We start from the raw sequence: 54,159 nt of genomic DNA on the forward strand, positions 1-54,159 counted from the left end.
ACCGCCTCGACCGCCTACAGCTACACGGTCAAGGCCAAGGACGCCGCCGGCAACGTCTCGTCCGCCTCCAGCGCCCTCTCGGTCACCACCTCCGCGTCCAGCGGCGGCACCACCGACACCACGGCGCCGACCGCTCCGACCGGCCTGACGTCGTCGGCGAAGACCAGCAGCAGCGTCTCGCTCTCCTGGACCGCGTCCACCGACAACACCGCCGTGACCGGGTACGACGTGTTCCGGGACGGGGTGAAGGTGGGCTCCTCCACCACCACCTCGTACACCGACACCGGCCTGACCGCCTCGACCGCCTACAGCTACACGGTCAAGGCCAAGGACGCCGCCGGCAACGTCTCGTCCGCCTCCAGCGCCCTCTCGGTCACCACCTCCGCGACCAGCGGCGGCGGCACCGGTACGGGCACGGTGAAGGTCCAGTACAAGAGCACCGACTCCTCCGCCACCGACAACCAGATCCGGATGTCCCTCCAGCTGGTCAACACCGGCAGCAGCGCGGTGAACCTCTCCACCGTGAAGCTGCGCTACTGGTTCACCCCGGACGGGGGCGCCTCCACCTTCGGCACCGCGTGCGACTACGCGGTGGTCGGCTGCGGAACCGTGACCCTCGGTGTGACGGGTGGCGGTTCGGCGACCGGCGCCAGCCACTACCTGGAGGTCGGCTTCGGCAGCGGCACCCTGGCCGCCGGCGCCTCCACCGGTGAGATCCAGGTGCGGATCAACAAGAGCGACTGGTCCAACTTCAGCGAGGCGGACGACTACAGCCGCGGCACCAACACCTCCTTCGCGGACGCGTCGAAGATCGGCGCCTACGTGGGCGGCGCCCTCTCCTGGGGCACCGCTCCCTGACCCTGCCGCCCAGGGCCCGCCGCCGAACTGACGCGGTGACGGGCCGGGCCGGGTCCCCCTGAGACACCGCCCCCCGCCGGACTCCGGCGGGGGGCGGTGTCGCGTTCCGGCGGCGGGCGAGGCGCGCCAAGTGCGTCGGGTGAGCGGTCGGGACGGTGGCGGACCCGCGCGGCCGGCTCGCCCGGAACGGCGCGGAAGCCGCCGCCGGGGCGGTCGCGGGCCGTCCGCCGCTCACACCAGCCCGAGCGCTCCCAGGACCCGGCGCTGCGCCGCGGTCGGTGCGGTCGGCCAGTAGAGGTAGCAGACCCCGCCGGTGCCGCTGCGCACGTTGCCGCTCGCGTCGTAGCGCTTCGTCCGCAGCCAGATCTGCTCCCACTCGCTGCGCGCGTAGATCCGGCGCACCGCGTCGTCGTCCTTCGAGGCGGGGTCGTTGGCGATGACGTCGCCGTCCTCGGTGAAGCCGATCACCGTCATCAGGTGGCCGGACGTGCCGTAACCGGCGCCCGTCAGCTCCTCCTTGAGGAAGGACTGCGAGGTGATGACGGGGATGCCGGCCCGGACCAGCGTCTCCACGTCGGTGAGGGAGCCGAGGCGGGTGACGGCGGAGGACATCTCCGGGTAGGTGGCGGCGTAGGCGGCGTTGAAGGGCCAGTTGCCGCAGCCGTCGTACTGGTAGTCGAAGGTGTAGCGCGCCGCGTGGCAGACCTGGGGGTCGGGGAGGCCCGGCTTGACCCAGGCGAGCTGCTCGGCGGTGGGCTTGCGGCCCCAGTACTCGATGATCATCTGCGAGGAGGTGGGGCTGCACCAGGCCTCGCCCCCGTTGTCGTACTCCGGGTACTGCCCGGCGTGGAGGTTCTGCGAGTAGCGCGGCACGGCGAGTTCGTGGCCGCGGCCGGTGCCGGGGGTGCTCGCCGGGACGGTGAAGCGGTCCGGGACGTCCGAGGCCATCGCGCCGACGCGCCAGACCGTCGGGGTGAGGCTGGTGCCGGGCCTGCGGTGGAGGGTGAGGCGGAGCCGGTAGTGCGTCAGGCGCATGCCGCTCGCCGCGTCGTCGACGGAGAAGGTGTCGGTCCAGATGGAGCTCTTCCCGTCCGTCTGGTCGTCCACCGAGGTGCGGCGGATGTCCTCGTCCCCGGCGGCCCAGCGGCCCATCACGTACCAGGGGGTGTCCGTGCCGTCCGAGTAGCGGCCGAGCAGTTCGATCTGGATCCAGGTACCGGCGGGGGTGTCGGCGTTCCAGGAGGCGATCACCTCGGTGGCCGGTACGGCGCTGCGGTGGGACGGGGAGGTCCAGGTGGCGTACTCCCATGCGGCGGTCGTCCCGGTGTGCGGGTCGGTGTGGTCGACGGTCCCGGCGGAGGTGCCGATCACCAGGCCGGGCCTGCGGCCGGCGACGGCGCGGGTTCCGGCGGCGGAGCCGGAGCGCCAGTCCGTGTACGTCGCCCAGAAGTGGTTGTCCACGGCGGTGTCCGGGGCCTTGGAGCGGAGGGGAGCGGGACGGGAGGTCGAACGTGCGGCGGCAGAGGCGGGTCCGGCGGAGGCCGCCACCGTGGAGGCGGCGGCGACGGCCGCGAGGGCGGCGAGAACGTTCCTGCGGTTGTGCGGTCCGGTCATGGGGGGCTCCCGGGTCGTTGGCGGACGAGGTGTACAGCGGATGCGGGGCGCGTGTACGGCGGGTGCGGGGCGCGGCAGGTGCGGAGTGCGGGCGTGTACGACGTGCGGGTGCGACGTCGATCAGTGCGCCAACTATCGCGGGTCACGGGCCCGCCGGGCCAGCGATTCACCCCGCGCGGACGGAGCAACATTGGACTGGTCCACTGGCACGCCCCGGCGCCCTCCGGTGGTCGGCACCGCCCCGCCCCCGGCCGCCGCCACCCGCGTGACCTGCGGCGGACCGGGTACGCCGGAGCCCGGCCCCCGGCACGGCCCGTACCCTGGAGCCATGAACGACCTGGCCGGACGCGCCCGCGGCCTCCTGTCCCTCTCCCCCTCGCTGGGCCCGGTGCGGCTCGTCGCGATCGACGGTCACGCGGGCTCGGGGAAGAGCACCCTGGCGACCCGCCTCGCCGCCGCCCTGGGGGGAGCCCCGTTGCTCCGGCTGGACGATCTGGCCACCCACGAGGAGCTGTTCGCCTGGACCGGCCGGCTGCACGAGCAGGTGCTGCTGCCGCTGTCGCGCGGGGAGCGGGCCCGCTATGCCCCGTACGACTGGACCGCCCGCCGCTTCGGGCCCGAGCGGACGCTGGACCCCGCACCGGTGGTGCTGATCGAGGGGGTGGGGGCCGGACGCCGGTTCCTGCGGCCCCGGTTGGCCAAGCTGTGGTGGATGGAGCTGGACCGCGAGGCGTCCTGGGCGCGGGGCCGGCGGCGGGACGGCCCCGCGCTCGACGCGTTCTGGGACGGCTGGACGGCCGCGGAGGACGAACATTTCGCCGCCGACCCCTCGCGGCCGTACGCGGATTCGCTGGTACGCCAGTTGTCCGACGGTTACGAGTGGCTGACGGGGCCTCGGGCGACTGCGATCGAGGGTCGGAATGCTACGGAGGGTGAAGGCGGCAGGTCATCCGGTTGAGCCTCCGGAAATCGCCAGGCGCATGTTCCAACTCGGCTTGACCGGCGGGGCTTAGAGGTCTTACGTTCTCAATGTGCGGCTTTTCGGAGCCCATCCAGGACGCGAAGCCCCCGGTTGTTCCCCCGTGATCGGGGGCTTCGTTCTGCCCGCACCCCCTCCCCGCGCGCACCACAGAGGCCCTTTCCTTCACCCTCCGTCACGGGCGACACCGTTCCGGTGGTTTTTCCGGGCTGGGTACGATGCTCGACGGCTCGGTCAATTCCCGCCCGCGAAACGGTGATTCGGAACGCTTCCGTGGGCATGCTGTGCGGGCGGGACATCCTGGGGCACAGTCGTGTGGGGGACCTGATGGACATCGGCACGCAGGGCGCGCACGCCCCTGCCGAACTGGCCTGGCTGCGGGGCGTGGACGCCTACACGGTGGGCGCCTACCCGCATGCCGAGGAGGAATTCCGGACCGCGGTGGGACTCGATCCCGGCATGGCGGACGCCTGGCTGGGCCTCCACGCGCTGCGCATCGACACCACCACCGCCCTGCTGAGCATGTACCGGCACCGCGACCGCTTCGGCGAGCAGCGCACCCGGCACAAACGCACGCTCAACTCCTGGTACTGGCTGGGCTGGTGGGTGCAGCCGGTGCTGGAGTCACCGCGCGACCTGCTGCTGGCGCACGCCTCGCACTGGCTGGACGGCCGCCATGTGCCGGAGCTGGACCGGGCGTTGGCCGGTCTGCCGCCCGTGGACACCGACGCGCAGGTGCGCTTCCTCCACGCGTGCCGGGCCTACCTCGCCAAGGACTGGGAGCAGTTGGTCCGCTACACCGAGCGGCTGGTCGACGACCCGTTGCTCGGGATCGAGGCGCGGCTCTTCGGCGGGATGGCCCGGGTCCGGCTGGAGATGTACGGGCAGGCGGAGCCGCTGCTCTCCGCGGCGCTGATGCGCTGTCGCAGCGAGCAGCCGCAGCGCAAGGAGCTCCGGTACTGGCTGGCGCGGGCGCACGAGGGGACGGGGCGCAGCGCCGCCGCGCTCCCCCTCTACCGGGCGGTGCACCGGGTCGATCCCTCGTTCATGGACACCTCGGCCCGGCTGGCCGCCATCACCGATCACGACGGGTTCGACGATTCGGCCCCGCTCGCCCCGGCCGCCCTGAGCGGTTACGGCGCGGACGAGCTGGGCTCCGAGTCCCAGCCGGACGGCGACGCGCTGCTCGGTACGGACCTGGTGGACGGCCGCGATCCGTGGCTGGGCGGCGATCCGCTCGGCCCCGTGGCCCCGGTGGCCACGACCGCCCCGGAGGGTGCGCGGGCCAAGCGGTCCGGGTCCGGCCGTGCGGGGCGTCCGGTGCTGCCCACCGGGCCGAGCGACCCCGCGCTGCTGGCCGACGCGCTCGCCGAGCTGGAGCGGATGGTCGGGCTCGATCCGGTCAAACGTCAGGTCAAGGCGCTCTCGGCGCAGCTGAACATGGCGCGGCTCCGGGCCGAGCAGGGGCTTCCGGTCCAGCCGCCCAAGCGGCACTTCGTCTTCTCCGGCCCCTCGGGCACGGGGAAGACGACGGTCGCCCGCATCCTGGGCCGGGTCTTCTACGCGCTGGGCCTCCTCGGCGGCGACCACCTGGTGGAGGCCCAACGTTCCGACCTGGTGGGCGAGTTCCTCGGCCAGACCGCGGTCAAGGCCAATGAACTCATCGATTCGGCGCTGGGCGGGGTGCTCTTCGTGGACGAGGCGTACAGCCTCGCCAACTCCGGTTACAGCAAGGGTGACGCGTACGGCGACGAGGCGCTCCAGGTCCTGCTGAAGCGGGCCGAGGACAACCGGGACCATCTGGTGGTCATCCTCGCCGGCTACCCGGAGGGCATGGACCGGCTGCTGGCCACCAACCCGGGGCTCTCCTCGCGGTTCACCAGCCGGGTCGACTTCCCGAGCTACCGCCCGCTCGAACTCACGGCGATCGGCGGGGTGCTGGCCGCCGCCAACGGCGACCTCTGGGACGAGGAGGCCCTGGACGAGCTGCGCAGCATCAGCGGCCACGTGGTCGAGCAGGGCTGGATCGACGAGCTGGGCAACGGCCGCTTCCTGCGCACCCTGTACGAGAAGAGCTGCGCCTACCGCGACCTGCGGCTCTCGGGTTACGCCACGGTGCCCGGCCGCGCCGACCTGGCGACGCTGCGGCTGCCGGACCTGATGCAGGCGTACGGGGAGGTGCTGTCCGGCCGCGGCCCGGTGGGCCGGGGCCAGACGGAGGCACCCGGCGCGTAGACCGTGGGCCGGCCGTCCCGCCTGTCCGGCGACGCCCGGTACGTGACGGCGGGCCCGCCCGGCACTCGCCGGACGGGCCCGCACGCGGGAGGGCCCTCGGACGCCTCAGCCGATGTCGGCCATGGCCGCCTTCGGCTCGGGCGCCCGGTGCTCCGGGGGCACGTCGACCGTCCGGCGCGGTACCGAGACGCGGTGGGCGGGGTCGCGGACCTCACCGACCAGCATCTCCAGCACGTCCTCCAGGGCTACGAGTCCGAGGACCCGGCCCTGGGCGTCGGCGACCTGGGCCAGGTGGGTCGCGGCCCGGCGCATCACGGTCAGGGCGTCGTCCAGCGGGAGTTCGGCCCGTACGGTCGCCATCGGGCGCCAGACGTGCTGGGGCACGGCGCGCTCGCCGTCCTCCAGGTCGAGGACGTCCTTGACGTGCAGGTAGCCCATGAACGGGCCGCCGCGCTCCGCGCGGACCGGGAAGCGCGAGAAGCCGGTCCGTACGGTCAGCTCCTCGACCCGGCGCGGGGTGACGGACGGGTCGACCGTCACCAGCGAACCGTTCTCCAGGAGCACGTCCGTGACGGGCCTGCTGCCCAGCTCCAGGGCGTCCTCCAGGCGTTCCTGCGCCTCGGGCTCCAGGAGCCCGGCCTGACCGGAGTCCTCCACCAGCCGGTTCAGCTGCTCGCTGGTGAAGACGGCTTCCACCTCGTCCTTGGGCTCGACCCGGAAGAGCTTCAGCACGAGCCGGGCGCAGGCGCCGAGCGCCGCGGTGACCGGGCGGCAGAGCCGGGCGAAGCCCACCAGGGCGGGGCTGAGCCAGAGGGCCGTCTTCTCGGGGGCGGCCATCGCCAGGTTCTTCGGGACCATCTCGCCGATGACGAGGTGGAGGACGACGACGAAGACGAGGGCGAGGACGTACCCGAGCGGGTGGACGAGCCCGTCGGGCACGTGTACCGCGTGGAAGACGGGTTCCAGGAGGTGGGCGACGGTCGGTTCGGCGACGGCGCCCAGGGTGAGCGAGCAGACGGTGATGCCGAACTGTGCGGCGGCCATCATCTGCGGGAGGTTCTCCAGGCCGTACAGCACCTTGCGGGCGCGGGCCGATCCGCTCGCGGCGAGCGGTTCGACCTGGCTGCGGCGGACCGAGACGAGCGCGAACTCGGCGCCGACGAAGAAGCCGTTCGCGAGGACGAGGAGTCCGGCGAAGAACAGCTGGACCAGGCTCATCGGGTGGCCTCCTGCAAGGTCCGGGCGGGGGCCGCGAGGCGGTCGCCGTCCAGGGGGACTTCCGTGAGGTCCGTGCCGCCCGGCTGTCCGTCCGGCTGTCCGTCCGGATGTCCGTCCGGATGTCCGGGCACGTCCGCGGTGCGGACGAAGCGGACCTGCTCGGCCCGGTAGTGGCCCACCTGGCGGACGGAGATCCGCCAACCGGGCAGTCCGGTGCGGTCGCCGGGGGCGGGGATGCGCCCGAGAAGGTCGGCGACGAGTCCGGCGACGGTCTCGTACGGTCCGTCGGGTACGTCGAGGCCTATCCGGCGGAGGCTGAGGACTCGGCAGCTGCCGTCCGCGTCCCAGGCGGGGCGGCCGTCCTCGCCGGTGACGGAGACCAGCTCGGGCCGGTCGGCGCCTTCGGCGTCGTGCTCGTCGCGGACCTCGCCGACGAGTTCCTCGATGATGTCCTCCAGTGTGACGACACCCGCGGTGCCGCCGTACTCGTCGACGACGACGGCTATCGGCTGCTCGTTGCGGAGCCGCTGGAGCAGTTGCTCGACGGGCAGGGACTCGGGGACCAGCAGCGGCGGGACGGCGATCCGGCCGGCCGGGGTACGCAGCCGTTCGACGGCCGGCACCGCGAGGGCGTCCTTGAGGTGGACCATGCCGACGACCTCGTCGATGCGCTCCCGGTAGACCGGGAAGCGGGAGAGACCGGTGGCGCGGGTCAGGTTGAGGACGTCCGCCGCGGTGGCGGTGGACTGGAGGGCACTGACCCGGACCCGGGGGGTCATGACGTGCTGGGCGGTGAGACCGCCGAGCGACAGGGTCCGTACGAAGAGGTCGGCGGTGTCCTGTTCCAGGGTGCCGGCCTCCGCGGAGTGCCGGGCCAGCGAGACCAGCTCGCCCGGAGTGCGGGCGGAGGCCAGTTCGTCGGCGGGCTCGACGCCCAGCAGCCGGACGAGCCGGTTGGCGAGCGTGTTCAGCGCCGTGATCACCGGGCGGAGCGCGGTGGCGAAGCGGTGCTGGGGACCGGCGACGAACCGGGCGACCTGGAGGGGCTTGGAGACGGCCCAGTTCTTGGGCACCAGTTCACCGATGACCATCTGCACCGCGGAGGCGAGCAGCATGCCGGTCACCACGCTGATGGTGGGGACGGCCTTGGCTGGCAGGCCGGTGGCGGTGAGCGGTCCGGTGAAGAGCTGGGCGAGCGCCGGTTCGGCGAGCATGCCGACGACCAGCGAGGTGATGGTGATGCCGAGCTGGGTGCCGGAGAGCTGGAAGGAGAGTTCGCGCAGCGCGTCGACGACGGTGCGCGCGCGCCGGTCGCCTTCTTCGGCCGCGCGTTCCGCCTCGGGTTTCTCGACGGTGACGAGGCCGAACTCGGCCGCCACGAAGAAGCCGTTGGCCAGGATGAGAAGGAATGCCGCGATGAGCAGCAGCAGGGGGGTGGTCATGCCGCCGCCTCCGGGGAAGGGGCGGCGCAGGTACTACCGGACGATCCGTCCATTGCTGGAAGGAGTCACTCCTCGGGTCGCAGGAAAAGCCCCGCCGGTCTGCGGACCGTCTGGGCGGGGCGGGGCGCCACTCGGCGCCGCCGGACCCCAGAGTAGTCAAGAATCGGTGTGTCCGGGCAGGGGCTCACGGCCATCGGCCGGGCGCCCCCGTGCCCGCCGGTGCGCGCGGGCCGGAATTCCCGCCGGCCCGGCGGGCGGGTTCAGGCCTCGACGCCGCTGCCGTGCGCCGCGACGAGCCGGCGGAGCTCCCCGGCGTCCCGTACGGCCCGCTGCTTGGAGAGACCGGGCTGGATGCCGAGGGCGGGCAGGCTGGTGCCGTCGCTGAGGCCGAGGAAGAGCCAGGGGTCGCCGGCCCTGAGGTTGACCTGGAGGATCTGCGCCCAGGCGAGCCGCCGGGTCCGGGTGAGGTTGACGACGGTCAGCCCGTCCTCGTCGGCGACGATCTTGGGCCGGGCGAGCAGGACGAGGACCCCGGAGAAGAGGGCCGCGAAGACGATGAAGGTCACCCGGTCCCCCGGACCGAGGCTCTCCAGCATCAGCGCCACGGCGGTGATGACGACGAAGAGCGCCAGCGCGATGGTGAGCAGGACCAGCCGGGTGAGGCCCGGCCGGAACGTCACCGGGAGGGCCGGCTGCCCGGTCCGGGGGGTGGGGGCGGACATCAGGTTCTGTCCTCTGCTCGGTGTGCTGGGTGCGGGGGCCGGGCTCCGGTCAGAGCCGGCAGGCGTGGATCGCCGTGGTGAGGATGGCGCGCGCGCCGAGCTCGTACAGGTCGTCCATGATCCGCTGTGCTTCGCGGGCGGCGACCATGGAGCGGACGGCGACCCAGCCCTCGTGGTGCAGCGGCGAGACGGTCGGCGACTCCAGGCCCGGGGTGAGGGCGACCGCGCGCTCCAGGTGCTCGACGCGGCAGTCGTAGTCCATCATCACGTACGTCCGGGCGACCAGGACGCCCTGGAGGCGGCGGAGGAACTGCTGGACCTTGGGCTCGTCGGTGGCGGCGCCGGTGCGGCGGATGACGACGGCCTCGGACTTCATGATCGGCTCGCCGATCACTTCGAGCCCGGCGTTGCGCAGGCTGGTGCCGGTCTCGACCACGTCGGCGATGACCTGGGCCACGCCGAGCTCGATGGCGGTCTCGACCGCGCCGTCGAGGTGGACGACGGAGGCCTTGACGCCGTTGTCCGCGAGGTGCTTGGCGACGATGCCCTCGTAGGAGGTGGCGATCGTCATGCCGTCGAAGTCCTGCGGGCCCTCGGCGGTGCCGGGCTTGGTGGCGTACCGGAAGGTCGAGCGGGCGAACCCGAGCTGGAGGATCTCCTCGGCGTCGGCCCCGGAGTCGAGCAGCAGGTCGCGGCCGGTGATGCCGATGTCGAGGCGGCCGGAGCTCACGTAGATCGCGATGTCCCGGGGCCGCAGGTAGAAGAACTCGACCTCGTTGACGGGGTCGACGAGGACGAGTTCCTTCGACTCCTTGCGCTGCTGGTACCCGGCCTCATGGAGCATCGCCATCGCAGGCCCGGAGAGTGAACCCTTGTTGGGAACGGCGATGCGCAGCATGAGCTCGGGTTTCCTTTGTACGAAGGAGTGTGCGGACGGTTCTGCGGGCGTGCGGGAGTTCTGGCGGTGCGGGGCGTGCGGTGGAGAGGCGTTGCTCAGAGGTGGGCGTAGACGTCGTCGAGGGAGATCCCGCGCGCGACCATCATCACCTGGACGTGGTAGAGCAGCTGCGAGATCTCCTCGGCGGCTGCTTCCTTGCCCTCGTACTCGGCGGCCATCCAGACCTCGGCGGCCTCCTCGACGACCTTCTTGCCGATGGCATGGACCCCCTTGCCCACCAGTTCGGCGGTGCGCGAGGTGGAGGGGTCGCCGTCCGCGGCCTTGAGCGTCAGCTCGGCGAAGAGTTCTTCGAAGGTTTTATTGGCCATGATGGTCCCTAGAATACGGGGTCGCCGCCCGCCCTCAGCGCCAGGGTTCGCTGACGGTGCGCAGCGTGGTGGCGGTGGCGACGGCGGCGGTGACCGCTTCGTGCCCCTTGTCCTCGGACGAGCCTTCCAGACCGGCCCGGTCCAGCGCCTGTTCCTCGGTGTCACAGGTGAGGACGCCGAATCCGACGGGGACGCCGGTGTCGACGGTGACCTGGGTGAGTCCGGCGGTGACGCCCTGGGAGACGTACTCGAAGTGCGGGGTGCCGCCGCGGATGATCACGCCGAGGGCGACGACCGCGTCGTAGCCGCGTCCGGCCAGGACCTTGGCGACGACCGGCAGTTCGAAGCTGCCCGGGACGCGCAGCAGGGTGGGCTCCTGGATGCCGAGTTCGCCGAGCGCGCGCAGGGCGCCGTCGACGAGCCCGTCCATGACCTTCTCGTGCCACTGGGCTGCGACGACCGCCACGCGGAGGTCCTCGCAGTTGCTCACGGACAGTTCGGGTGCGCCCTTGCCGCTCATGTTCTCTCCTACGTTCTTCGGGTTCTTCGGGTTTTTTTTGGGGGGGTGGGGCGGTCTACTGGTTGCCGCAGGTGGAGGCGGGCACGCCGTCGAGCCACGGCAGGTCGTGCCCCATCCGGTCCCGCTTGGTGCGCAGATAGCGCAGGTTGTGCTCGCCGGCCTGTACGGGCATGGGCTCGCGGCCGTTGACGACGAGGCCGTGGCCGACCACGGCGGCGGTCTTGTCGGGGTTGTTGGTCATCAGCCGGAGGCTGCGCACCCCGAGGTCCTGGAGGATCCGGGCGCCCGCCGCGTAGTCGCGGGCGTCGGCGGGCAGGCCGAGTTCCAGGTTGGCGTCGAGGGTGTCGGAGCCGCGCTCCTGGAGTTCGTACGCGCGCAGCTTGGAGAGGAGACCGATGCCCCGGCCCTCGTGGCCCCGGAGGTAGACGACGACGCCCCGGCCCTCGCCGGTGATCCGCTCCATGGAGGCCCGCAACTGGGGGCCGCAGTCGCAGCGCTGGGACTGGAAGATGTCGCCGGTCAGGCATTCGGAGTGGATGCGGACGAGGACGTCGTCGCCGTCGCCGATGTCCCCGTGCACCAGGGCGACGTGTTCGACGCCGTCGGTGACGGAACGGTAGCCGTAGCCGGTGAAGTCGCCGAAGGCGGTCGGCAGCCGTACCTCGGCCTCGCGCCGGACGGTGGGTTCGGCGCTGCGGCGGTAGGCGATCAGGTCCTCGATGGAGATGATCGTGAGGCCGTGCTTGCGGGCGAAGGGCACGAGTTCGGGGAGCCGGAGCATGACGCCGTCCTCGCCCGCGATCTCGACGATCGCGCCGGCGGGGCGCAGTCCGGCGAGCCGGGCGAGGTCGACGGCGGCCTCGGTGTGGCCGTTGCGGACGAGCACGCCGCCGTCGCGGGCGCGCAGCGGGAAGACGTGTCCGGGCCGGACGAAGTCGCCGGGGCCGGCCGTGCCGCCCGCGAGCATCCGCAGGGTGGTGGCACGGTCGGCGGCGGAGATGCCGGTGGTGACTCCGTACGCGGCGGAGGCGTCCACCGAGACGGTGAAGGCGGTCTTCATCGACTCGGTGTTGTGCTGGACCATCTGCGGGAGTTCGAGCCGGTCGAGCTCGTCCGCTTCCATGGGGGCACAGATCAGGCCGCGGCACTCGCTCATCATGAACGCGATGACTTCGGGCGTGGCCTTCTCGGCGGCGACGACGAGGTCGCCCTCGTTCTCGCGGTCCTCGTCGTCGACGACCACCACGGGGCGCCCGGCGGCGATGTCACGGATCGCCTGTTCGACGGGGTCGAGGGCGAGTTCGCGGTCGTGGTGCGCGGGGGTGGTGGGCTGGGCCGTCATGCCGTTGCTCCTTCCAGACCGGAGGTGCGGGTACGCAGCCACCAGTCGCGCATGCCCCACAGGACCAGGGCGCCGTAGATGACGTAGACGAAGCCGGAGAAGGCGAAGCCGTTGGCGAAGTTCAGCGGGACGCCGACCAGGTCGACCAGCAGCCAGGCGAACCAGAACTCGACCATGCCGCGCGCCTGGGCGTACATCGCGACGATGGTGCCGACGAAGACGTACGCGTCGGGCCACGGGTCCCAGGACAGTTCGGGGAAGGCGGTGAACAGGCCGCCGACGGCGAGGGTGCCGACGACCGCGCCCGCGAGCAGCACGCCGCGCTCGCGCCAGGTGGCGAACCGTACGGCGATGGAGCCGTCCTGCGCCCGCTGCTTGCCGCGGGTCCAGGAGTACCAGCCGAGCAGCGAGACGACGATGACGACGAGCTGCTTGCCCGCGCTGCCGGAGAGGTGGGCGGAGGCGAAGGCGAAGAGCAGGATCGCGCCGGACAGGAGCTGGGCGGGCCAGGTCAGCACGGACCGCTTCCAGCCGAGGGCCAGGGCTATCAGACCGATCGTGTTGCCGATCATGTCCGACCACTTGATGTGCTGGTCGAGGACGGTGAACGCCTCGGAGTTGAGCCAGTCGGCGGCGTTCACTTCGCGGTCTCCTCGTCGGTGCCGCTCCGGTTGCCGGAGTCGGTGGCGCTCTGCTCGCGGACGTCGGTGGCGATCTGACCGGTGGAACGGTCGCCGAGCAGGCGCTCGACGTACTTCGCGATGACGTCCACCTCCAGGTTGACCGGGTCGCCGGGCTGCTTGAGGCCGAGCGTGGTCAGCGCGAGGGTGGTGGGGATGAGGCTGATGGTGAAGTGGTCGGGGCCGGCGTCGACGACGGTGAGGCTCACTCCGTCGACGGTGATCGAACCCTTCTCGACCACGTACCGGGTCAGTTCGGCGGGCAGCGAGACCTTGACGATCTCCCAGTTCTCCGAGGGGGTGCGGGCGAGGATGCGGCCGGTGCCGTCCACGTGCCCCTGCACGATGTGGCCGCCGAGCCGCCCGCCGAGCGCCATGGGGCGCTCCAGGTTGACCCGGGAGCCGGCGGTGAGCGCGCCGAGGCTGGAACGCTTCAGCGTCTCGGCCATGACGTCGGCGGTGAACTCGTGCTCGCCGGTCTCGACCACCGTCAGGCAGACACCGTTGACGGCGATCGAATCGCCGTGCTTGGCGCCCTCGGTGACGACGGGGCCGCGCAGCCGGAAGCGGGAGGCGTCGGCGAGTTCCTCGACGGCGGTGACCTCACCCAGTTCTTCGACAATTCCGGTGAACACTAGTTTCCCTTCCGAGCGGTGGAGTCCGCGGCGACGGTGGCGGGGACGGCGGTGATACGGAGATCGGGGCCGACGCGTACGGTCTCGGTCACATCGAGCCGCAACGCCCGGGCGATGGTGGAGATTCCGGCGTCGGCCAGGGCGGCGGGGCCCGCGCCGAGGAGGACCGGAGCGAGGTAGCCGACGACCCGGTCGACGGCCCCGGCGGCGACGAAGGCGCCCGCCAGGGTGGGGCCGCCTTCGAGGAGTACGGAGCGGACGGACCGCTCGTGGAGGGCGGCGAGGAGGGCGGTGACGTCCAGTCCGGTGCCGGTGGCGGCGCGCGGCAGACGGAGCACGCTCTCCTCGGGCAGGTGGCGGGCGTCGGCGTCCTCGGCGACCGCGACCAGGGTCGGCGCGGTGGCGTCGAGGACCCGGGCGCCGGGCCGTACGGCGGTGGCCGTGGTGTCCACGACGACGCGCAGCGGCTGGGTGGCGCCCTCGACGCCCCGGGCGCCGAGCTGCGGGTCGTCGGTGCGGGCGGTGCCGGAGCCGACGATCACGGCGTCGGCCTCGGCGCGCAGCCGGTGCACGTCGGCGCGGGACTCCGGCGAGGTGATCCAGCGGCTGGTGCCGTCGGCGGCGGCGATCCGGCCGTCGAGGGTGGCGGCGTACTTCCAGAGGACGTACGGGCGTCCGCGGCGCACCGAGGTGAGCCAGGCGGTGTTGCCGGCCTCGGCCTCGGCGGCGAGGAGCCCGCTCCCGACCTCGATCCCGGCGGCGCGCAGGGTGTCGGCACCTCCGGTGGCCTGCGGGTTCGGGTCGCCGACGGCGTGGACGACGCGGGCGACGCCGGCCTCGATGAGCGCCTGCGCGCAGGGGCCGGTGCGGCCGGTGTGGTTGCAGGGTTCGAGGGTGACGTAGGCGGTGCCGCCGCGGGCGCGTGTCCCGGCCTCGCGCAGGGCGTGGATCTCGGCGTGCGGTCCGCCCGCGCGCTGGTGGAAGCCTTCACCGGCCGGCGCTCCGGCGGCATCGGTGATCACGCATCCGACGACCGGGTTGGGGCTGGTGGAGCCGAGGCCGCGGGCGGCGAGCTCGATCGCTCGGCGCATGGCGGTGATGTCGGCTGCGGTTGCCACCGGGTCCTCCTGCCTCTTCGGGCACGGACTCCGGGGCCTGTCGATGACGACAGATGGAGCGGCACGCGACGGGGTGGCCTGGACCGCGAAAACAGGACGCGTCGGCCGGATTGCTCCGGAACACGCGTCCGCCCACGGCGGCGTACCCGATGACGGACCGCCGCGCACTGCCTCCCATCCGGACTTTCACCGTCGGTCCAGGAATCTCACCTGGTCAACCGGCCGCTGGATGCGGACGGGTCGCGGACTATAACCGCCGGTTCGGAATTACACCGACCCCGGAGTGCGCTGCTGCTGGTACCCCAACAGTCTGCCACGACTTGCGTCCGGCCAGCAGGGGGGGTAGCTGTGCGGTGGCTCACAGCACACGCTCCGTGAGGGACGCGGCGGACACCCGCGCGGGAGGAGGCCCGGACGCCCACACGCACTAGGGCGTGTGTCGAAAGTCCCGCCTGTCCGGCGACGCCCGGCACGCACGCTCGCCGCGTTGTCGGGATCACCCCGATACATCCAGTATCGGGGCGACCCTCCGCCTTGCGATCGCACGCACCGGACGCCGCCGAACCCGCCCTCCGGGCGGACGGCGCCACTTTCGACACACGCCCTAGATCCCCGGTACGGGTCAGGAGCCCGCCGGGGCGAAGAGCGCGTCCTGGGCCGCTTCCCTGGCGGTGAAGAGCGCGCCGCGCAGGATCGCCGTGCCGCCCAGCTCGCCCGCCCGGACCTCGGTGCGCAGCGGTGACATCAGGGTCAGCCGCTGCTCGACGAGGGCCGCGAGTCCGCTTCCCCCGGCGTGGCCCACCTCGCCGGCGAGCACCAGGCAGCCGGGGTCGAGGACCGAGACCACGGAGGCGGCGCCGAGGGCGATCCGGTGGGCGAGGGCGCCGAGGAACGCCTCGCCGCCCGCCGCTCCGGCGAGCGCGTCCTGGACGTACGCGGCGGCGGCGTACCCCTGCTCGGGGCCGGACGCGGCGCACCGGGGTTCCGCACCCTCCTCGTGGTGGGGGGTCCGCGCGGGCTCCATGCCGTGGGAGGCGGCGAGGGCGCAGATGGCCTCCGAGCCCACGAGCGAGTGGAACCCGCCCTCGCAGGTGGCGGCCGAGAGGGTGCCGACCGCGCCGGGGACGGGCATGAAGCCGATCTCCCCGGCACCGCCGGAGGCGCCCCGGCGCAGGGTGCCGTCGAGCATGAGGGCGGCACCGACGGCGTGGCCGAGCCAGAAGAGGGCGAAGGTCGGCCGGTCGCGCGCGGCCCCGACGCGGTGCTCGGCGACGGCGGCGAGGTTGGTCTCGTTCTCCACGAGGACCCTGGCGGGCAGCCGCTTCTGGAGGGAGGTCACCAACTCCCGGTGCCAGGCGGGCAGTCCGATGGTGACGCGGAGTTCGCCGGTGGCAGGGTCGATCAGCCCGGGGGCCCCGACGCCGACGCTGTGCAGGGGGGACTCGCCCGCCTCCCGGGCGGTGCGTTCCAGCAGGGCGACCGCCCGTTCGACGGCGGGCCCGGTGCCGGTGTCGCTGCCGATGGGCACGCTGGCCTCGGCGAGGGTCCTGCCGAGGAGGTCGGCGACGATCACGGAGACGCTGCCGGTGCGGACGTCGAGCGCAGCGAGGTGGGCGCGGTCGGCGACGATCCCGTACAACCGGGCGTTCGGGCCCCGGCGTTCGGCGCCGGCTTCGCCGACGACCTCGATGAGACCGGCTTCCTGCAGCCGTTCGACCAGGTCGGCGACGGTCGGGCGGGAGAGCCCGGTCGACGACTTGAGCTGGGTGGCCGTCAAGGGGCCGTCCTGCTGGAGGAGACGCAGGGCGAGCCGGTCGTTGATGGCCCGGGCGGTGCTCGGTGAGGCGGGCATGCCGGAATCCTTCCAGATGACCTCCGCGCACACGGACGCGGCCTTTTTATCAGGCAAGGTTCCTGATAGTTTACGCGTCGGTCCTGGGAAAGGAACACCGCCCGCTCTGCGGACGCCAATGGGGAGGGAACCTCGCGATGTCATCGGACTCGACCACCACAGCCTTCGGCACCGCGCAGGTGAGACGCGCCAGATACGCGATCGCCGCGGTGTTCACCGTGCACGGCGCGGTCACCGGCAACTTCGCCACCCGGGTCCCCTGGATCCAGGACCACGCCGGAGCCAGCGCCGGACAGCTGGGCCTCGCCCTGGCCTTCCCGGCGATCGGCGCCTCGCTGGCGATGCCGCTGGCCGGCCGGATCAGCCACCGGTTCGGCGTCCGCAACGCCCTGCGCGGACTGCTCGCCCTGTGGACGCTGGGCCTGGTCCTGCCCGCCCTCGCCCCCAACCTGGTGACGCTCTGCGCGGCCCTCTTCGTCTACGGCGCCGCGGCCGGCATGTCCGACGTGGCCATGAACACGCTGGGCGTGGAGGTGGAGAACCGCCTCGGCCGGTCGATCATGTCCGGCCTGCACGGCATGTGGAGCGCCGGCGCGCTGATCGGCTCGGCGGCGGGCACGGTCGCCGCCCACCTCGGCACCGACGCCCGCCTCCACCACGCCCTGGCCGCGCTGACCCTGACCGTACTGGGCCTCGTCGCCGTCCAGGGCGTACTGGACCTGCGCAGCGAGCCGGACGAGGAGCCGCCGCCGCGCTTCACCCTGCCGCCCCGGTCGGCGGTGGTGATCGGTGCGATCGGCTTCTGCGCCGTCTTCGCGGAGGGTGCCAGCATGGACTGGTCGGCCGTCTACCTGCGGGACGTCATCGACACGTCGGCAGGGCTCGCGGCGGCCTCCACCACGGCGTTCGCGCTGACGATGACGGTGGCGCGCCTCGTCGGCGACAGACTCGTGGACCGGTTCGGAGCGGTCCGTTCGGTACGGGCCGGCGGAGTGCTCGCCACGGTGGGCGGGGCCCTGGTGGTCTCCTCCCCCGGCGGCGCGGTGGGTGTCCTGTGCGGCTTCGGGCTGATCGGCCTCGGGGTGGCGATCGTCGTCCCGCTGGCCTTCGCGGCGGCCGGGCGCAGCGGCCCGAACCCGAGCCAGGCCATCGCGGGCGTCGCCACCATCACCTACACCTCGGGGCTGGTCGCACCGTCCGCGATCGGTTCGCTGGCGGAGGCGACCTCGCTGGTCACCTCCTTCGGCCTGGTGACGGTGCTCGCCTTCGGGCTGGTGCTCGGGGCCGGGGTCCTGCGGGGCGCCGACCGCAAGGCCGCCGGCGGGGTGCCCGCGCCGTCCGGCGCGGTGGCGAAGGCCCCGTCCGAGGGTTGAGCCCTCGGGGCGTACGTCTGTCCGGGCCGTCGGGCGTACGGTCAGGGCCTTCGGGCTTACGCCGGAGCCGCGGGGCCTGCGTCAGGGCCTTCGGGGCGTACGTCAGCGCCTTCGGGCGTACGTCAGGCGAAGTGCAGCCGGGCCTCGTCGGCGCCCCGCGCGGCGGCCACCGCCGCGGCCTCTTCCTCCAGGGCCCGGCGGACCGGGGCGGCGAGCGGGGCGAACGGCGTGACGGTGATCCCGACCGCGCGTCCGGCCGCCTTGGCCCGCCAGGTACCGGCGGGCTCGGCGCCCACCAGCAGCACGCCCGGATTGCCCATGGCCCGCCAGATCTCCTTGCGCCGGGCGGCGTCGGGGACGAGGAGTTCCCGGTCGCGGCCCTGGAGGAACGGGTCGCCCGGCGGCAGCAGCCGTACCGTCCCCCGGACGTCCGGCGCTCCTGCCGCCCCGGGCTCCGAGGCGGCCGACCACGCCGTACGCGCCGCGCCACCCGCGTCGGTCACCTCCACCTCCACCAGGTCTTCGGGCCACACCGCGCGGACGACCGGGGTGCGTACGCCGAGGTACTTCGCCACGTCGGCGGGGCCGGCCGGACCGTGCAGCCGCAGGTAGGCGCGGACCAGGGCGTCCGTGCCGCGCGCGGCCTCCGGCAGCGCGAACCCCGGCTCCAGCGGCGAGAGCGTCGTACCGCCCCCGGAGGTGACCCGGACCGCCCCGAAGAGCCCGGCCTGCTGGAAGAGGAGGCCGGAGATGTGCCGCGCCCCGCAGGTGGCGCAGTCGAAGGTGAGCGAGGGGTCCACCAGCGCGCTCACCTCCTCGCTGACCACCCCTTTGGGCTTCGGCACGGTCACCACGGACCGGAACGCCTCGGCGGTGGTCCGGAAGGCACGCAGCCCGAGCTTCGCGCCCTCCTTGATGACCGTCGTACGGATACGGGCCTGCGCGTCGGCGTCGTCCTGCGGCCAGAGCGCCTCGGCGAGCGCGGGAAGGGCGTCCGGCCGGTGCAGGTGCGGGGCGCCCCGGAACGTCCAGACCCGCTCCAGCCCTTCGGGCGAAACCCCGCGCGCGGCGAGCGCGAGCCGCGCGGATCCGGCCGGGGTGTCCTGCACCCCGAGCACCCCGAGCGGGCCGGGACCGGGTGTGTCGGAGGAGCGGTCCAGCCCGTGGGCCCCGAAGCGGAGGGCGAGGACCTGTGCCCGGTCCATGCCGGCCGGGGGCGCGGACCCTCCCGCCGCCGTCGGCCGGTCCGTGCGCGCCATGATCCGTCCACCCTTCGTCGTGCGGCCACCGCGGTCCGGCCGCCGCGCTCGGGCCGGGCCGGGCCGGATCAGGCCGGTGCGGGGGCGGACCACCCGGGGCTCAGCCCCGGTCGTACCCCGGGTTCTCCGGCTCCCGCAGGGGCGGTTCGCCGGTCATGTGGGCGGGCGCCAGGACGCGCAGGGCGTGGTAGCCGAGGACCACGACCAGGGTACCCAGCGCGATGCCGCTCAGCGCGAAGTTGTCGGTGAAGGTCAGGCTGACGTCGCCGATCCCGATGATGACACCGGCCGCCACCGGCACGAGGTGCAGCGGGTTGGCGAGGTCGACGCCGGAGCGGACCCAGATCTGGGCGCCCAGCAGGCCGATCATGCCGTAGAGGATGACGGTGATGCCGCCGAGGACCCCGCCGGGGATCGCCGCGACGAAGGCGCCGAACTTGGGGCAGAGCCCGAAGAGGATCGCGAACCCGGCGGCGCACCAGTAGGCGGCGGTCGAGTAGACGCGGGTGGCGGCCATCACCCCGATGTTCTCCGCGTACGTCGTGGTCGCGGGACCGCCCACGGAGGTCGCGACCATGGTGGCCGCGCCGTCCGCCATGATCGCCGTGCCGAGCTGGTCGTCCAGCGGGTCGCCGGTCATCTCGCCGACGGCCTTGACGTGTCCCGCGTTCTCCGCGATGAGGGCGATGACCACGGGAAGGGCGACGAGGATCGCCGATCCGGAGAAACTCGGGGCGTGGAAGTCCGGCAGGCCGATCCAGCTCGCGTGGCCGACCCCGGACAGGTCGAGGCGCCAGTGGTCCACGGCCTCGGTGCCGCCCGCCGGGGAGTGGATGCGGCCGAAGATCCGGTCGAGCACCCAGGAGAGGAGGTAGCCGAAGGCCAGCCCGAGGAAGATCGCGATGCGGGACCAGAAGCCGCGCAGGACGACCAGGGCGAACCCGGTGAAGGCCATGGTGGCCAGCGCGGACCACTGGTCCTGCGGCCAGTAGGTGCCGGCCGTCACCGGGGCGAGGTTGAAGCCGATGAGCATGACGACCGCGCCGGTGACCACCGGCGGCAGCACCATGTGGATGACCCGCGCGCCGAGGGCGCGCACCACCGCCCCGCAGAGGAAGAGCACGGCTCCGACGACCAGCAGCGCGCCGGTGAGGGTCGAGGCGTCGCCGCCCTGCGTCGCGATCACCGCGGCGACGCCGACGAACGACAGGCTGCTCCCCAGGTAGCTGGGGATACGGCCCCGCGTGACGAGCAGGAACAGGATGGTGGCGACACCGGACGCCATGACGGCGAGGTTGGCGTCCAGGCCCATCAGGACCGGCGCGACGAAGCACGCGCCGATCATGGAGACCACGTGCTGGGCTCCGAGTCCGACGGTCCGGCCCCAGGTCAGCCGCTCGTCGGGTTTGACGACCTCCCCCGGGAGCAGATGCTTCCCGTCACCGTGCAGCTTCCAGCCGAAGCCCGCCATGATCACCCCTCAGCTCGTGTCACACCCCCGGAAAGGCACCGGCGCGGGCCTCGCCGCACAGCCCTCGCCCGCCGGAGCTCCCGGTCGGGGCAGCACGAACGCACCCCGCGGAACCATGACGGAAAAGACCCTTTCTAGCTGAAATCAAGCCGAGTGGCCAAAACGTTCATCCTCGCGTACGGGTGATCGACCTGCGGGAACTCGCTCCTGACGGGGATTCGGAAGGCCCGCGCCGGGCGGCTTCAGCCCGTCGCGAGTCCGTACGCGTACTCCGGGCTGAACTCCCCCGCCTCCGCCGAGCAGCCGTCGGACTCCCCCGGCAGCTTCACCCACAGGTACGCGTCGATCCGGGGCTCGCCCGTGCGGGTGGTCGGGGCACGGCCCAGCGCCCGCCCCGGCGGGTCGCACCAGGCGTCGTCCGCCGGGGCACCGTTGCCGTTGCGGCTGGTGTCGATGACGGCGCCCGTGCCGGGCGGGCCGCCGAGGGCGTCCAGCACCCGTCGCGCGTAGACGGCTTCGTCGGCGGTGGCGCGGAAGTTCGAGACGTTGGTGAAGATCCCGTCGCCGTACTCGGCGGCCCCCGCCTCCCGGAGCAGCGCCGCCTGCCGCGCCGCGCCGTTCCAGGCGGAGTGGCCGCCGTCGTAGTAGACCCTGGCCCGCGGGTTCGCGGCGTGCAGGGTCCTGGCCGCCCGCGCCAGTGAGGCGAAGCGGGCGGCGCGGGCGGTGGCGGTGAGGCAGTCGGAGTCCGCCACGGCGTCCGGTTCCAGGACGACGATCACCGGGGCGGCCCGGAGCCCCGCCGCGAACGCGCGCATCCAGGTGTCGTACGAGGCGAGGTCCGGCGCACCGCCGCCGGAGGCCCCGCCGCAGTCGCGCCCGGCGATGGCGTACGGCACCAGGACGGGGGTACGGCCCGCCGCAGAGGCGGCCCGGGTCACCGCCGCCACCCGGCCGGTGATCGTGGCGGGGTCGTACGAGGTGAACCAGACGGCGGTCGGCATGCTCGCGATCCGGGACTCCAGGACCGGGCGGAGCGGATCGTCCCGGTGGCCGGATATCCACTCCAGGAGCTGGGAGTCGGGGTACCGGTAGAGCTCCGGCAGCCCGGCCGCACCGCCGGACGCGGGCGCCGCCGACGACGGCCCCGACGGCGACGGTGACCGGGGGGCAGCCGACGGGGACGGACCCGCCCCGCCGGGCACGGGTCCGCGCGGCAGCCGCGTCGGGGAGGGCGAGGGCGGCGGGGCGGAGGTGGGGCCGCCCGGGAGGGGCACCGGCACCTCGACGGCGGACGGACCGGGCGGGGCCGTGGCGCGGCCGTCGCCCGCCCCGGTGGCCGGCACGGCCGCGGCGACCGCCGCGGCCACGACGAGGGCAGCGGCGGCGCTCATCAGCGCGTGCCGGCGCGCGGCACGGCGTTCCGTACCCGGGGCGCCGCGGCCGTACCCGGGGAACCTCCCTGCCGGCTGCGGGACTTCGCGGTCGCGGTCCGGCACTCCACACCTTCCTTCCGGGGCACCGGGGTTCGTCCGATCCGATGAACTCCGGCCCGGTCGGCGCCGCGTCGAGAGTACGGCTGGGACGCTGCTGCCATGGCGCAGTTGGAGCAGATCGCGGACACGGCCCCGCCCGGCCCGGACCCGGCCGTGGACACGGCACCCACCAGCATCGCGGACGTGATCGAACGCATGCGCGCCCTGGGGGCGCTCTGTCCCGAGGGGGACGGCGTAGGGGTCTTCAACGAGGTGTACCTGGCCGTGACCGAGGCCATCGGCGGGGAGCTCGACGCGGGCGGCTTCCCCGACCGCGCGGCCACCTCGGTGCTGGACCTCCGGTTCGCCGAGCACTACCTGACCGCGATCGGCACCGCCGACCGGGGCGGTCTCGCACCGGACTGCTGGCGTCCACTCCTCCAGTTCCGGCGTCATCCGGGGGTACGCCCGATTCAGTTCGCCCTGGCGGGCATCAACGCGCACATCGGCCACGATCTCGCGCTGGCGGTGGTGGACACCTGCCGTACGCTCGGCTGCGCCCCGCCGGACCTGGAGGATGAGTTCGAGCGCGTGGGCGACCTCCTCGTAACTCTGGAGGAGCGCATCCGCGAGGAGCTGATGCCCGGACCGGACCTGCTGGAGGTCGCCGACCCGCTGACCCATCTGCTGACGTCCTGGAGCCTCCAGCGGGCCCGGGACGGCGCCTGGTCGGCGGCGAAGGTGCTCTGGCGGCTGCGGGCGGTGCCGCCGCTCGCCGAGGAGTTCCGCCGGGGTACCGACGCGGCGGTCGGCCTGGTGGGCCGTTTCCTGCTGACGCCCTGCGGGTGAACCGCGCCCCGCACCCGCCCGCCGGTCCGGCCGGGTGCGGGAGGCGGGTGCGGAGGCGGGTGCGGGAGGCGGGTGCGGGGCTCAGTCCTCCGGCAGTTCCACCGGGGCGATCTCGTCGAAGAGGTCGCCGGGGCCCGGGTTGGCCGGGTCGGTGGAGCCGCCGAACTGGGTCATCACGCCCCAGACGGCGTTCAGCGCGGTCTGCACGGCGCCCTCCGCCCAGCCGGCCGTCCAGGAGATGTCGTCCCCGGCGAGGAAGATGCCCCGCTTGTCGGCGGGCAGCCGGTCCTGCATGAAGTGGGTGAACAGCCGCCGCTGGTAGCGGTAGTGGCCCGGCAGGTTCGCCTTGAACGCGCCCATGAAGTAGGGCTCGTTCTCCCAGGAGACGGTCACCGGGTTGCCGATGACGTGCTTGCGGATGTCGACGTTCGGGTAGATCTCGCCGAGCGACTTCAGCATGACGTCCATGCGCTCGTTCGGGGAGAGCGGCAGCCACTTCAGGCTGTCGTCGCACCAGGTGTACGAGAGGCAGATGACGGCCGGCTTGCCGGGCCCGTCGTCCAGCAGGTACGTACCCCGGGTCATCCGGTCGGTCAGCGTCATCGACAGGGTGTCGCGGCCGGTGGTCTCGTCCTTGTCCAGCCAGAACGGGCGGTCGACCGGGACGAACAGCTTGGACGACTCCATGTAGTGGGTGCGCTCCATCGCCGTCCAGTGGTCGATCGGGAAGAGTTCGTCGTCGCAGGCGATCTTGGAGAGCAGCAGCCAGGACTGCCCGGTGAAGACGACGGCGCGGTAGGTGCGGATGTCGCCGTCCGCGTCGGTGACCGTGACCCGGTTGCCCGCGGTGCGGTCGAGCCGGGTCACGGCGGGCCGGGGGTCGCCGCCGTGCAGGGAGGAGAGCGAGGTGCCGAGCGGCCAGTGGACCATCTTCGCCGGTTCGCGGTCCCACAGGCGCAGCGGCAGCTGCTGGCTGCCTCCGACGATCCCCCGGTGGTGGTCGTCCGCCTCGGTGTAGACGACCCGGAGGATCTCCAGGATGGAGTTGGGGAAGTCGGTGTCCCAGCCGCCGGTGCCGAAGCCGACCTGGCCGAAGATCTCGCGGTGGCGGAAGGACTTGAAGGCGTCCGAGGCGCACAGGAAGCCGTAGAAGGTCTGGTTGTCGAGCTGTTCGACGAGCCGGGCCCAGATCTCGCGGATGCGCGGGACGTCCCGTTCGCGCAGGGCCCGGTTCATGTCGGAGAAGTCGGCGCCCTCCTCCAGGCAGGTGTTCCAGGCGTCCATCACGTCGCGGTAGACCTGGGGCAGGTCGTCGATGGTGCGCGCGTAGTGCGACTCGCCCTTGAGGTCCACCACGGTCGAGGGGGTCGTCGGGGAGAGCGGGTTGGGGAACGGCCGGGTCTCCAGTGCGACCAGGTCGATGTAGTGCTGGAGCGCGGTGGAGGAGGGCGGGAACCGCATCGCGCCCATCTCGGCGGTGAGCGACGGGTCGCAGCCGTCGAAGCCCACGGTGCGCAGCCGGCCGCCGATCCGGTCGGCCTCGTAGACGACGGGGCGCAGGCCCATCTTCATCAGCTCGTAGGCGGTGATGATGCCGGAGAGGCCGCCGCCGACGACCGCGACCTCCTGTCCGTGCTCGGTGGCGGGGATCTGGCCGAGTCCCGCGGGGTGGGCGAGGAAGTCGTCGTACGCGTACGGGAAGTCCGGGCCGAACATGGTGATCGGCGGGGCGGTGTCGGCGTGCGGGACGGCGTTGGGCACCGTGGACGTCATGGGGTACGGACTCCTAGCGGGGGCGAGCGGGAGAGACGAAGAGGCGGGCGGGCCCTGTGCGCGGGACGGGGCCCCACGCGGCGGGCCCTCGGACGGGCCGGGCCCTTGCGCGGGAGCGGGGCCCTTACGCGGGGCCGGAGAGCGGGCCGTACAGCTCGGGGCGGCGGTCGGCGAGGTACGGGTTGGCGGCGCGCGAGGCGGTGAGGAGGCCGGGGTCCACGTCGCCGGTCACGAGTTCCTCGCCGCGTCCGGCCCGGGCGCGTACCGCGCCGTCGGGACCGGCCAGGCAGCTCAGCCCGACGAACTCGAACTCGCCTTCCGGACCTGTCCTGTTGACGTAGGCGATGTACATCTGGTTCTCGAAGGCGCGTACCGGTACGACGGACTCCGCGACGAACTGGAAGGGGTGCATCTGTGCGGTCGGCACGAGCAGCAGGTCGGTGCCGGCGAGGGCGTGCGCCCGCACGTTCTCCGGGAACTCGACGTCGTAGCAGACCAGCAGTCCGACGCGGAGGCCGCCGAGTTCGGCCTGGACGACGGCCCGCTCCCCGGGGGTGAAGAAGGTGTGCTCGAACTCCCCGAAGAGGTGGGTCTTTTGGTAGTGGGCGAGGGGGGTTCCGTCGGGGCCGACGAGCTGGGTGGCGTTGTGGACCAGCTCGCCCGCGCGCTCCGGGTAGCCGTAGAGAACGGCGATCCGGTGCCGGGCGGCGAGGGCGGCGACGGCCCGGGCGCCGGGGCCGTCGGAGGGTTCGGCCAGCCGGGGCACGGCGTCGCCGAGCGCGTAGCCGGTGAGGTACAGCTCGGAGGTCACCAGCAGCCCGGCCCCGTCGGCGGCGGCACGCGCGGCGGCGGCGTCGAGGGCTTCGAGATTCGCCGTCACGTCTCCGGGGGTGCCGGAGCTCTGGAACAGGGCGGTACGCAACGACGGCATGGCTGACCTCGGGCGGGGCGGCGGGGGACGTATCCGAAGGTACGTTTCGCGCACACCCCCGACAAGGCGCGAGCGTTGCGCACCGACCGTCGATCCGTTGCGTCCGGGGGCCCTTCCGCGGCGATTCGTTGCGCGCGGCGTCACCGCAGGTCAGGAAGGTGACGCAGGTCTCAGCGGGGGCCGGTGGGGCGTATCGCCGGATCCCGCGCGCGTCCGCCGGATCCCGAACGCCCGCGCCGGATCCCGTACGCCCGCGCCGGATCCCGTACGCCCGCGGCGGCGGCTCCCACCCGGCTCATTCGGCCGGCGGGCCGGACACGTACCGGCGGACCAGCGGGGAGAGCACCAGGACCGACTTCGTCCGCTCCACGTAGGGCTCGCTCGCGATGCGTTCGAGCACCTGCTCGAAGTGGCGCATGTCCGCCGCGAAGACCTGGACGACGGCGTCCGCCTCGCCGGTGACGGTGGAGGCGGAGGCGATCTCGGGGTAGCGGGAGAGCCCGCTCCTGATGGCCTCGGGAGAGGTGTTGCGGCTGCAGAAGATCTCGATGAACCCCTCGGTCTCCCAGCCCAGTGCGGAGGGGTCGACCCGCACGGTGAACGCGGTGATCGCCCCCTGGTCGCGGAGCCGGTCGACGCGGCGTTTCACGGCGGGTGCGGACAGGCCGACGAGGGCGCCGATGTCGGCGTAGGAGCGTCGGGCGTCTTCGGCGAGGGCGTGGACGATGCGTTCGTCGAGGTCGTTCAGGCGCACGTCGGGCGGTTCACTTCTCTGCGAGGGCTGCTGCGGGGGCGGCGATCGCCGCCCCCGCAGTAGACCACGGGCGCCCCTGGTGCCTCTCGTCCGCCGGGACGCCCCCCGGCGTGGCGGCGGGAGCTCGCGGAGCGTCCCGCGCACCGGTGCCACGGAGCGGTCAGAAGGGGAACTGCGTGCGCCCCCGCTGGATCGAGATCCACTTCTGGGTGGTGAAGGAGTCGATCGTCGACTCGCCGTTGAGGCGGCCGAGGCCCGAGTTCTTCACGCCGCCGAACGGGACGATGGGCTCGTCGTTCACGGTGCCGTCGTTGATGTGGATCATGCCGGTGTGGATGCGCTGCCCGACGCGCACCCCGCGCTCGATGTCCTCGGTGTGCACGGCGCCGCTCAGGCCGTACGGCGTGTCGTTGGCGATCCGGACGGCCTCGTCCTCGCCGTCGAAGGGCACGATCAGCGCGACCGGGCCGAAGATCTCCTGCTGGAGCACGGGCGAGTCGGCGGAGAGGCCGGTGAGCACGGACGGGCCGACCAGGTTGCCGTCCGTGGTGCCCCGCAGCAGTGCGGTGGCGCCCCCGGCGATGGTCTGCTCGACCAGCTTGGTGACGGCCTCGGCCTGGGTGGAGTTGATCAGCGGGCCGATCTGGGTGGCCGGGTCGGCCGGGTCGCCGACGGTCAGGGAGGCGACCTTGGCGACGAACTTCTCGGTGAACTCGGCCTCCACCAACCGGTCGACCAGGATGCGGTTGGCGGCCATGCAGACCTGACCCTGGTGGACGAAGCGGCTGAAGACCGCGGCGTCGACGGCGTAGTCGATGTCGGCGTCGTCCAGGACGATGAGCGCGCTGTTGCCGCCGAGCTCCAGGACGACCCGCTTGAGATGGGCGGCGCCGACGGTCGCCACGTGCCGGCCGACCTTGTCCGAGCCGGTGAAGGAGATGACCTGCGGGACGGGGTGCTCCAGCAGGGCGTCGCCGATCTCGGCGATGTCGGTGACGACGACGTTCAGCAGACCGGCCGGGAGACCCGCGTCCTCGAAGATCTTGGCGATGAGCGTGCCGCCGACGATCGGGGTGTTCTGGTGGGGCTTGAGGACGACCGCGTTGCCGAGGGCGAGCGCCGGGGCGACCGACTTCAGGGAGAGCAGGAAGGGGAAGTTGAACGGGCTGATGACGCCCACCACGCCGACCGGCTCGCGGTAGACGCGGTTCTCCTTGCCCTCGACCGGGGAGGGCAGCAGCTGGCCGGTGGGGCGCAGTGCGATCTGGACGGCCTCGCGGAGGAACTCCTTCGCGAGGTGCAGTTCGAAGGCGGCCTTGAGGCGGGTCCCGCCGAGCTCGGCGACGATCGCGTCACCGATCTCGGGCTCGCGCTCCTCCACGATCCGCAGCGCCTTCTCCAGCACCCCGCGCCGGGTGTACGCGTTGGTCCCGGCCCACGTCCGCTGGGCACGCTCGGCGGCGCGGTAGGCCTGGTCCACCTCTTCGGCCGTGGCGACCGGGATGGAGGCGAGCTTCTCCCCGTCGAACGGGTTGAAGTCGATGATGTCCCAGGAGCCCTTGCCGGGCCGCCACTCGCCGTCGATGTACTGGTGGGCCAGGTCAGTGAAGAAGGACATGAGATCCCTTACCGCAGAGTGGGCGGGTGACTGAACGGGACTCATATTACTTACGCCGCCATGGAGTTGAAGCAACAGACCGGCCGTCGAAGGGCCGTGACCGGACAGTGCGCGCACGACTGTGCCCCCCGCGTTCGATCACCGCGGGGGGGCACAGGAGTTGCTCGGGTCGGGCACGACCCCTCGGCTCAACTCCAGCTGGCGTGGAGGGGCTTGCCCTCCGCGTATCCGGCGGCGCTCTGCACGCCCACGACCGCCTTCTCGGCGAACTCCTCCAGCGACGCGGCACCGGCGTAGGTGCAGGACGAGCGGACGCCCGCGATGATCGAGTCGATCAGGTCTTCGACGCCGGGGCGCGACGGGTCGAGGAACATCCGCGAGGTCGAGATGCCCTCCTCGAAGAGCGCCTTGCGGGCGCGGTCGTACGCCGACTCGTCGGACGTGCGGTTCTTCACCGCGCGGGCCGAGGCCATGCCGAACGACTCCTTGTAGTACCGGCCGTCGGCGGACTGCTGGAGGTCTCCGGGGGACTCGTACGTACCGGCGAACCAGGAGCCGATCATCACGTTGGACGCACCGGCCGCGAGGGCCATGGCCACGTCGCGCGGGTGGCGGACGCCGCCGTCCGCCCAGACGTGCTTGCCGTACTTCTTCGCCTCGGCGGCGCACTCCAGGACCGCCGAGAACTGCGGCCGGCCCACGCCGGTCATCATCCGGGTGGTGCACATGGCGCCGGGGCCGACGCCGACCTTGATGATGTCCGCGCCCGCCTCGACGAGATCGCGCACGCCCTCGGCGGCGACGATGTTGCCCGCGACGATCGGGACCCGCGGGTCGAGCGCGCGGACCGCGCGGACCGCGTTGATCATGGATTCCTGGTGACCGTGGGCGGTGTCCACGACGAGGGTGTCCACCCCGGCGTCCAGCAACTGCTTGGCCTTGCCCGCGACGTCTCCGTTGATGCCGACGGCGGCGGCGACGCGCAGCCGGCCCTCGGCGTCGGTGGCGGGGGTGTACAGGGTGGCGCGGAGCGCGGCCTTGCGGGTGAGGATGCCGACGAGCCGGCCCTCCGCGTCGACGGCGGGGGCGAGCTTGCGGTTGGCCGTGTCGAGCCGGTTGAAGGCCTCGCGGGGGTCGATGTCCGCGTCCAGCACGACCAGGTCCCTGGACATGACCTCGGAGAGCTGCGTGAAGCGGTCCACGCCGGTGAGGTCGTGGTCGGTGACGACACCGACCGGCTTGCCGTCCTCGTCCACCACGACACCCGCGCCGTGGGCGCGCTTGGGCAGCAGCGAGAGGGCGTCCGCGACGGTCTGGCCGGGGGCCAGCACGATCGGGGTGTCGAGGACGAGGTGGCGCGTCTTGACCCAGGAGATGACCTCGGTGACGACCTCGATCGGAATGTCCTGCGGGATGACGACGAGGCCGCCGCGACGGGCGACGGTTTCGGCCATCCGACGGCCGGCGATGGCGGTCATGTTGGCCACCACCAGCGGGATGGTCGTCCCGGTGCCGTCGGGCGCGGAAAGGTCCACTCCTTGGCGCGATCCGACCGCGGAACGCCCCGGAACCATGAAGACGTCGTCGTACGTGAGGTCGTACGGGACGGACGGGGTGTCTGAGTAACGGCCGGTGCCAGGTTCGAGAAAACGCATGACACCCATGCTTCCACGGGAATCGCCGCAGGTCGCCCCGGAAAAGGCACAGCAATGTCCACCGCTGCTCGTAGATTCCTCCAAGAGCCCGCGGCGGTGGTGGCCGGGAGCATACCTCGACCGGCGGAACCTACCCCGATCCGGTAGCGCGTACACACCACCCCCGGACAATCGAACGTAATTCGAATATGTGGTGATCTCCCAGGCTGGACCGGGTGACAAGCAGTCAGGTAGTTTCACCATCCGCAGGTCTTGGGGGCATCCGGGACACCGATGGGAACATCCCTGGCCGCCCGTCACGCGAACGACCGGAGAGGACCCGGACCGCCCGTGGAAAGTGAACTGCCGGACATTTACTGCCCGTTCCCCCAGCGCACGAATCCGCACGTCGGGCATACCCGAATCCACCTCGACCGCTGGACGCGCCGCACCGGGCTGGTGCACCGCGAGTCCGCGCGCGAGCGGTTCGAACAGGCCGATTTCGCCGCCTTCGTCGGCATGGTCCACCCCACGGCGGATGCCGGCCAACTGGACCTGGTGGCCGACTGGTTCGTCTGGCTGTTCCTCGTCGACGACCAGCTCGACGACGGCCATCTCGGCCGCGACCCCGAGCGGGTGCGGGACGTCGTCGCCCGGATGCGTGCCGTGGTGGACGGCACCGCCCCGGGCCCGGAGCCGGACGAGGACCTGCCCCGGGCCGTCGTGGCCCTGGCCGACCTGTGGGAACGCACCACTCCGGGCGTGGCCCCGCACTGGCGCACCCGCTTCGCCTTCCACCTGGTCGCGTACCTCACCACGGCCACGACCTGGGAGGCCGGGAACCGCGCGGACGACATCGTCCCCTCCGAGGAGACGTACATAGCCAAGCGGCGTCACACCGGGGCGATCCACGTCTGCATGGACCTCATAGAGATCGTCGCCGGCATCGAGGCCCCCGAGTCGATCCACAACGACCCCCGGTTCATCACCGCGCTCGAAGCCTCGTGCAACGTGGTGTGCTGGGCCAACGACGTCTACTCCTACGAGAAGGAGCAGGTGCTCGGCGAGATCCACAACCTCGTCCACCTCGTCCGCCACCACCGCGGGCTCGGTGAGCAGGAGGCGCTCGACCTGGTCGCTGACCGGATCGCCACGGAGACGGAGAGGTTCCTGACGGCGGAGGACGAGCTGCTGGAGCTGTACCCGCAGCTGACCGGCCTGCTCGTGCCCTATCTGGACGGCATGCGCAGCTGGATGCGCGGCAACCTCGACTGGTCCCGGCAGACGCCCCGGTACAACCCCGCCGACGTCAGCCAGTACGAGGAGCCCGGGCAGTACCTGGAGGAGGCCGTGCTCGGCATCGCAGCCGACCACGCGGGCCACGCGAGCGGCTGAACACCCCTCGCCCCGTACGGCAGAGGCCGGCACCCCGTCGCGGGGTGCCGGCCTCTGCCGTGAACGAAGCGCGTGCACGAAGCCCGTGCACGAAGCCCGTGCACGAAGCCCGTGTACGAAGCCCGTGTACGGAGATCCGTCAGTGGCCGTCCGGGTCGGCGCGCTCCAGCGCGGGCCGGATTCCGGCGGCCGACTCGGTCAGCAGGTACTCGGCGGCTGCCGTGTCCGTCACCAGGCTGGTCACCAGGCCGGAGCGGAGCACCGCGCCGATGGCCGCCGCCTTGCGCTGGCCGCCCGCGATGGCGACGACCTCGGGGATGCGGCGCAGCCGGTCGGCCTCCACGGTGATGCAGCGCTCGCCCAGATCACGGCCGACCCGGCGCCCTTCGGCGTCGAAGAGGTGGGCGGACATCTCGGCCGCGACGCCGAGGGAGGCGTAGTGGGAGCGCTCGTCGTCCGACAGCATGTCGTGGACGGTGGAGATGCCCGGCTCCCAGGAGCCGATGGAGACCGCGGCGACGGTGACCTTGTCGAAGTAGTCGAAGGCGCGCGCGATCCCCGTCTGGTTGCGGAGCGCGGCGGCGGTGGCCGGGTCCGGCAGCAGCATCGGCGCGTAGATGGGGTGCGCCTCACCGCCGGAGACCTGTGCGGCCCTGCGGACCGCTTCCACGGACCCGCGCTCGGCCGTGCCCGCGTCGTACACACCCGTCAGCTGGACCACCGTGCACGGCGGCAGTTGGTCGAGCGCCGCGGCCATGTGGATGGTGGACCGGCCCCAGGCCAGGCCGAGGACGTCGCCCTCGGTCACCAGCTCGCCGAGCAGATCGGCCGCGACCTCGCCCAGGTTCTCCGGGTCGGGGGCGTCGTCCTGCTCGTCCGCCGGGGACTCCACGACGACCGCGTGGCGCAGCCCGTACCGGGAGCGCAGGGCGTCGGAGCGCTCCGCGTCCAGCTCGGCCGGCACCCGGATCTCGATGCGCACGAGATCACGCTCGAGGGCCGTCTCCAGGACCCGGGCCACCTTGAAGCGGCTGACGCCGAACTCCTCGGCGATCTGGATCTTGGACTTCCCCTCCAGATAGAACCGTCGAGCCATGGCCGCCGCCTGCACGAGCTCCGCGGGGCCCATCCGCATGGCTGACCGACCCGCCGAGATGCCAGACACCGCGATCTCCTCACTGCTGTTCACATGCCCGCTACGCCGCTCATCCTGTCAGATCCGGCGAACTTGATCGGCCGCGTCGGGCCGCGTTCATCTGCCCTTGGCTCAGTGGCCGCACGCCCAGGGCGCGGTGGCCGTCGCCGCCTCCGCCTTCGCCCGCAGCGCGCGCACCGCCGCCGCCGGGTCGGACGCCCCGTACACCGCCGAACCCGCGACGAAGACGTCGGCGCCCGCCTCGGCACAGCGCTCGATGGTCTCCTCGGAGACCCCGCCGTCGATCTGCAGCCACAGGTCGAGCCCGTGCTTGGAAATCAGGTCCCGGGTGCGGCGGATCTTCGGCAGCATGATGTCGAGAAACGCCTGCCCGCCGAAGCCCGGCTCCACCGTCATGATGAGCAGCATGTCGAGCTCGGGGAGCAGGTCCTCGTACGGCTCGATGGGCGTCGCCGGCCTGAGCGCCATCGACGCCCGGGCGCCCTTGGCCCGGATCTCCCGCGCCAGCCGGACCGGGGCCGCCGCCGCCTCCACGTGGAAGGTGACGGAGCCGGCGCCCGCCTCGACGTACTGGGGCGCCCAGCGGTCCGGGTTCTCGATCATGAGGTGGCAGTCGAGCGGGGTGTCGGTGGCCCGGCTCAGCGACTCCACGATGGGCACACCGAGCGTCAGGTTGGGCACGAAGTGGTTGTCCATCACGTCGACGTGGAGCCAGTCGGCGCCCTGAACCGCCCTCGCCTCGTCGGCGAGGCGGGCGAAGTCGGCGGAGAGGATGCTGGGGTTGATCTGGGCCATGCCCCAAGCCTGCCATGCTCCGGACCGCTTCCCCGCCACGGGGAGCCCCAAAGCCTCACGGGGTGGTCACGGTTCGGGCAACGCCGGCCGTCCGGGACCCGCCGACCGCTCGGCCGGCCGGTCAGCCCGTGCGCCGCAGCAGGGCGAGGTACATCGCGTCGGTGCCGTGCAGATGGGGCCAGAGCTGCACGTCGGGGCCGTCGCCCAGCGCGGGGACACCCGGCATCAGGGGGCGGGCGTCCACCCACTCCGCCTCGACCGGGTCGCCGCCGCGCCCCTTCAGGACGTCCTCGACCACGGTCCGGGTCTCGGCGAGGTGGGGCGAGCAGGTCGCGTAGCCGACGACCCCGCCGACCCGTACCGCCTTCAGCGCCTCGCGCAGCAGCCCGCGCTGGAGCGGCGCGAAGCCCTCCAGGTCCTCGGGCCTGCGGCGCCAGCGCGCCTCGGGGCGGCGGCGCAGCGCGCCCAGGCCGGAGCACGGCACGTCCATGAGAATGCGGTCGAAGCTGCCGGGCCGCCACGGCGGGCGGGTCCCGTCGGCGGTGATCACCTGGTACGGGCCGGGGTTGCCGGCCAGCGCCCGCTCCACGAGCCGGGCGCGGTGCGGCTGCTTCTCGGCGGCGAGCAGGGCGGCGCCCCGGCCCGCGGCGAGCGCGGCCAGCAGCGCGGCCTTGCCGCCGGGACCGGCGCAGCCGTCGAGCCAGCGGGTGTCCTCGCCCTCCAGCGGGGCGTTGGCGAGGGCGGCGGCGACGAGCTGGCTGCCCTCGTCCTGCACACCGGCCCGGCCGTCGCGCACGGCGGCCAGCGCACCGGGCTCGCCGCCCTCGGCCATGCGTACGGCGTAGGGGGACCAACGGCCGGGGAGCGACTGCTCCTCGCCCAGGGCCTCGACGAGTTCACCGGTGGTGGACCGGCCGGGGCGGGCGACCAGGGTCACCTCGGGGCGCTCGTTGTCGGCTTCGAGGAGGTCCTCGATCCCGGCCCGGCCGCCGCCGAGGGAGTCCCACAGCGCGGAGACCACCCAGCGCGGGTGCGAGTGGACGACGGCGAGGTGCGCCTCGGCGTCCTCGTCGAAGGGCGGCGCGACCTGGTCGAGCCAGGCGTCCAGGTCCTTCGCGGTGACCTTGCGCAGCACCGCGTTGACGAACTTCGCGCGCCCCTCCCCCAGCACCACCCGCGCCAGCTCGACGCTGGCGGAGACGGCGGCGTGGGTGGGGATGCGGGTGCCGAGCAGCTGGTGCACGCCCATGTTGAGGACGTCGAGCACCGGCGGGTCGACCTCGCGCAGCGGTCGGTCGATGCAGGCCGCCACGATCGCGTCGTACGTGCCCTGCCGGCGCAGTGTCCCGTAGACCAGCTCCGTCGCCAGCGCCGCGTCGCGGCCGTCGAAGTCGCCCTTGGCGCGGGCCTTCTTCAGCAGCGGGGGCAGCACGAGGTTGGCGTAGGCGTCCCGCTCGTCGACGGCCCGCAGGGCCTCGAAGGCCAGGAACCGCACCGGGTCCTTCTTGGGGCGGCGGTGGGGCTGGGCGGGACGGCGACGAGGCTGGTCGTTCACGTGAAAGGTGCTCCGCTGATGGTGAGGGGGCGAACCCGCCCAGCCTACGTCGCCCCCGCGCGGCGCGCGGAACCGCCGTGCGGCCGGGGCCTCAGAGTCCGAGCAGCTCACCGGGGGCGATGCGGACACCGCGCGCCCAGTCGGCGGCCAGCATGGGCTTCTTGCCCTGGGGCTGGACCCAGAGCAGTTCGACGGCGTGCGAGCCGGTGCCCACGTACACGTTCTTCTTGGCCGCCGAGATCTCGCCCGGGGCGAGGTCGTGGCGGTCGGTCACCGGGGTGACCTGGACGAGCTTGAGGCGCTCGCCGCGGAAGAGCGTCCAGGCGCCGGGGGCCGGGGTGCAGCCGCGCACGATCCGGTCGACCCGCAGGGCGGGTGCCGACCACCGCACCTGGGCGTCCTCGACGGTGATCTTCGGCGCGAGGGTGACCCCGTCGGCCGGCTGGGGCACCGCGTGCAGGGTGCCGTCCTCGATGCCGTCCATCGTCGCGACGAGCAGCCCCGATCCGGCGAAGGCGAGCCGGGTCAGCAGGTCGCCGCTGGTGTCGGTCGGGCGGACCTCCTCGGTGAGGACCCCGTAGACGGGTCCCGAGTCGAGGCCCTCCTCGATCAGGAAGGTCGAGGCGCCGGTGACCTCGTCCCCGGCCATCACGGAGTGCTGGACGGGGGCGGCGCCGCGCCAGGCGGGGAGCAGCGAGAAGTGCAGGTTGACCCAGCCGTGGGCGGGGATGTCCAGGGCGGACTTCGGCAGCAACGCGCCGTAGGCGACGACCGGGCAGCAGTCCGGGGCGATCTCCCGCAGCCGGGCCAGGAAGTCCTCGTCGCGCGGGCGGGCCGGCTTGAGTACCTCGATCCCGGCCTCCTCGGCGCGCTCGGCGACCGGGCTGGCGACCAGCCGCCGCCCCCGGCCCGCCGGTGCGTCGGGACGCGTGACCACGGCGGCCACCTCGTGGCGGCCGGAGGCGATCAGAGCGTCCAGGGCGGGGACTGCTACCTCGGGGGTGCCTGCGAAGACGAGCTTCATGGGTGGCTGACTGCCTCTCGGGCGGGCTTACGGTGACGAGCGACGCACCAGTCTAGAGCGTGTGGTGAAACGAGCGCCGTCCGCCCGGGGGCGGGTCCGTCGGCGTCCGCCGACCGGGGGCCGGTGCCCGGTACGACACCCCGTTCGGACCCACTGCTCAAAGATCAAGCCAGGGGGCGCACACGCGGCGTACGCCCGGCGCACATGTGGAAACGACCGGAGAGCGTGACCACAAGGGCGGGTCGGGCGTTGGTCAAAGGAGATTGACCGAAGCGAGTCGCCGCGCTGCGGCGGCCCGATCCCTTTCAACGCCGGTTCGAGAGGCTTCTTCATGGCCGACCACGCAACGCACGACGCCCAAGCGCGGGCCAGTCTGCATCTCCTGGTGCGGGACATCGAGCGGGTCAGGCGGCAGGTGGACGCGCTGCGCACCCTCACCGCGCAGCTGGGCAACGTCTACCGTCCGCGCCGCTCGGGGCCGTCCGCGGGCTTCGTGGTCTACGGACGGGCCCCGGCCCCCACGGTCCGTCTGGCCCAGGAGCTGCGGGACAGCGTCGAGACGCTCGTCACCGCGGCGGTCGACTTCGACCGTTCGCTGGGATTCTCCTGGGACGCGGTGGGTTCGGCCCTGGGCGTCACCAAGCAGGCGGTGCACCGCCGCTACGGCGCGCGCCGTACGACTCCGCAGCCCGCCGGGGAATCCGCCGAGGCCACGGCCGGACGCTCCGCGCCGGCCACCGCCGAACCGGGGACGCCGCCCGGTGCGGGCACCCCGGTGCCGTCCGTGCCCGCGGCGCGCTCGATGCCTCCGCAGCCCGCGCCGGGCGCGTCGCTGCGCGGGGAGATGCGGCCGGGCGTCTTCCCCGGCCCGCGCAACGGCTGACCGGCCGCCGGGCCGCGGCTGACGGACGGCGGCCGACGCATGACGGCCGACGGGCACGGCCGGCGGTCGGCGGCCTCCGCACCACCGCTGACGCGCCACCGGCCCGGCCCGGCCCGCCAGGCGCCCGCCCGGCCTCAGCCGATGTCGGGCGGATCGATCCTGATGCGTACGGGCTCCGCGCCGCCCCGGGCGGTCCGCGCCGCCTGAGCCGTCTTCAGCGCTGCGGCGAGCGCGGCGCCGCGTCCGGGGACCACGCGGATCAGCAGCCGCTCCCACGTCTCGCCGTGTGGCGCGTCCCCGGCCCGGCGTGGTCGGCCCGGTCCGGCGGAAGGCACCGGTACGGGACCGAGGATCTCGGCCTCCGGCGGCAGGTTCGCGCTCTCCAGGAACGCGGTGAGCGCGCCGGGTGTGCCCGTCACCGAGGCCATCCGGGAGACGGGCGGGAAACCGAGCTCGGCCCGCTCGGCGAGCTCCCGGCGGGCGAACCCTGCGGGGTCCCACCGCACCAGGGCCTGGACGGGGCCGAGCGTCGGCTCGGCGACGACGACCACGGTGCCGCCCTCCTCCTGGCTCCGGACCAGTGAGGAGGCGGCGATCCAGCGGCGCAGCGCCTCCTCGCCCGCCCGGAGGTCGGGCCGCCCGAGCATGGCCCAGCCGTCGAGGAGCAGCGCCGCGGCGTAACCGCCCTGGGCGACGGGTTCGGCGCCCGGGGTGCTCACCACGAGGGCGGGCTCGCCCGGCACCTCGTCCAGGACGTGGTCGCGCCCCGAGGTGCGGACCGGCACCTTGGGGAAGGCGCGGCCGAGTTCGTCCGCCGTCCGCCGGGCCCCGACGATCCGGGCGCGCAACCGGGTGGAACCGCACGCGGCGCACTGCCAGGCGTGCTCGGGCCGTCCGCACCAGGCACAGTCGAGTTCCCGCTGGTCCTGGGCCTGGAGCGGTCCGGCGCAGTGCCGGCAGCGGGCCGGGGTGCGGCAGCGTTCGCAGGCGAGCCGGGGGGCGTATCCGCGGCGCGGGACCTGCACCAGCACGGGGCCGTCGCGCAGCCCGTCGCGCGCGGTCTGCCACGCCAGGCTGGGCAGCCGGGCGGTGCGCGCGGCACCGTCCCGGGCAAGCTGTTCGTCGCCGATGGTGCGGATCATCGGGGCGGTGCGCCGTACGTGGTCGCGGGTGGCGGCCAGCGGCAGGGCCCAGCCGGTCTCGACCAGCTGCGCGGCCTCCACCGTGCAGCCGGCGGCGCCGAGGAGGAACCCGCACCGCGCGTGCGCGGCCCGCAGCTCCAGCACCTCCCGGACGTGGGGGAAGGGGGCGTTGTCGTCGCTGTGGCTGGAGTCCCCGTCGTCCCAGATCACGACGAGGCCCAGGTCGGCGACGGGCGCGAACATCGCGGCCCGCGTCCCGACGACGGCCCGCACCGAGCCGCGCCGGACGGCGAGCCACTGGCGGTACCGCTTCTCCGGGCCGGACTCCGCGGTGAGCAGGGCGTGCAGGCCCGGGCCGAGCAGTGCGCTCAGCGCGGCGTCGACCCGTCCGGCCGTCCGGCCGTCGGGGACGACGACGAGCGCGCCGCGTCCCGAGGCGAGGGTGGCCGCGACGGCGCGGGCGATCTCGTGCGGCCAGTGGGGTCCGGGCAGGGCGGTCCACACGGCCCGGGGGGCGCCGCCCCCGGCGAGCGCGCGCAGGAACCCGGGCCCCTGGGCGTACCGCTCCCAGCTGCCCGGGGCGGGGGGCGGGGGCGGCGGCAGCGGCGGGGGCGAGGGCTTGCTCTCGGCGCGGCCGTTGCGCGGCGGCACCGCGAGCTGGAGCACGTCGGCGAGGCTGCCGGCGTACCGGTCGGCGACCGCGCGCGCCAGCCCGAGCAGCTCCGGCGAGAGGACCGGCTCCGGGGAGACGACGTAGGCGAGCGCGGCCAGCGTGCCCTGGTAGTCCGACTCGGCGCGCCGCTCCACGAGGTACCCGTCGATCAGCCCGCCGCCCTCGCGCCGGCCGCCGCGGACCTGGCGTCCGCCGGCGCCGAAGCGCACCCGCACCCGGACGCCGGGCTGTGCGTCGGCGTCGAGCTCCTCGGGCACCGCGTAGTCGAAGTACTGGTCGAGGTGGAGCACGCCCTTGTTCACCAGGACCCGGGCGACGGGCAGTTCGGCGGCGAGCGGTGCGCCGCGCCAGGTGCGCGGCTTGGCGCGCGGCACCTTCGCCCGGCGCACGGTCTCCCGGATGAGCGCAAGCTGCTCCGGCATGCCGTCCCCGGGCTCGTCCGCCCGCTCGTCCTCGCTGCTCACAGCCACCTTCCTACCAGAGGGGTCCGACAGTGCGCGGCGCACGGCAACGGCCGGGGCCCGGACACCGTGGTGACGGTGTCCGGGCCCCGGCCGTACGTGCGTGCGCGGGTCCGCGTGCGGACCGCGGGATCAGAGACCGGCGGCGGCGCGCAGCGCGTCGACCCGGTCGGTGCGCTCCCAGGTGAAGTCGGGGAGCTCGCGGCCGAAGTGGCCGTAGGCCGCCGTCTGGGCGTAGATCGGGCGGAGCAGGTCCAGGTCGCGGATGATCGCGGCCGGGCGGAGGTCGAAGACCTCGCCGATGGCGTGCTCGATCTTGTCGGTGTCGACCGCGGCGGTGCCGAAGGTCTCGACGAACAGACCGACCGGCTCGGCCTTGCCGATCGCGTACGCGACCTGCACCTCGCAGCGGGCGGCGAGCCCGGCGGCGACGACGTTCTTGGCCACCCACCGCATGGCGTACGCGGCCGAACGGTCCACCTTCGACGGGTCCTTGCCCGAGAAGGCGCCGCCACCGTGGCGGGCCATGCCGCCGTAGGTGTCGATGATGATCTTGCGGCCGGTGAGGCCGGCGTCGCCCATCGGGCCGCCGATCTCGAAGCGGCCGGTCGGGTTGACCAGGAGGCGGTAGCCCTCGGTGTCGAGCTTGATGCCGTCCTCGATGAGCTGCGCCAGCACGTGCTCCACGACGAACTCGCGGATGTCGGGGGCGAGCAGAGAGTCGAGGTCGATGTCCGAGGCGTGCTGCGAGGACACCACGACCGTGTCGAGGCGGACGGCCTTGTCGCCGTCGTACTCGATGGTGACCTGCGTCTTGCCGTCGGGGCGCAGGTAGGGGATGGTGCCGTTCTTGCGGACGTCGGAGAGCCGGCGGGAGAGCCGGTGCGCCACGTAGATCGGGAGCGGCATCAGCTCGGGCGTCTCGTCGCAGGCGTAACCGAACATCAGTCCCTGGTCGCCGGCGCCCTGCTTGTCGAGCTCGTCGTCCTCGACGGCCGCCGCACCCAGCACCCGCTTCTCGTACGCGGTGTCGACACCCTGGGCGATGTCCGGGGACTGCGCTCCGATGGACACCGACACGCCGCAGGAGGCGCCGTCGAAGCCCTTCTTGGAGGAGTCGTAGCCGATCTCCAGGATCTTGTTGCGCACGAGGTTGGGGATGTCGGCGTAAGCCTTGGTCGTGACCTCACCCGCGACATGCACCAGACCAGTGGTGATCAAGGTCTCGACGGCGACGCGCGAGGTGGGGTCCTCGCGCAGGAGGGCGTCGAGAATCGTGTCGCTGATCTGGTCAGCGATCTTGTCGGGGTGACCCTCGGTGACGGATTCCGAGGTGAAGAGACGGCGGGACACATCGCTCCCTGGGGTTGCAGCGGCTGCTGGCTGATCATGGGTGGACGGTCGGGAGCTGCGCCCGGCACGTTCCGCGACCAGTTTATCGGTCGCTTCCGACGGTTGGGCCACGCGTCTCGCCCCTTGGGAGCTCTGTGACGTGCGGCACTGGCGAATTCGGGGGTCGGACTCTCCCGCGGAAGCACTCTGGAGCCCTATTTTCTCCTTGGTCCCGACCACGGGTACGGCGGGGGTGAATCTACTCCGGGAAACGAGCGGCTACCAGGTCCCACACAGTGTCGGCGAGGCCCTCCTTGGGCCCGTACGGCACGGCCGTCTCGCCTCCGTCCGCGGCCAGGACCACCGCTTCGTTCTCCTCCGACCCGAAGGTCTTGCGCTCCCCCACCTCGTTGACGACGAGGAGGTCACACCCCTTACGGCGGAGCTTCTCGCGCCCGTTGGCGAGCACGTCGTCGGTCTCCGCGGCGAATCCCACGACCACCTGTCCGGGTGCGGTCCGTTCGGTGGAGAGCTGGGCGAGGATGTCCGGATTCCGCAGGAGTTCAATGACCGGATCCGCCTGGTCGTCGCGCTTCTTGATCTTGCCCGTGGCGTACGCGGAGGGCCGGAAGTCCGCGACGGCGGCGGCCATCACCACCGCGTCCGCGTCGGCGGCGGCCTTCAGTACGGCCTCCCGCAGCTGGACCGCGGTCCCCACGTGCACCACGTCGGCGCCGGCCGGGTCCGGCAGACCGGTGTTCGCCTCGACCAGGGTGACCCGGGCGCCGCGGGCGACGGCCGTGCGCGCGAGGGCGTACCCCTGCTTGCCCGAGGAACGGTTGCCCAGGTAGCGGACGGGGTCGATCGGCTCCCGGGTGCCTCCGGCGCTGACCACCACGTGGCGACCCGCGAGATCGGGCGCGGCGACGCCCCGCGCCAGCACCCGGCGGCAGATCTCGAAGATCTCGGCGGGGTCGGGGAGCCGCCCCTTGCCGGTGTCCACGCCGGTGAGCCGGCCGACCGCGGGCTCGACGACCACGGCGCCCCGGCGCCGCAGGGTGGCGACGTTCTCCTGGGTGGCGGGGTGCTCCCACATCTCGGTGTGCATGGCGGGCGCGAACACGACCGGGCAGCGGGCCGTGAGCAGGGTGTTGGTGAGCAGGTCGTCGGCGAGGCCGTGGGCGGCCTTGGCGAGCATGTCGGCGGTGGCCGGGGCGACCACGACGAGGTCGGCGGCCTGTCCGGTGCGCACGTGGGGCACCTCGTGGACGTCGTTCCAGACCTCGGTGGAGACGGGGTGCCCGGAGAGCGCGGACCAGGTGGCGGCGCCGACGAAGTGCAGCGAGGCCGCGGTGGGCACCACGGTCACGTCGTGCCCGGACTCGGTCAGCCGTCGCAGCAGCTCGCACGCCTTGTACGCGGCGATGCCTCCGCTGACCCCCAGAACGACCTTCGGCTTCTCCACTGCGTCTCCCCGCACTCGGCTCGGTGTCCTTCCATGCTGCCCCACCTCCGCGGCCCGTCGTCGGGCGGGCCGAGACCCTCCGGTCCCGGACACACCGCGGGCCCGGCGGATGATCCGCCGGGCCCGGGGTGAAGGTGCGTATCTCCCGCCCGCGGCAGGAGGTGCGGCTGCTTACTGCGCGGGGCCCTCGATGGCCTCGGAGGTCAGCAGGCCGGCGTTGATCTCGCGGAGCGCGATCGACAGCGGCTTCTCGTGGACGTGGGTGTCGACGAGCGGACCGACGTACTCGAGGAGGCCTTCACCGAGCTGCGAGTAGTACGCGTTGATCTGGCGCGCGCGCTTGGCGGCGTAGATCACGAGGCTGTACTTCGAGTCGGTGGCCTCGAGGAGCTCATCAATCGGCGGGTTGATGATGCCCTCGGGCGTGGTGATGGAAGAGGACACTCTCTGCCTTCCGAAGGGGGTGTAGATCAAAGAAATCTTTGATGCTGCGGCTGCCGGCCGGCGGTGATCCGTGCGGTGCGGCTGACACTCGGCGCCGGCCGTGGGGCCGTTCGCGTCGCTTCCTCAGTCGCTCGTGGCACGGTGGTCGGAAGCCTGAAGCATCAAGGCTAGCAGCTCGCGTGCCACGTCCTCGACGGAGGTGTTGACGAGGGTGGTGTCGAACTCGGCCTCGGCGGCCAGTTCGACCCGGGCGGCGGCGAGCCTGCGCTCGATCACCTCCGGCGGCTCGGTGCCCCGGCCGGTGAGCCGGCGGACCAGCTCGTCCCAGCTCGGCGGCGCCAGGAAGACGAGCCGCGCGTCGGACATCGACTCGCGGACCAGCCGGGCGCCCTGGAGGTCGATCTCCAGCAGCACCGGCTCGCCGTTCTCCAGCCGGTCGAGCACGGCCCGGCGGGGGGTGCCGTAGCGGTTGCCCGCGAACTCCGCCCATTCGAGCAGCTCGCCGTTGGCGATCAGCTTGTCGAACTCCTGGTCGTCCACGAAGAAGTAGTGGACGCCGTTGCTCTCGCCGGGTCGCGGCTTGCGGGTCGTCGCCGACACCGAGAGCCAGACTTCGGGGTGGACCTTGCGCATATGCGCGACGACCGTGCTCTTGCCGACCCCGGAGGGGCCGGAGAGCACGGTCAGCCGCGGACGTACGTCCGGGGGTACGGGGGACGTCCCCCGGGATGTTGCAGCCATGCAGCGATTATCCAGGTTCTCAGGGGTGCCTGAGAACGTCAGGCGGCGGTGCCGCCGAACTCTCGCTCCAGGGATGCGATCTGATTGGAGCCGAGACCCCGGACCCTGCGGCTCTCGGAGATCCCGAGCCGCTCCATGATCTGCTTGGCGCGGACCTTGCCCACGCCCGGCAGGGACTCAAGGAGTGCGGAGACCTTCATCTTGCCGATGACGTCGTTCTCCCGACCCTGCTTGATGACCTCGTGGAGCGAGGCGCCGGAGTGCTTGAGTCGATTCTTGACCTCGGCCCGCTCCCGGCGAGCCGCGGCGGCCTTTTCGAGCGCGGCTGCGCGCTGTTCAGGGGTAAGGGGCGGAAGAGCCACGCCTACGTCACCTCGGATGTCGATCTGTCGGATACGGACCGGTGAGGAACCTGTCGCCCCACACCTGGCGAGCCACGAACAACGGCACGAACAACAACCTGTGCTCGTTGGCTCTCGACGGAGACTAGCGGCCAACCGCTCCGGAGTCAGCGAGAACGAACGAAAAGTCCTGGTCAGCCTTGGCCGACCAGGACATTTCCGGCATAAAGGCCGGGATTTTGCTCAGGAATTCGTCAACGCGCTGTTATGTGTCGCATTCAACTATCCGTGAACCGCCGTACGGACCTCGTCGGCGAAGCGTTCGGCGGCCTCCCGCAGACCCGCCGCGTCGGGTCCGTGACGCAGCACACCCCGGCTCACGCTCGGCACCACGTTGCCCACCGCGTCGCCGAACACGCCCGGCAGATCGGCCGGGGTCGCGCCCTGGGCGCCGATGCCCGGAGCGAGCAGCGGACCGTTGATCGCCAGGTTCACCCCGGCGTCCCCGAGGGTCGCGCCGACCACCGCGCCGACCGAGCCCAGCGGCTCGGCCCCGGCGTTCTCGGCGGCCATGTGGTCGAGCATCAGCTGGGCCAGCGAGCGGCCGTCGGCCGCCGTCGCGCGCTGCACCTCGGCGCCCTCCGGGTTGGAGGTGAGCGCCAGCACGAAGACGCCCGCGCCGGAGACGGCGGCGGCGTCCAGCGCCGGGCGCAGCGAACCGAAGCCGAGGTAGGGCGAGACGGTGACCGCGTCCGAGAAGAGCGGCGAGTCCTTGTCCAGATAGGTGGCCGCGTAGGCGCCCATGGTGGAGCCGATGTCGCCGCGCTTGGCGTCCATGAGCACGAGCGCTCCGGCCGAGCGGGCCTCGGCGACGGCCGTCTCCAGGACGGCGACGCCGCGCGAGCCGAAGCGCTCGAAGAACGCGGACTGCGGCTTGAGGACGGCGACCCGGTCGGCGAGCGCCTCGACGACCGTACGGGTGAAGCGCTCCAGGCCCGCGATGTCGTCGGACAGGCCCCAGGAGGCGAGCAGCGAGGCGTGCGGGTCGATGCCGACGCAGAGCGGCCCGCGGGTGTCCATGGCGCGGCGCAGGCGGGCGCCGAAGGGTTCGAGGGTCACTGTGCGGCCTTCCGGGTGTCGGCGCCGACGGCTTCGGCGAGCGTGGCGTACGGGGATGCGGCGAGCCGGGCGGCCAGCCCCTTGTGGATCGCGCGGGCGTAGAACGGGCCCTCGTAGATGAAGGCGCTGTACCCCTGGACGAGCGTGGCTCCGGCCAGAATGCGCTGCCAGGCGTCCTCGGCGTTCTCGATGCCTCCGACACCCACCAGGGTGATCCGGTCGCCCACGCGCTCGTACAGCCTCCTCAGGACCTCCAGGGAGCGTGCCTTGAGCGGGGCGCCGGAGAGTCCGCCGGTCTCCCCGGTCAGGGAGGCGGGCGAGTGCAGGCCGAGGCCGTCGCGGGCGATGGTGGTGTTGGTGGCGATGATGCCGTCGAGGCCGAGTTCGACGGCGAGGTCGGCGACGGCGTCGACGTCCTCGTCCGCGAGGTCGGGGGCGATCTTGACCAGGAGCGGGACGCGGCGGTCGGTCACGGTGCGGTCGGCGGCCTCGCGCACGGCGGTCAGCAGCGGGCGCAGCGCCTCGGTGGCCTGGAGGTTGCGCAGGCCGGGGGTGTTGGGCGAGGAGACGTTGACCACGAGGTAGTCGGCGTGTGCGGCGAGGCGCTCGGTGGACTTCACGTAGTCGGCGGCTGCCTCGGCCTCCGGGACCACCTTGGTCTTGCCGATGTTGACGCCGACGGTGGTGCGGAAGACGGGGTTGCGGGCGCCGAGGCGGGCGGCGACGGCGGCGGAGCCCTCGTTGTTGAAGCCCATGCGGTTGATCAGGGCCCGGTCGGCGACGAGGCGGAAGAGCCGCTTCTTGGGGTTGCCGGGCTGCGGCTCGCCGGTGACGGTGCCGATCTCGACGTGGTCGAAGCCGAGCATCGCCATGCCGTCGATCGCGATCGCGTTCTTGTCGAAGCCGGCGGCGAGACCGAAGGGGCCGTGCATCCGCAGGCCGAGGGCCTCGGTGCGCAGGGACGTGTACCGCGGGGCGAGCACCGCGGCGACGTACGTCCGCAGGACGGGGGTACGGGCGGCGAGACGGATCCACCGGAAGGCCAGGTAGTGGGCCTGCTCGGGGTCCATCCGCTTGAAGACCAGCTGGAAGAAGAACTTGTACATCGAAGGTGTCCTCACGAAGAGGGGGACACCGCAGACCGGTGTCCCCCTTGCCTGGCCGGCCCGGACCACGTGCGGGCCCGGGCCGTCCCGTACCGACTAGTCGCGTGCCGCCGTCAGGTGCTCGGCGTGCTCCTGGAGGGACCGTACGCCGACGTCCCCGCGCCGGAGGGCGTCGATGCCCTGGACCGCGGCGGCGAGCGCCTGGACGGTCGTCAGGCACGGCACCGAGCGGGCCACCGCGGCGGTCCGGATCTCGTAGCCGTCGAGCCGGCCGCCGGTGCCGTACGGCGTGTTGACGATGAGGTCGACCTGGCCGTCGTGGATGAGCTGGACGATGGTCTTCTCGCCGTTCGGGCCCTCGCCCTCGGACTGCTTGCGCACGACGGTGGCGTTGATGCCGTTGCGCTTGAGGACCTCGGCGGTGCCGGAGGTCGCCATCAGCTCGAAGCCGTGGGCGACGAGCTCCCGGGCCGGGAAGATCATCGAGCGCTTGTCGCGGTTGGCGACCGAGATGAACGCGCGGCCCTTGACGGGCAGCGGGCCGTAGGCGCCGGCCTGGGACTTGGCGTAGGCCGTCCCGAAGGCCGAGTCGATGCCCATGACCTCACCGGTCGAACGCATCTCCGGGCCGAGGACGGTGTCCACACCGCGGCCGTGGATGTCGCGGAAGCGCGACCACGGCATGACGGCCTCCTTGACGGAGATCGGCGCGTCGAGCGGCAGGGTGCCGCCGTCGCCCTGGGCCGGCAGCAGGCCCTCGGCGCGCAGCTCGGCGATGGTCGCGCCCAGCGAGATGCGGGCGGCGGCCTTGGCGAGCGGGACGGCGGTCGCCTTCGAGGTGAAGGGGACGGTCCGGGAGGCGCGGGGGTTGGCCTCCAGGACGTAGAGGATGTCGCCGGAGAGCGCGAACTGGATGTTGATCAGTCCGCGGACGCCGACGCCCTTGGCGATGCCCTCGGTGGAGACCCGCAGGCGCTTGATGTCGTGGCCGCCGAGGGTGATCGGGGGCAGCGCGCAGGCGGAGTCGCCGGAGTGGATGCCGGCCTCCTCGATGTGCTCCATGACGCCGCCGAGGTAGAGCTCGGTGCCGTCGTAGAGCGCGTCGACGTCGATCTCGATCGCGTCGTCGAGGAAGCGGTCGACCAGGACCGGCCGGGTGGGGCTGATCTCGGTGGACTCGGCGATGTACGAGGACAGGCGGGCCTCGTCGTAGACGATCTCCATGCCGCGTCCGCCGAGGACGTACGACGGGCGCACCAGGACCGGGTAGCCGATCTCGTCGGCGATGGCCTTGGCCTCGTCGAAGGTGGTGGCGGTGCCGTGCTTCGGCGCGGGCAGGCCGGCCTCGGCGAGCACCCGGCCGAAGGCGCCGCGGTCCTCGGCGGCGTGGATCGCCTCGGGGGACGTGCCGACGACGGGCACGCCGTTGTCCTTGAGCGCCTGCGACAGGCCCAGCGGGGTCTGGCCGCCGAGCTGGACGACGACGCCCGCGACGGGGCCCGCCAGCGTCTCCGCGTGGACGATCTCCAGGACGTCCTCCAGGGTGAGCGGCTCGAAGTACAGCCGGTCGGAGGTGTCGTAGTCGGTGGAGACGGTCTCCGGGTTGCAGTTGACCATCACGGTCTCGTAGCCGGCGTCGCTCAGGGCGAAGGAGGCGTGGACGCAGGAGTAGTCGAACTCGATGCCCTGGCCGATGCGGTTCGGGCCCGAGCCGAGGATGATCACCGCGGGCTTGGTGCGGGGCGCGACCTCGCTCTCCTCGTCGTACGAGGAGTAGAAGTACGGGGTCTTCGCGGCGAACTCGGCGGCGCAGGTGTCGACCGTCTTGTAGACCGGGCGGATGCCCAGCGCGTGGCGGACCTCGCGGACGACGTCCTCGCCCAGGCCGCGGATCTCGGCGATCTGCGCGTCGGAGAAGCCGTGGCGCTTGGCCTCGGCGATCACGTCGGCGTCGAGGCGCTCGGCGGCGGCCAGTCCGTCGGCGATCTCCTTGATCAGGAAGAGCTGGTCCACGAACCACGGGTCGATCTTCGTGGCGTCGAAGACCTCCTCGGGGGTGGCACCGGCGCGGATCGCCTGCATGACGGTGTTGATGCGGCCGTCCGTCGGGCGGACCGACTCGGCGAGCAGGGCGTCCTTGTCGCCGGGTTCCCCGGTGAAGGAGAACTGCGAGCCCTTCTTCTCCAGCGAGCGGAGCGCCTTCTGCAGCGCCTCGGTGAAGTTGCGGCCGATCGCCATGGCCTCGCCCACCGACTTCATGGTGGTGGTGAGGGTGGAGTCGGCGGAGGGGAACTTCTCGAAGGCGAAGCGCGGGGCCTTGACCACGACGTAGTCGAGCGAGGGCTCGAAGGAGGCCGGGGTCTTCTCGGTGATGTCGTTGGGGATCTCGTCCAGCGTGTAGCCGACGGCCAGCTTGGCGGCGATCTTGGCGATCGGGAAGCCGGTGGCCTTGGAGGCAAGCGCCGAGGACCGGGAGACGCGCGGGTTCATCTCGATGACGATGATCCGGCCGTCGGTGGGGTCGATGGCGAACTGGATGTTGCAGCCGCCGGTGTCGACGCCGACCTCGCGGATGATCGCGATGCCGATGTCGCGCAGCCGCTGGTACTCGCGGTCGGTGAGCGTCATCGACGGGGCGACGGTGATGGAGTCGCCGGTGTGGACGCCCATCGGGTCGAAGTTCTCGATGGAGCAGACGACCACGACGTTGTCGTTCTTGTCGCGCATCAGCTCCAGCTCGTACTCCTTCCAGCCAAGGATGGACTCCTCCAGGAGCACCTCGGTGGTCGGCGAGAGGGTGAGGCCCTGTCCGGCGATGCGGCGCAGCTCCTCCTCGTCGTGGGCGAAGCCGGAGCCGGCGCCGCCCATGGTGAAGGAGGGGCGGACGACGACCGGGTAGCCGCCGAGGGTGTCGACGCCCTGGATGACGTCGTCCATCGTGTGGCAGATGACCGAGCGGGCGGACTCGCCGTGGCCGATCTTCTCGCGGACGGCTTCGACGACGCCCTTGAAGAGGTCGCGGTCCTCGCCCTTGTTGATCGCCTCGACGTTGGCGCCGATCAGCTCGACGCCGTACTTCTCCAGCACGCCGTTGTCGTGCATGGAGATGGCGGTGTTGAGCGCGGTCTGGCCGCCCAGCGTCGGCAGGAGGGCGTCGGGGCGCTCCTTGGCGATGATCTTCTCGACGAACTCGGGGGTGATCGGCTCGACGTAGGTGGCGTCGGCGATCTCCGGGTCGGTCATGATCGTGGCCGGGTTGGAGTTGACCAGGATGACGCGCAGGCCCTCGGCCTTGAGCACGCGGCACGCCTGGGTACCGGAGTAGTCGAACTCGGCGGCCTGGCCGATGACGATCGGGCCGGAGCCGATGACCAGGACGGACTGGATATCGGAGCGCTTAGGCACGCTGGCCCTCCATCAGGGTGACGAAACGGTCGAAGAGGTACGCGGCGTCGTGCGGGCCCGCAGCTGCTTCGGGGTGGTACTGGACGCTGAACGCGGGCTGGTCGAGGAGGTGCAGTCCTTCGACGACCTGGTCGTTCAGGCAGACGTGGGAGACCTCGGCGCGGCCGAACTCGGTGTCCGAGATCTTGTCCAGGGGCGCGTCGACGGCGAAGCCGTGGTTGTGCGCGGTGACCTCGACCTTGCCGGTCGTGCGGTCCTGGACGGGCTGGTTGATGCCCCGGTGGCCGTACTTCAGCTTGTAGGTGCCGAAGCCGAGGGCGCGGCCGAGGATCTGGTTGCCGAAGCAGATGCCGAAGAGCGGCGTCCTGCGCTCCAGCACGGCGCGCATCAGCGCGACCGGGCCGTCGGCGGTGGCGGGGTCGCCCGGGCCGTTGGAGAAGAACACCCCGTCGGGGGAGACGGCGTAGACGTCCTCGGCCGTGGCGGTGGCGGGGAGCACGTGCACCTCGATGCCGCGCTCGGCCATCCGGCGCGGGGTCATGCCCTTGATGCCGAGGTCGATGGCGGCGACGGTGAACTTCTTCTCGCCGATCGCCGGGACGGTGTAGGCCTCCTTGGTGGCGACCTCCTCGTACAGGCTGGCGCCCTTCATCTGCGGCTGGGCCTGGACGCGGGCGAGCAGCTCGGCGTCGGGGGCCAGCGCCTCGCCGGAGAAGACGCCGGAGCGCATCGCGCCGCGTTCGCGCAGGTGGCGGGTGAGGGCGCGGGTGTCGATGCCGGAGATCCCGACGACGCCCTGCTTGGCCAGCTCCTCGTCGAGGGAGCGGCGCGAGCGCCAGTTGGACGGGATGCGTGCGGGGTCGCGCACGACGTAGCCGGAGACCCAGATGCGGGAGGACTCGTCGTCCTCGTCGTTCCAGCCGGTGTTGCCGATCTGCGGCGCGGTGGCGACGACGATCTGGCGGTCGTACGAGGGGTCGGTCAGCGTCTCCTGGTAGCCGGTCATGCCGGTGGAGAAAACGGCCTCGCCGAAGGTCTCCCCCACGGCCCCGTAGGCACGGCCGCGGAAGATGCGGCCGTCCTCCAGGACGAGTACGGCGGGAGCTTGTGCGGCTCCCCGGGTGGAGATCGTCATCGTGCGGTGCCTTCCGTAGTGCTGGTGAGAGAGGTGAGGGTGTCGATCCAGGCCTGGTGTCCGGCGGCCTGGTCGGCGCGGAACCCGGAGTCGATCAGCTTGTCGCCGTGGGCCCAGGTGATGACCAGCAGGCCGCCCTCGGGGAGGACCTTGCCCGCGATCGCCCGCTCGTGCCGGGCCTCGCGCAGGGCCGCGGCCGGTACGAAGAAGCCGTTGGCTCCGGGGCGTACGACGTCCAGGCCCTGGTCCGTGAGGGTGAGCTCGACCCGGCTGCGGGTGCCGAGGCCGTGCGCGACGATCCGGTCGAGCCATTGCCCGGCGGTGGTGGAGCCGTGGTAGCGGCCGGAGAGCTTCAGGAGCGGGGCTCCGTCCGCGAATCCCTCGGGGGTGGCCGCGAGCTCCGGCAGGTCGGACTGGAGGCTGCCGCGCCACTTCCATCCCTGGCGCATCAGCCAGTAGACGAAGGCCACGAAGACCAGTATTCCGACGACCCAGCTGATCCGGGCGGACCAGTCGGTCACGGCGGCCGACTTCTGTTCGGCGGCCAGCTGGTACAGGGGGGTCAGTTTTGTCACGTGAGCTTCCCGTCGACGACCGTGGCACGGCCCCGCAGGAAGGTGTGGGTGACCCGTCCCGGCAGCTCACGGCCCTCGTAGGGGGTGTTGCGGCTGCGGGACGCGAAGCCCGCGGGGTCCACGGTCCCACGGTATGCCGGATCGACGAGTACGAGGTTGGCGGGCTCACCGGGCGAGACGGGGCGGCCGTGTCCGTCGAGCCGGCCGATGGCCGCCGGGCGGAAGGACATGCGGTCGGCGACGCCCGCCCAGTCGAGCAGACCGGTCTCGACCATCGTCTGCTGGACGACGGAGAGCGCGGTCTCCAGGCCCACCATGCCCATCGCCGCCGCGGCCCACTCGCAGTCCTTGTCCTCGTGCGGGTGCGGGGCGTGGTCGGTGGCGACGCAGTCGATGGTGCCGTCGGCGAGGGCCTCGCGCAGGGCCAGGACGTCGGCCTCGGTGCGCAGCGGCGGGTTCACCTTGTAGACGGGGTTGTACGAGCGGACCAGCTCGTCGGTGAGGAGCAGGTGGTGCGGGGTGACCTCGGCGGTGACGTTCCAGCCCTTGGACTTGGCCCAGCGGACGATCTCGACCGAGCCGGCGGTCGACAGGTGGCAGATGTGCACCCGGGAGCCGACGTGGGCGGCGAGCAGCACGTCGCGCGCGATGATCGACTCCTCGGCGACGGCGGGCCAGCCGCCGAGGCCGAGCTCGGCGGAGACGGTGCCCTCGTTCATCTGGGCGCCCTCGGTGAGGCGGGGCTCCTGGGCGTGCTGGGCGACGACGCCGTCGAAGGCCTTCACGTACTCCAGGGCGCGGCGCATGATCACGGCGTCGTCGACGCACTTGCCGTCGTCGGAGAAGACCTTCACTCCGGCGGCCGAGTCGTGCATGGCGCCGAGCTCGGCGAGCTGCTTGCCCTCCAGGCCGACGGTGACGGCGCCGATCGGCTGGACGTCGCAGTAGCCGGACTCCTTGCCGAGCCGCCAGACCTGCTCGACCACACCGGCGGTGTCGGCGACGGGGAAGGTGTTGGCCATGGCGTGCACGGCGGTGAACCCGCCGACCGCGGCGGCCTTGGTGCCGGTCAGGACGGTCTCGGAGTCCTCGCGGCCGGGCTCGCGCAGGTGGGTGTGGAGGTCGACCAGGCCGGGCAGCAGGATCTGGCCCGCCGCCTCGACGACGGTGGCGTCCGCCGCCTCGATGCCGGTGCCGATCCCGGCGATGGTCCCGCCGTCGATCAGGACGTCCTGGACTTCGCCACCGAGGATCTGCGCGCCGCGGATAAGGATCTTGCTCATGGTTACTTGTTCCCCTCGGTACGGGCGGTGGTGGCGGGCTCGGAGCCGCCGAGCAGCAGGTAGAGCACGGCCATGCGGACGGAGACGCCGTTGGCGACCTGTTCGACGGCGGTGCAGCGGTCGGAGTCCGCGACCTCGGCGGTGATCTCCATGCCGCGGTTCATCGGGCCGGGGTGCATGACGATGCTGTGCTCGGGCATCTTCGCCATGCGGTCGCCGTTCAGGCCGTAGCGGCGGGAGTACTCGCGCTCGGTGGGGAAGTACGCGGCGTTCATCCGCTCACGCTGCACACGCAGCATCATCACCGCGTCGGACTTCGGGAGCACCTCGTCCAGGCCGTAGCTGACGTCGCAGGGCCACTGCTCCACGCCGATCGGCAGCAGGGTGGGCGGGGCCACCAGGGTGACGTGGGCGCCGAGCGTGGTCAGCAGGTGGACGTTGGAGCGGGCCACCCGGCTGTGCAGGACGTCGCCGACGATGGTGATCCGGCGGCCTTCGAGGTCGCGGCCGAGGCCCTGGTCGGCGCCGACCAGCCGGCGGCGCATGGTGAAGGCGTCCAGCAGGGCCTGGGTGGGGTGCTCGTGGGTGCCGTCGCCCGCGTTGACGACCGCGCCGTCGATCCAGCCGGAGGTGGCGAGGCGGTACGGGGCGCCCGAGGCGTGGTGCCGGATGACGACGGCGTCGGCGCCCATCGCCTCCAGGGTCAGGGCGGTGTCCTTGAGGGATTCGCCCTTGGAGACGGACGAGCCCTTCGCGGAGAAGTTGATGACGTCGGCGGAGAGGCGCTTGGCGGCGGCCTCGAAGGAGATGCGGGTCCGCGTCGAGTCCTCGAAGAAGAGGTTGACGACGGTACGGCCGCGCAGGGTGGGGAGCTTCTTGATCGGCCGGTCGGCGACCCGGGCCATCTCCTCGGCGGTGTCGAGGATGAGGACGGCGTCGTCGCGGGTGAGGTCGGCGGCCGAGATGAGGTGGCGCTTCATCTGGGTGTTCTCCGGGGTGGTGGAGGTTGCGGGCATGCGGGCGTGCTGCGGCAGCCGTACGGACCGGGTGACGGGTCGCACGGAAGGGCCGTTCGGGTAGCGGTAGCGGTGCTAGTGCCCGCCTGCCGGGGCGCTCCGCCGCGCTCCGAGCAGCACGGCGTCGCGGCCGTCCTCCTCGGCGAGCTGGACCGTGACCGTCTCCCGGTGCGACGTCGGGAGGTTCTTGCCGACGTAGTCGGCGCGGATGGGGAGTTCGCGGTGGCCGCGGTCCACCAGGACCGCGAGCTGGACGGCGCGGGGGCGGCCGATGTCGCCGAGGGCGTCGAGGGCGGCGCGGATCGTGCGGCCGGAGAAGAGCACGTCGTCGACGAGGACGACGAGGCGTTCGTCGACGCCGTCACCGGGGATCTCGGTGCGTCCGAGGGCACGCGCGGGGCGCATCCGGAGGTCGTCGCGGTGCATCGTGATGTCGAGCGATCCGACGGGCATCGCGCGGCCGGTGATCTCTTCGAGCTTCGCGGCGAGCCTGCGGGCGAGGAAGACGCCGCGGGTGGGGATGCCGAGGAGCACCACGTCGTCGGCGCCCTTGGCGCGTTCGACGATCTCGTGGGCGATCCTGGTCAGGGCCCGGGCGATGTCGGGGGCCTCCAGAACGGGCCGTGCCGCGTTGCCGGTGCCGTCGTGCTGTGCGTCCATTGAGAAACGGACCTCCTTCTCCGCCTCACGGGACGGACCTTAAAGGACGTCGGAAATCTGAAAACTTCGTCTTCAACGGTACCAGGGCCGTTCCGGGACCCCCGACCCGGCCCCCCGCGGAGCCGCCCGGGACCTCCCGGCTTGACGCATCCAAGTAACGCTGCGTAACCTCACAGTGAGTCACCAGCCACGCGGCGGCGCCGCATCATGTTCGAGCGTCCGGGGAGCCTTATGTCCAGCGAATACGCAAAACAGCTCGGGGCCAAGCTCCGCGCCATCCGCACCCAGCAGGGCCTCTCCCTCCACGGCGTGGAGGAGAAGTCGCAGGGCCGTTGGAAGGCCGTCGTCGTCGGCTCGTACGAGCGGGGCGACCGTGCGGTGACGGTCCAGCGTCTCGCCGAGCTGGCGGACTTCTACGGCGTTCCCGTCCAGGAGCTCCTGCCGGGCACGACCCCCGGCGGCGCGGCCGAGCCGCCGCCGAAGCTCGTCCTGGACCTGGAGCGCCTCGCCCACGTCCCGCCGGAGAAGGCCGGACCGCTGCAGCGTTACGCCGCGACGATCCAGAGCCAGCGCGGCGACTACAACGGCAAGGTCCTCTCGATCCGCCAGGACGACCTGCGCACCCTCGCGGTCATCTACGACCAGTCGCCTTCCGTGCTGACGGAGCAGCTGATCAACTGGGGCGTGCTGGACGCGGACGCGCGCCGGGCCGTCACCCACGAAGAGGGCTGAGCCCTCTCGGCGGGGCTCCGGGCCCCGCCCGCACGAACACCGTGCCGTGCGAACACCTTCTTGCCGGGCCGGCGGGAGAGACCTGACAGGGTCCTGTCTCTTATAC

At 72.5% G+C, this 54,159-nt stretch carries 46 protein-coding genes and 1 riboswitch; of the genes, 8 read left to right on the plus strand and 38 right to left on the minus strand.

Translation table 11 applies throughout. The annotated features are described in order from the left end of the window. Positions 1-858 (plus strand): cellulose binding domain-containing protein (locus ACFWEE_RS26385; protein WP_386892727.1); only part of this gene is annotated, 858 nt, incomplete at its 5' end. A 231-nt stretch (positions 859-1,089) separates the two neighbouring features. On the opposite strand, the gene ACFWEE_RS26390 is transcribed toward ACFWEE_RS26385, so the two are convergent. After that, on the minus strand, positions 1,090-2,472 hold the full coding sequence (locus ACFWEE_RS26390; RefSeq protein WP_386892728.1) for a peptidase C39 family protein: 1,383 nt from the start codon (positions 2,470-2,472) through the stop codon (positions 1,090-1,092). A 328-nt stretch (positions 2,473-2,800) separates the two neighbouring features. Between ACFWEE_RS26390 and ACFWEE_RS26395 the strand changes: the two genes are divergently transcribed. Beyond that, positions 2,801-3,430, plus strand: a complete 630-nt coding sequence (locus tag ACFWEE_RS26395) for a uridine kinase (RefSeq protein ID WP_386892730.1) — start codon at positions 2,801-2,803, stop codon at positions 3,428-3,430. A gap of 348 nt (positions 3,431-3,778) precedes the next feature. Beyond that, positions 3,779-5,686, plus strand: a complete 1,908-nt coding sequence (locus ACFWEE_RS26400) for an AAA family ATPase (protein ID WP_386892732.1) — start codon at positions 3,779-3,781, stop codon at positions 5,684-5,686. Between the two features lie 105 nt (positions 5,687-5,791). Here ACFWEE_RS26400 and ACFWEE_RS26405 read toward each other — a convergent pair whose 3' ends face one another. The 11 genes from ACFWEE_RS26405 to ACFWEE_RS26455 form a co-directional block, all read right to left on the minus strand. Then, positions 5,792-6,904 carry a hemolysin family protein gene (locus ACFWEE_RS26405; RefSeq protein WP_386892733.1) on the minus strand — a complete coding sequence of 371 codons (1,113 nt, stop codon included), beginning with the start codon at positions 6,902-6,904 and terminating at the stop codon, positions 5,792-5,794. Continuing rightward, on the minus strand, positions 6,901-8,346 hold the full coding sequence (locus ACFWEE_RS26410) for a hemolysin family protein (RefSeq protein WP_386892735.1): 1,446 nt from the start codon (positions 8,344-8,346) through the stop codon (positions 6,901-6,903). Before ACFWEE_RS26410 ends, ACFWEE_RS26405 begins: the two co-directional genes overlap by 4 nt. A 260-nt stretch (positions 8,347-8,606) precedes the next feature. Beyond that, a complete protein-coding gene (locus ACFWEE_RS26415) occupies positions 8,607-9,068 on the minus strand; it encodes a PH domain-containing protein (protein ID WP_386892737.1) in 462 nt (153 codons plus the stop codon). A 49-nt stretch (positions 9,069-9,117) separates the two neighbouring features. Continuing rightward, positions 9,118-9,966, minus strand: a complete 849-nt coding sequence (hisG, locus tag ACFWEE_RS26420; protein ID WP_386892738.1) for an ATP phosphoribosyltransferase — start codon at positions 9,964-9,966, stop codon at positions 9,118-9,120. 95 nt (positions 9,967-10,061) lie between these two features. Beyond that, on the minus strand, positions 10,062-10,334 hold the full coding sequence (locus tag ACFWEE_RS26425) for a phosphoribosyl-ATP diphosphatase (protein WP_266702246.1): 273 nt from the start codon (positions 10,332-10,334) through the stop codon (positions 10,062-10,064). 34 nt (positions 10,335-10,368) lie between these two features. Further along, positions 10,369-10,854 (minus strand): 6,7-dimethyl-8-ribityllumazine synthase, encoded by a 486-nt coding sequence (gene ribH, locus ACFWEE_RS26430; protein WP_328722797.1) that lies wholly within the window; start codon positions 10,852-10,854, stop codon positions 10,369-10,371. A gap of 55 nt (positions 10,855-10,909) precedes the next feature. After that, positions 10,910-12,196 (minus strand): bifunctional 3,4-dihydroxy-2-butanone-4-phosphate synthase/GTP cyclohydrolase II, encoded by a 1,287-nt coding sequence (locus ACFWEE_RS26435; protein ID WP_386892739.1) that lies wholly within the window; start codon positions 12,194-12,196, stop codon positions 10,910-10,912. After that, entirely contained in the window at positions 12,193-12,837 is a 645-nt protein-coding gene (pnuC, locus tag ACFWEE_RS26440) for a nicotinamide riboside transporter PnuC (RefSeq protein ID WP_386892741.1), read from the minus strand. Before pnuC ends, ACFWEE_RS26435 begins: the two co-directional genes overlap by 4 nt. Continuing rightward, a complete protein-coding gene (locus ACFWEE_RS26445) occupies positions 12,834-13,511 on the minus strand; it encodes a riboflavin synthase (protein WP_386892743.1) in 678 nt (225 codons plus the stop codon). The genes pnuC and ACFWEE_RS26445 overlap by 4 nt, the downstream gene beginning before the upstream one ends. Then, entirely contained in the window at positions 13,511-14,629 is a 1,119-nt protein-coding gene (gene ribD / locus ACFWEE_RS26450) for a bifunctional diaminohydroxyphosphoribosylaminopyrimidine deaminase/5-amino-6-(5-phosphoribosylamino)uracil reductase RibD (RefSeq protein WP_386892745.1), read from the minus strand. The genes ACFWEE_RS26445 and ribD overlap by 1 nt, the downstream gene beginning before the upstream one ends. A gap of 160 nt (positions 14,630-14,789) precedes the next feature. Then, positions 14,790-14,920, minus strand: a riboswitch (FMN riboswitch). Between the two features lie 331 nt (positions 14,921-15,251). Then, positions 15,252-16,481 (minus strand): ROK family protein, encoded by a 1,230-nt coding sequence (locus tag ACFWEE_RS26455; protein WP_386892747.1) that lies wholly within the window; start codon positions 16,479-16,481, stop codon positions 15,252-15,254. Between the two features lie 137 nt (positions 16,482-16,618). Here ACFWEE_RS26455 and ACFWEE_RS26460 point away from each other — a divergent pair, with 137 nt between their 5' ends. Continuing rightward, positions 16,619-17,854 (plus strand): MFS transporter, encoded by a 1,236-nt coding sequence (locus ACFWEE_RS26460; RefSeq protein WP_386892749.1) that lies wholly within the window; start codon positions 16,619-16,621, stop codon positions 17,852-17,854. 122 nt (positions 17,855-17,976) lie between these two features. Here the strand turns inward: ACFWEE_RS26460 and ACFWEE_RS26465 are convergent, their stop codons facing one another. The 3 genes from ACFWEE_RS26465 to ACFWEE_RS26475 form a co-directional block, all read right to left on the minus strand. Then, a complete protein-coding gene (locus ACFWEE_RS26465) occupies positions 17,977-19,113 on the minus strand; it encodes a DNA glycosylase AlkZ-like family protein (RefSeq protein ID WP_386892750.1) in 1,137 nt (378 codons plus the stop codon). A gap of 100 nt (positions 19,114-19,213) precedes the next feature. Beyond that, on the minus strand, positions 19,214-20,584 hold the full coding sequence (locus ACFWEE_RS26470; protein ID WP_386892752.1) for a uracil-xanthine permease family protein: 1,371 nt from the start codon (positions 20,582-20,584) through the stop codon (positions 19,214-19,216). Between the two features lie 242 nt (positions 20,585-20,826). Continuing rightward, a complete protein-coding gene (locus tag ACFWEE_RS26475; RefSeq protein ID WP_386892790.1) occupies positions 20,827-21,975 on the minus strand; it encodes a glycoside hydrolase family 6 protein in 1,149 nt (382 codons plus the stop codon). A gap of 201 nt (positions 21,976-22,176) precedes the next feature. On the opposite strand from ACFWEE_RS26475, the gene ACFWEE_RS26480 reads away from it, so the two are divergent. After that, the gene (locus ACFWEE_RS26480) at positions 22,177-22,905 is read left to right on the plus strand and encodes a DUF5995 family protein (RefSeq protein WP_386892754.1); all 729 of its coding nucleotides are present in this window, start codon (positions 22,177-22,179) and stop codon (positions 22,903-22,905) included. Positions 22,906-22,986: 81 nt separating this feature from the next. Here the strand turns inward: ACFWEE_RS26480 and ACFWEE_RS26485 are convergent, their stop codons facing one another. The 5 genes from ACFWEE_RS26485 to ACFWEE_RS26505 all read right to left on the minus strand — a co-directional run bounded on the left by ACFWEE_RS26485 (position 22,987) and on the right by ACFWEE_RS26505 (position 29,636). After that, positions 22,987-24,678 (minus strand): flavin monoamine oxidase family protein, encoded by a 1,692-nt coding sequence (locus tag ACFWEE_RS26485; RefSeq protein ID WP_386892756.1) that lies wholly within the window; start codon positions 24,676-24,678, stop codon positions 22,987-22,989. A 124-nt stretch (positions 24,679-24,802) separates the two neighbouring features. Next, positions 24,803-25,609, minus strand: a complete 807-nt coding sequence (locus tag ACFWEE_RS26490) for a carbon-nitrogen hydrolase family protein (RefSeq protein ID WP_386892758.1) — start codon at positions 25,607-25,609, stop codon at positions 24,803-24,805. Between the two features lie 295 nt (positions 25,610-25,904). Beyond that, positions 25,905-26,363: an Lrp/AsnC family transcriptional regulator gene (locus ACFWEE_RS26495; protein WP_327174670.1), complete on the minus strand. Its 459-nt coding sequence runs from the start codon at positions 26,361-26,363 to the stop codon at positions 25,905-25,907. A gap of 160 nt (positions 26,364-26,523) precedes the next feature. Then, complete coding sequence (locus ACFWEE_RS26500; protein ID WP_386892760.1) at positions 26,524-27,981, minus strand: aldehyde dehydrogenase family protein; 1,458 nt, start codon at positions 27,979-27,981, stop codon at positions 26,524-26,526. Between the two features lie 188 nt (positions 27,982-28,169). Further along, positions 28,170-29,636 (minus strand): GuaB1 family IMP dehydrogenase-related protein, encoded by a 1,467-nt coding sequence (locus ACFWEE_RS26505; RefSeq protein ID WP_386892762.1) that lies wholly within the window; start codon positions 29,634-29,636, stop codon positions 28,170-28,172. 330 nt (positions 29,637-29,966) lie between these two features. Here ACFWEE_RS26505 and ACFWEE_RS26510 point away from each other — a divergent pair, with 330 nt between their 5' ends. Continuing rightward, positions 29,967-31,010, plus strand: coding sequence for a terpene cyclase (locus tag ACFWEE_RS26510; protein WP_386892763.1), 1,044 nt, complete (start codon positions 29,967-29,969; stop codon positions 31,008-31,010). A 139-nt stretch (positions 31,011-31,149) separates the two neighbouring features. Here ACFWEE_RS26510 and ACFWEE_RS26515 read toward each other — a convergent pair whose 3' ends face one another. From ACFWEE_RS26515 to fmt, 4 genes are all read right to left on the minus strand, one after another. Continuing rightward, positions 31,150-32,145, minus strand: a complete 996-nt coding sequence (locus ACFWEE_RS26515; protein WP_386892791.1) for a sugar-binding transcriptional regulator — start codon at positions 32,143-32,145, stop codon at positions 31,150-31,152. A 132-nt stretch (positions 32,146-32,277) separates the two neighbouring features. Continuing rightward, the gene (gene rpe / locus ACFWEE_RS26520) at positions 32,278-32,961 is read right to left on the minus strand and encodes a ribulose-phosphate 3-epimerase (protein ID WP_386892765.1); all 684 of its coding nucleotides are present in this window, start codon (positions 32,959-32,961) and stop codon (positions 32,278-32,280) included. Positions 32,962-33,082: 121 nt separating this feature from the next. Further along, positions 33,083-34,516, minus strand: a complete 1,434-nt coding sequence (locus ACFWEE_RS26525; protein ID WP_386892767.1) for an RsmB/NOP family class I SAM-dependent RNA methyltransferase — start codon at positions 34,514-34,516, stop codon at positions 33,083-33,085. 91 nt (positions 34,517-34,607) lie between these two features. Then, a complete protein-coding gene (gene fmt, locus ACFWEE_RS26530) occupies positions 34,608-35,540 on the minus strand; it encodes a methionyl-tRNA formyltransferase (protein ID WP_386892768.1) in 933 nt (310 codons plus the stop codon). A gap of 331 nt (positions 35,541-35,871) precedes the next feature. Between fmt and ACFWEE_RS26535 the strand changes: the two genes are divergently transcribed. Beyond that, positions 35,872-36,423 (plus strand): hypothetical protein, encoded by a 552-nt coding sequence (locus ACFWEE_RS26535; protein WP_386892769.1) that lies wholly within the window; start codon positions 35,872-35,874, stop codon positions 36,421-36,423. Between the two features lie 134 nt (positions 36,424-36,557). On the opposite strand, the gene ACFWEE_RS26540 is transcribed toward ACFWEE_RS26535, so the two are convergent. The 14 genes from ACFWEE_RS26540 to pyrR all read right to left on the minus strand — a co-directional run bounded on the left by ACFWEE_RS26540 (position 36,558) and on the right by pyrR (position 53,321). Beyond that, positions 36,558-38,702: a primosomal protein N' gene (locus tag ACFWEE_RS26540; protein ID WP_386892771.1), complete on the minus strand. Its 2,145-nt coding sequence runs from the start codon at positions 38,700-38,702 to the stop codon at positions 36,558-36,560. Positions 38,703-38,831: 129 nt separating this feature from the next. After that, positions 38,832-40,052: a methionine adenosyltransferase gene (gene metK, locus ACFWEE_RS26545; protein ID WP_327174679.1), complete on the minus strand. Its 1,221-nt coding sequence runs from the start codon at positions 40,050-40,052 to the stop codon at positions 38,832-38,834. 238 nt (positions 40,053-40,290) lie between these two features. Next, positions 40,291-41,496 carry a bifunctional phosphopantothenoylcysteine decarboxylase/phosphopantothenate--cysteine ligase CoaBC gene (coaBC, locus tag ACFWEE_RS26550; protein WP_386892772.1) on the minus strand — a complete coding sequence of 402 codons (1,206 nt, stop codon included), beginning with the start codon at positions 41,494-41,496 and terminating at the stop codon, positions 40,291-40,293. A 171-nt stretch (positions 41,497-41,667) separates the two neighbouring features. Further along, positions 41,668-41,940, minus strand: coding sequence for a DNA-directed RNA polymerase subunit omega (gene rpoZ / locus ACFWEE_RS26555; RefSeq protein ID WP_003970369.1), 273 nt, complete (start codon positions 41,938-41,940; stop codon positions 41,668-41,670). A gap of 123 nt (positions 41,941-42,063) precedes the next feature. After that, complete coding sequence (gene gmk / locus ACFWEE_RS26560) at positions 42,064-42,681, minus strand: guanylate kinase (protein WP_327174682.1); 618 nt, start codon at positions 42,679-42,681, stop codon at positions 42,064-42,066. Positions 42,682-42,719: 38 nt separating this feature from the next. Continuing rightward, on the minus strand, positions 42,720-43,043 hold the full coding sequence (locus tag ACFWEE_RS26565; protein ID WP_327174683.1) for an integration host factor: 324 nt from the start codon (positions 43,041-43,043) through the stop codon (positions 42,720-42,722). 261 nt (positions 43,044-43,304) lie between these two features. After that, entirely contained in the window at positions 43,305-44,141 is an 837-nt protein-coding gene (gene pyrF, locus ACFWEE_RS26570) for an orotidine-5'-phosphate decarboxylase (RefSeq protein ID WP_386892775.1), read from the minus strand. Beyond that, positions 44,138-45,247 (minus strand): quinone-dependent dihydroorotate dehydrogenase, encoded by a 1,110-nt coding sequence (locus tag ACFWEE_RS26575; RefSeq protein WP_386892776.1) that lies wholly within the window; start codon positions 45,245-45,247, stop codon positions 44,138-44,140. The genes pyrF and ACFWEE_RS26575 overlap by 4 nt, the downstream gene beginning before the upstream one ends. A gap of 96 nt (positions 45,248-45,343) precedes the next feature. Beyond that, positions 45,344-48,652: a carbamoyl-phosphate synthase large subunit gene (gene carB / locus ACFWEE_RS26580; protein WP_386892778.1), complete on the minus strand. Its 3,309-nt coding sequence runs from the start codon at positions 48,650-48,652 to the stop codon at positions 45,344-45,346. Further along, complete coding sequence (carA, locus tag ACFWEE_RS26585; RefSeq protein ID WP_386892780.1) at positions 48,645-49,787, minus strand: glutamine-hydrolyzing carbamoyl-phosphate synthase small subunit; 1,143 nt, start codon at positions 49,785-49,787, stop codon at positions 48,645-48,647. The genes carB and carA overlap by 8 nt, the downstream gene beginning before the upstream one ends. Further along, positions 49,784-50,362, minus strand: coding sequence for a hypothetical protein (locus ACFWEE_RS26590; protein ID WP_386892782.1), 579 nt, complete (start codon positions 50,360-50,362; stop codon positions 49,784-49,786). Before ACFWEE_RS26590 ends, carA begins: the two co-directional genes overlap by 4 nt. After that, positions 50,359-51,645 (minus strand): dihydroorotase, encoded by a 1,287-nt coding sequence (locus ACFWEE_RS26595; protein WP_386892784.1) that lies wholly within the window; start codon positions 51,643-51,645, stop codon positions 50,359-50,361. Before ACFWEE_RS26595 ends, ACFWEE_RS26590 begins: the two co-directional genes overlap by 4 nt. Before the next feature lie 2 nt (positions 51,646-51,647). Continuing rightward, a complete protein-coding gene (locus ACFWEE_RS26600) occupies positions 51,648-52,625 on the minus strand; it encodes an aspartate carbamoyltransferase catalytic subunit (protein ID WP_266702306.1) in 978 nt (325 codons plus the stop codon). A gap of 111 nt (positions 52,626-52,736) precedes the next feature. Next, a complete protein-coding gene (gene pyrR, locus ACFWEE_RS26605) occupies positions 52,737-53,321 on the minus strand; it encodes a bifunctional pyr operon transcriptional regulator/uracil phosphoribosyltransferase PyrR (RefSeq protein ID WP_386892786.1) in 585 nt (194 codons plus the stop codon). 231 nt (positions 53,322-53,552) lie between these two features. Between pyrR and bldD the strand changes: the two genes are divergently transcribed. Beyond that, entirely contained in the window at positions 53,553-54,053 is a 501-nt protein-coding gene (gene bldD, locus ACFWEE_RS26610; protein ID WP_327174691.1) for a transcriptional regulator BldD, read from the plus strand. Positions 54,054-54,159: the final 106 nt, after the last annotated feature.

Origin of the sequence: Streptomyces sp. NPDC060184 (genome assembly GCF_042728795.1) — a bacterium.
In the GTDB taxonomy this organism is placed as follows: domain Bacteria; phylum Actinomycetota; class Actinomycetes; order Streptomycetales; family Streptomycetaceae; genus Streptomyces.

Coding starts and splice junctions, on each gene's coding strand:
- ACFWEE_RS26460 (WP_386892749.1), top strand. CDS start 16,619: ATGTCATCGGACTCGACCACCACAGCCTTCGGCACCGCGCAGGTGAGA.
- ACFWEE_RS26455 (WP_386892747.1), bottom strand. CDS start 16,481: ATGCCCGCCTCACCGAGCACCGCCCGGGCCATCAACGACCGGCTCGCC.
- ACFWEE_RS26435 (WP_386892739.1), bottom strand. CDS start 12,196: ATGACGGCCCAGCCCACCACCCCCGCGCACCACGACCGCGAACTCGCC.
- rpe (WP_386892765.1), bottom strand. CDS start 32,961: ATGGCCCAGATCAACCCCAGCATCCTCTCCGCCGACTTCGCCCGCCTC.
- ACFWEE_RS26405 (WP_386892733.1), bottom strand. CDS start 6,904: ATGAGCCTGGTCCAGCTGTTCTTCGCCGGACTCCTCGTCCTCGCGAAC.
- hisG (WP_386892738.1), bottom strand. CDS start 9,966: ATGCTGCGCATCGCCGTTCCCAACAAGGGTTCACTCTCCGGGCCTGCG.
- ACFWEE_RS26485 (WP_386892756.1), bottom strand. CDS start 24,678: ATGACGTCCACGGTGCCCAACGCCGTCCCGCACGCCGACACCGCCCCG.
- pyrR (WP_386892786.1), bottom strand. CDS start 53,321: ATGGACGCACAGCACGACGGCACCGGCAACGCGGCACGGCCCGTTCTG.
- carA (WP_386892780.1), bottom strand. CDS start 49,787: ATGACGATCTCCACCCGGGGAGCCGCACAAGCTCCCGCCGTACTCGTC.
- ACFWEE_RS26410 (WP_386892735.1), bottom strand. CDS start 8,346: ATGACCACCCCCCTGCTGCTGCTCATCGCGGCATTCCTTCTCATCCTG.
- ACFWEE_RS26490 (WP_386892758.1), bottom strand. CDS start 25,609: ATGCCGTCGTTGCGTACCGCCCTGTTCCAGAGCTCCGGCACCCCCGGA.
- ACFWEE_RS26425 (WP_266702246.1), bottom strand. CDS start 10,334: ATGGCCAATAAAACCTTCGAAGAACTCTTCGCCGAGCTGACGCTCAAG.
- bldD (WP_327174691.1), top strand. CDS start 53,553: ATGTCCAGCGAATACGCAAAACAGCTCGGGGCCAAGCTCCGCGCCATC.
- ACFWEE_RS26505 (WP_386892762.1), bottom strand. CDS start 29,636: ATGCGTTTTCTCGAACCTGGCACCGGCCGTTACTCAGACACCCCGTCC.
- ACFWEE_RS26470 (WP_386892752.1), bottom strand. CDS start 20,584: ATGGCGGGCTTCGGCTGGAAGCTGCACGGTGACGGGAAGCATCTGCTC.
- ACFWEE_RS26600 (WP_266702306.1), bottom strand. CDS start 52,625: ATGAAGCGCCACCTCATCTCGGCCGCCGACCTCACCCGCGACGACGCC.
- ACFWEE_RS26415 (WP_386892737.1), bottom strand. CDS start 9,068: ATGTCCGCCCCCACCCCCCGGACCGGGCAGCCGGCCCTCCCGGTGACG.
- gmk (WP_327174682.1), bottom strand. CDS start 42,681: ATGGCTGCAACATCCCGGGGGACGTCCCCCGTACCCCCGGACGTACGT.
- ACFWEE_RS26535 (WP_386892769.1), top strand. CDS start 35,872: ATGGCCGACCACGCAACGCACGACGCCCAAGCGCGGGCCAGTCTGCAT.
- ACFWEE_RS26515 (WP_386892791.1), bottom strand. CDS start 32,145: ATGCGGATGGGCCCCGCGGAGCTCGTGCAGGCGGCGGCCATGGCTCGA.
- ACFWEE_RS26575 (WP_386892776.1), bottom strand. CDS start 45,247: ATGTACAAGTTCTTCTTCCAGCTGGTCTTCAAGCGGATGGACCCCGAG.
- fmt (WP_386892768.1), bottom strand. CDS start 35,540: ATGAAGCTCGTCTTCGCAGGCACCCCCGAGGTAGCAGTCCCCGCCCTG.
- ACFWEE_RS26465 (WP_386892750.1), bottom strand. CDS start 19,113: ATGGCGCGCACGGACCGGCCGACGGCGGCGGGAGGGTCCGCGCCCCCG.
- ACFWEE_RS26390 (WP_386892728.1), bottom strand. CDS start 2,472: ATGACCGGACCGCACAACCGCAGGAACGTTCTCGCCGCCCTCGCGGCC.
- ACFWEE_RS26595 (WP_386892784.1), bottom strand. CDS start 51,645: ATGAGCAAGATCCTTATCCGCGGCGCGCAGATCCTCGGTGGCGAAGTC.
- ACFWEE_RS26395 (WP_386892730.1), top strand. CDS start 2,801: ATGAACGACCTGGCCGGACGCGCCCGCGGCCTCCTGTCCCTCTCCCCC.
- ACFWEE_RS26475 (WP_386892790.1), bottom strand. CDS start 21,975: ATGAGCGCCGCCGCTGCCCTCGTCGTGGCCGCGGCGGTCGCCGCGGCC.
- ACFWEE_RS26500 (WP_386892760.1), bottom strand. CDS start 27,981: ATGTCCTTCTTCACTGACCTGGCCCACCAGTACATCGACGGCGAGTGG.
- ACFWEE_RS26400 (WP_386892732.1), top strand. CDS start 3,779: ATGGACATCGGCACGCAGGGCGCGCACGCCCCTGCCGAACTGGCCTGG.
- ACFWEE_RS26480 (WP_386892754.1), top strand. CDS start 22,177: ATGGCGCAGTTGGAGCAGATCGCGGACACGGCCCCGCCCGGCCCGGAC.
- ribH (WP_328722797.1), bottom strand. CDS start 10,854: ATGAGCGGCAAGGGCGCACCCGAACTGTCCGTGAGCAACTGCGAGGAC.